Consider the following 57,671-nt stretch of genomic DNA (forward strand, 5'->3'; position numbering starts at 1 on the left):
GGCGACCTTGCCCACATCGGCGCCATGGCGCTCGCTCTGCACCGCCATCTCGGACGCGCCGCCGACAGCCATGGCAAAGAAGGCGGTGGCCTGGTCGACGCCGGAAAGGCGCCGCAGCAGCATGGCGCCAGACGCCCCCAGCGCCAGCGCGAACAGCACGGCGCCGGCGATCCACGGCATATAGAGAATGAGGACGGCCAGCACGGGCGCCGTGAAATACAGGCCCAGGGCCGTGCCGATGGCCCACTGGCCCGCCTCGCGCACGCGCACGCGCACGGGGCAGGCCAGTTCGCGCCCTGCCAGGCGCAGTGCGGCCGTGGCAAACAGGGGGCCGATCATCCACGGCAGCGGCGTGTGTAGCCACAGGCAGATGGCGGCGCCCGCCAGCCCGGCGGCCAGCGCGGCAGCAAAGGCGCGCCAGCGCGGCCACCACGGCACCGTTAAAACACCCAGAGCTTATCGGCCGGCATGTGCAGCCAGTACTTGCCCGCGTCGAGCTTGTGGCGCGAATACGCGCGCAGGCTGATGTTCTCGGCGCCGCCGCGCTCGAACAGGCATTCCCAGCGGTCGCCCAAGTACATGCAGGTCAGCAGCGGCAGCTCGATGGCGTTGTCCACCTGCGTGGCGCTGATCTTCACTTCCTCGACGCGTATCATGGTCGTCACTTCCGTGCCCACGTTGGCGCCGCGCGCCACGCCCTGCATGGAGGCGCCGTCGACCAGCAGGCGCACGGCGCTGCCCTCGCGCTGCACCACCTTGCCGGGCAGGCGGTTGTTGCTGCCCATGAATTCGGCCGTAAACAGGGTGTCCGGCGTTTCATACATGCTTTGCGGCGTGCCCTGCTGCTCGATCTTGCCGTTATTGAGCAGCAGGATGCGGTCGGAAATGGCCATCGCTTCGCCCTGGTCATGCGTCACCATCAGCGCGGACAGGCCCAGGCGCACGATCAGTTCGCGCAGGAAGGCGCGCGCTTCTTCGCGCAGCTTGGCGTCCAGGTTCGACAGCGGTTCGTCGAGCAGGATCACGGGCGGGTTGTACACCAGCGCACGGGCGATCGCCACGCGCTGCTGCTGGCCGCCGGACAGCTGATGCGGATAGCGTTCGCCCAAGTGCCCCAGGCCCAGCTGCGTCAGCACTTCCTTGATGCGCGCGGCGATCTCCGTGCTGCCCATCTTGCGCAATTTGAGGCCATAGGCGACGTTGTCGAACACGGTCTTGTGCGGCCACAGCGCGTACGACTGGAACACCAGGCCCAGGTTGCGGTGCTCGGCCGGCATCTCGAAATGCTGCGCGCCGTCGAAGACATTGCGCTCGCCGATCTGGATCGTGCCCGCCTTCGGGCTTTCCAGTCCCGCCACAGCGCGCAGCAAGGTGGTCTTGCCGCTGCCCGAAGGCCCCAGCAGGGCGACCACTTCGCCTTTTTGCAGGTGCATCGAGACACCCTTCAGTATCTGGTTGGCGGCAGCGCCCGTGCCATAGTCCAGGTGCAGTTCATTGACGGTCAATTCATTCATGATGTGGTCTCATTTTCTAATTAGTTATGCAACTTCACGCCGAAGCGCAGCGCGATGCCCAGGCCGATGGCCACCAGGGTGATATTGATGAAGGACAGCGCCGCCACCAGGTCGGTCGAGCCGCCTGCCCACAGCGATACCAGCATGGCGCCGATCACTTCCGTGCCCGGCGAGAGCAGGTACACGCCCGTCGAGTATTCGCGCTCGAAGATCAGGAACACCATCAGCCAGGCGCCCAGCAAGCCGTATTTGATCAGCGGCAGGGTCACGTCGCGCGTCACCTGGCCGCGGCTGGCGCCGACGGCGCGCGCCGCCTCTTCCAGCTCCGGCCCCACCTGCAGCAGCGCCGTGGAAATGAGGCGCATGCCGTAGGCCATCCACACCACCGAATACGCGAGCCACAGGGCGAAAATCGTCGAGCGCACTTCGCGCAGCACAGGGATCACATGGCCGCTCAGCCACAGGGCCACGCCGTTATCCATGCCTTTCAAGATGCCGTCAAGCCAGGCCGGCACGAACAGGAAGACCCACAGGAACGACAGGCCGGCCAAGAGGCCCGGCACGGCGCGCGGCACCAGCACGCTGTAATCGAGCAGGCGCGTGATGCCGTCCTGCTTGCGGTGCATGGCCAGCGCGATGAAGCTGTAGCAGCCGACGGCCAGCGCGCCGCCGACGACGCCGATCAGGATGGTGTTGACGATGCCGCGCACCAGCGATGGCTGGTCGAAAATGTCGCGGAAATGCTGCAAGGTCAAGACGTCGGCCAGGTGCACGCCCTCGCCCCAGTACTGCACGAAGGAGCGCAGCACGATACCCGTCAACGGCAGGATGATGGTGAAGATCAGCCAGCCCGCCAGCAAAGCGAACGCCAGCCACTTCCAGCGGCCCAGCGGCATGGCCTTGCTGCGCGCGCCCTTGCCCTTGATCGACACATATTTGTTGGCGGATTTGAGCAGCCAGCGCTGTATCATCACCAGCGGCATGGTCACCATCACCAGGCAGACGGCGACGGCGGCCATCAGGTGATACGACGGCGTACCGAGCTTGTTCGTCAGTTTGTACAGATAGGTCGGCAGCACCAGGTGGCCTTCCGGATCGCCGAGCACCAGCACCAGGCCGAACACCTCGAAGCCGAGGAAAAATACCAGCACGCCCGCATACGCCAGCGCCGGCATGATCATCGGCAGCGACACGTTGAGCATCACCTGGATCGGCGAGGCGCCGGCCACGCGGGCCGCTTCCTCGACGTCCGAACCCAGGCTTTTCAGGGCCGACGAAGCGTACAGATAGACGTGCGGCACGTGCGTCAGGCCGGCGATGATGACGATGCTGGTGAAGGAGTAAATATTCCAGGGCACGAAGCCGAGCAGCTCCTTGGCCCAGATCGAATAGAAGCCCACGGGCCCCATCGAGACGACGTAGCCGAAGCCCATCACCATCGGCGAAACAAAGATCGGCACCAGCAGCATCGGGGCCACCCAGCCGCGGCCAGGCAGGTCCGTGCGCACCATCAAAAAGGCCAGCATGCCGCCCAGCGGCACGGCGATCACGGTCAGACCGAAGGCCAGCATCAGGCCATTCTTGAAGGCCATGGCGAAATCGGGATCATCGAAGATGAAACGGTAGGAATCAAAGCCAAATTCGCGCACGGGCATGAAAAACGGCGCGTTCAAAAAGCTCTGGTAAAAAATCAGGAACAGCGGCAGGAAGATGGCGACCAGCGTGATCGCCACGACCACACCGCGCGGCCAGTTCAGGCGCGACAAGGGAGAGCGCGACCGTGCAGGCAGCGGCAAGATAGCAGTTTGCATGATGAATCCAATGAATGAAGGGTGCGGCGTGCGCCCGCAAGCCAGGCTCGCGGGCGGCCAAGACGGCATTGGCTATTTTTACTTCTTGCCGGCGGTCTCTTTCCACTGCTTCAGGAACGCCATGCGCTTGGCAGGTCCCAGAAATTGCAGGATGATCGGGTGCACGGGAATCGGCTTGACGTTGGCCGCGCCGATTTCCTTGATCAGTTCCGCCGATGTCGTTTCGCCCGTGACGTCGGCGCGGATGGCGAACAGCTTGGCGCCGTTGGCGATGATGGTCTGGCCGCGGTGCGACAGGATGTAATCGAGCCACAGCTTGCTGGCGTTGACGTTCTTCGCATTCTTGTTGATGAACTGCACGCGCGACAGGATCAAGGTGTAATCCTTGGGCAGCACCACGCCGATCGACGGATCGGTCTTGGCGCGCACCAGGGCGTAGGAGCCGAGCACGTTGTAGCCGATCAGGTTTTCACCGGACGAGATGCGCTCCATCATGGTGCCCGTCGACGACTGCACGCGCACCTTGGCCGTGCCGAACGCATTTTGCAGCGCCAGGAATTGCGGATATTCCTTCGCATCCTGCGCCATGAACATGAAGCCGACGCCCGACTTTTCGATGTCGTAGGTGGTGACCTTGTCCTTGAATTTCGGCGTGGCGATCAGCTTGACGAAGTCGTCGTGATTCTTCGGCACTTCCTTCGGATCGAGCAGGCGCTTGTTGTAGACGATGGCGGCCGGCTCGAACGTGGTGCCATAGGCCTGGTCGTCCCACATGGCCCAGCCGGGGATCTTCGCCGCTTCGACCGACTTGTATTTCAGGGCGTAGCCGTCGGAGGCCAGGCGCATCTGCAAGTCCATCGCCGACGACCACATCACGTCGGCCGTATTGCCGCCGGCGGCTACTTCGGAAATGAAGCGGTTATACACTTCCGTCGAATTCATGTCGTTGTATTCAACCGAGATGCCCGGATACAGCGCGCTGAAATCCTTGATCAGCGGCGCGGCGGCCTTGCTGTCGGTGGCGCTGTAGATCACCACCTTGCCTTCCTTCTTGGCCGCGTCGATGATCTTCTGGTAGTCGGCCGGATAACCTGCCGGCACCTGGGCGAAGGCGGCGCCGGTGGTACCCGCAAAAGCGGCTGCCAGGGCGATGGCGAGTATGGTCTTGGTTTGCATGGTTTGTCTCCGTCTGTGATTGTTGTATGGTTTGCTATTGGCTTCAGCGCATCAGGCCCAGTTCGGCGGCCTGCCTGGAATAGCGTTCGACCGCCTGGTTCACGTACTGCGTCAATTTGTCGCCCGTCAGCGCGAACGGATACATGCCCGCCTGCGTGCGCCACTGGGCAAACTGCGGCGTGGCCATGGCGCGTTCAAAACTGGCCACCCAGCGCTGGTAATCCGCTTCCGGCACCTGTGGCCCCATCCACACGCCGCGGATGATGGGCCACACCACGTCGATGCCCTGCTCGCGCGCCGTCGGTACGCCGGACAGCACGCCGGGCAGGCGCTTTTCCGACAGCACCGCCAGCACGCGCGCATGGCTGTCGCCCGCATTCAGGGTCGCTTCCGAGGTGTCGCCCGACATCACCTGCACGTAATCGGCCTGCATCGCCGTAAATATTTCGCCGCCACCTTCCAGTGCCACGAAGCGCAGCACTTTCGGGTCGATGCCGGCCTTGCGCGCCACCAGCGCCATCTTCAGCCAGTCCTGGCTGCCGATGGTGCCGGACACGCCGATCAGCACCTTGTCGGGGTGGCGCTTGAGCGCGGCGATCAGGTCGGCCAGGGTCTTGTAGGGCGAGTCGCTGCGCACGGCGATCATGCCGTAGTCGGCGCCCAGCGCCGCCACCCAGCGCACGTCGCCCGTCTTGGCGTTGCCGAACTTGCCTTGCGCCAGGTTCAGCAGCGAGCCGCCCGAAAACACCACCAGGGTGTTGGCTTCGGCACGCCGGCGCTGCGAGCCCATCGAACGCCACGCCACCGCGCCGATGCCGCCGGGCAGATAGCTGATGCGCACCGAGGACGCGAACGGCGCTGCCGCCGCCGGATCGGGCTGCAGCAGCCCTTTCTGCGCCAGCTTGCAGGTCAGGTCCATGGCGCCGCCCGGCTTGGACGGCACCACGCAATCGACTTCAGGCGCGGCGGCTGTTGCCGGCGCGGGCAGCAGCGCCGACAACAGCAGCAGCGACAGGAACGCGGTGCGCGGCATCGTCATGCCTTAGAAGCGGTGCTGGATGCCGGCGATCAGGCCGCGCTGCGTGTCGCCGAAACCGGCATCGTCACGCGACAGGCTGACCAGCTGGTTGTGCTTGGCCTTGGCATAGGCGCCGGCCACGTACAGGTCCGTGCGCTTGGACAGGGCATAACGCACGCGCGCCACGTACATGATCGGATCGGCATTGAGGCTCGCCGCCACGTTTTTCACGTCCTGGTAGTAGATCACGCCCGTCAGGGTGATGACCGGCGTGGTCTTGTAGCTGACGCCGCCCCAGTACAGGGTGCCGCGCACGTCGGCCTTGCCGGCTGCTGCCGGATCGAGCTTGTAGTCGCGCGCCGCCGCCTGCACTTTCCACGGGCCGTCGTCGTACATGGCGCCCAGGTGGTACACGGTGGTCTTGTCGCGCGCGCCGCCGGCGATGGCATTGCCGTTCACCTGTTCATACGTGGCCAGCAGGCTGACGGGACCCGTCTTGTAGGTAACGGCCGTCGACAGCTTGGCGCTGTCCGAGCTGCCCGTCGACTGTTCGCCGAAGCCGTACGATGCGCCGTAGCTGAAGTCGCCCGTCTTGCCCGAGTACTTGACCATGTTGTCGAAGGCCGTCGTCATGCCATACTTGCTCGGACCCGACGCGTTGGCCGAAGTGGCCCACGAATAGAACGGCGCATAGGCCATCGGATCGAATGGCAGCACGAAGTCGTACACGGTGGTGAACGAGCGTCCCAGCACGACGCGGCCAAACGCGCCTTCCAGGCCCACGTTGGCCTGGCGCTTGAACAGCGCGCCGTCGGCCGCGCCCGTGTCGACCAGGATGCCGCCTTCCAGATTGAAGACGGCTTTCAGGCCGCCGCCCAGATCTTCGCTGCCCAGGATGCCCCAGCGCGAGGTGTTCATGCCACCCGAACTGACTTGCGTCATCGAGCTTTTGTTCGGACCGGCGTTGCTGGTGTTGCTGATGCCGGCGTCCAGGCGGCCGTACAGGGTGACGTTCGACTGGGCGTGGGCGCTGCCAGCGGCGGCGAGTACCGCCATGGCGGCCAGCGAGAATGCAGTTTTCTTCATGTAGAGTGTCTCCCTTAGATATAGTTATTAGTGATATGCCTGATCAATTTCATGAATCAGGATCACACTATATGATCGTGATCCTTTCAATTCGCTTTCAGACTGACAGGTGTCGCCGGCCAGCCACAGGCAATACCAACAAATTCATTGCGGCCCCTGTCGGCGGCGTGCCGAGAGGCTTACACTGCACCAATTCAAACGAATGGCGGAGACCATGCGCATATTATTAGTGGAAGACCATCTGGAGCTGTCGCACTGGCTGGCAAAGGCCCTGCGCGACGCGCACCTGACGGTGGAGACCGCCCACAACGGCGCCGATGCCGACGCCCTGCTGCATACGCAGGAATATTCCCTGGTGCTGCTCGACCTTTCCCTGCCGAAGATGGATGGCCTGGACGTGCTGCGCCGCCTGCGCGCGCGCGGCGGCACGCGCGGCAAGACTCCCGTCATGATACTCACGGCGCGCGGCGGCCTCGATGACAAGGTGCAGGGCCTGAACCTGGGCGCGGACGACTACATGGCCAAGCCGTTCGAACTGGCCGAACTGGAAGCGCGCGTGAAAGCCCTGCTACGCCGCAGCCAGGGCAACGAAGCGCTCGTGCACACCTGCGGCGCCCTCAGTTTCGACACCGTCACGCGCATGTTCAGCTATGCCGGCGCCCCTTTTCCCCTGACGCCGCGCGAACACGCCGTACTCGAAGCGCTGATCACGCGCTCGGGACGCGCCGTCTCGAAGGAAAAGCTGTTCGACGAAGTCTTCGCGCTGGCCGACGACGCCAACCTGGACGCCATCGAACTGTATATCCACCGCGTGCGCAAGAAACTGGAAAACGGCGTGGAAAGCGGTTCGCCCGACGGCGCCGTCATCACCACCCTGCGCGGCATCGGCTACCTGCTGCAGCCGCGCAGCGCGATGGCGCCCGCCGCCTCAAAATGACCGTGCGCGCCCCCAGCCGGCCCCTGTTCGAGCGCCTGCGCCGGCGCTGGGCGCAGGGCCGGCCGCTGGGCAGCCTGCGCAGCCAGCTGCTGCGCTGGCTGCTCATCCCGCTGGTCATGCTGGTGCTGCTCGATGCCGTTTTTGTCTACCGCAACGCGCTCGACGCGGCCGACATGGCCTACGACCGTTCCTTGCTGGCGTCGACGCGGGCGCTGGCCGAGCGCGTCTCCATCGTCAACGGCAAGGTCGTGGCCGAAGTGCCCTATGTGGCGCTCGACAGCTTCGAGACCGATACCCTGGGCCGCATCTACTACAAGGTCACGGGCATCAACGGCGAACTGGTGTCGGGCTACGGCGACTTGCCGCCCGTGCCGAAAAACGTGCCCCGTTCGCAGAATTATCCGGCACTGGTGCGCTTCTACCACGCCGACTACCACGGCAAGCCGATCCGCATCGCCGCCCTGCTGCAGCCCGTGTACGACGACTCGATGCGCGGCATCGCCCTGATCCAGGTGGCCGAAACGCTGGACGCGCGGCGCGGCCTGTCGAACCAGATCCTGTTCGACACCCTGATCTGGCAGGCGGCGATGGTGCTGGTGATGGGCGCCCTCGTGTGGTTTGCCGTGCGCCTGGTGCTGCGCCCGCTGATGCGCTTGAAAATGGAAGTCGAGACGCGCACCCTGTCCGACCTGTCCGACGTCGATCCCGCGCTGGTGCACAAGGAAATGCGTCCGCTGGTGAGCGCCATGAACGGTTCCATGTCGCGCCTGCAGCAGCTGATCGCCAGTCAGCGCCGCTTCATCGCCGACGCCTCGCACCAGCTGCGCACGCCGTTGACGGTGCTGAAAACCCAGGCCGAACTGGCCATGCGCGAGTGCGACCGCCAGGCGGGTGCGCCGCCGGACATCGCCGCCCTGCGCGACATCGTGCGCTCGATCGCCGTCACCACCGATTCAACCGTGCTGCTGGCCAACCGCCTCCTGACCCTGGCGCGCATCGAGCATGGCGGCGAAAACCTGGCGATGGACACCGTCGCGCTGCGCGACGTGGCGCAGCAGGTGGGACTGGAAATGGCCATGGCCGCCGTCGCCAAAAATATCGACCTGTCGCTGGAAGCGCCCGACGAAGCGCCCGTGCATGGCCAGGCGCTGCTGCTGCACGAACTGGTCGCCAACCTGGTCGACAACGCCCTGCGCTACACGCCACAGGGCGGCAGCGTGATCCTGCGCGTGCGCGCGGGCGGTCATGGAAACGAAACGGTGCTGGAAGTGGAAGACAGCGGCGCCGGCATCCCGCCAGCCGAACGCGAGCGCGTGTTTACGCCGTTCTACCGCGTCGGCACGGCGCTCGAGAGCAACCCGGGCGGCGCGGGACTGGGCCTGGCCATCGTGCGCGACATCGCCGCCCTGCATGGCGCCAGGCTGGAACTGGCGACGGCGACCAATGGGCACGGCTTGAAAGTCAGCGTGCATTTCAGCGGCGCCGCATGAGGCGCCAGACAGATATGTCTTCGATATTGAATGTTGCATCAAAACAACAAGTACATTATTTGTAATATTTTTTAAATAATTGCCTTACATAAACATATTCATCCCTATACAATTCGGTTCCCATTAAGCGGCGAGGCAGTCTCTCCGCATTAATTATCTAGGATTAATATGAAAAAGCAATTGTTTGCAGTAGTTGTTGGCGCCGCCCTGGCATTCCCATTGTTCGCCCAAGCTGAAGGCGCTTACGTCGGCGTTAACGTCGGCCGTTCCGAATTGAAAGCATCGGACGAATTTGATTCGATCAAAAAAAGCGACACCGGCTACAAAGCTTACGCTGGCTATGACTTTACGCAAAACTTCGGCGCGGAAGCTGGCTATGTCGACTTCGGCAAACTGACAGAGAAATTTGACGGCGGAAAAATGGAAGTGAAAAGCCATGCATTCTACGTCGCCGCCACCGGCACCCTGCCACTGAACGAACAGTTCTCGCTGTTCGCCAAGGCTGGCGTATCGCAGAACCGCACCAAAGCCACCGTCAGCGAACTCAATTTCAGCGAGAGCGTGTCGAAAAACAAAACTTCCGCCCTGTTTGGTATCGGTGCTGCTTACAACATCAATAAAAACCTGTCGGCTGTTGCGGAATACGAAAACTTCGGCAAAGTAGCAAACGAAGATGGCTCCAAAGTGAAAGCCGACCTGCTGTCGATCGGCCTGCGTTACAAGTTCTAATTCGCACTTGCGCGAATGAATCTCCTGCCGATGTAATGGCGGATAAGAAACCGGCTGCACAGCCGGTTTTTTTATGGGCGAATGGCGTGCAGGCGGCATGGATGCTAAGATCGCGCCCTGAGATTTTAAGAAGGCACCTTGCCATGATGACCAAAGACGATGTAACCGAACTGTTTGCCAATATCGCCGAGAACGCGCCGTGGGATTTGTCCCAGCCGCTGCTGTGGGGCTATTACTTCACCAACCCGACGTCCGAGCCGCTGGAACAGGCCGCCACCTTGCTGGCGCTGCAGGGCTACCGCCCCGTGGAACTGTACCAGCCGGAACTCGACGATCCGGCGGCACCGCCCGTGTGGGTGCTGCACGTGGAAAAGGCCGAAGTGCACGGCGTCGACAGCCTGCACGCGCGCAATGGCGAACTGATGGCGTTTGCGCAGGACAACCAACTGGCCAGCTATGACGGCATGGACGTGGGCCCCGTCGGTGCGGCGGCGTAATCCGACGACATTACGCATAAAAAAACGGCGCCCGCGGGCGCCGTTTTGCATGGATCGCTGACAACGATCAGCTGAGGTTTTCCAGGCGGATCTTGGTGACCGTGCCCACCACGCTGTTCAACGCTTCCATCTTCTCGATGGCGGCCGTGACGTTCTTTTCCTGCGTCTGGTGCGTCAGCATGATGATGTCCGTATGCGTCTCTCCCTCGGCCGGCTCTTTTTGCAGCATGGCGTCGATCGAGATGCCGCGTTCGGCCAGGATGCGCGTCAGGTCGGCCAGCACGCCCGGCTGGTCGGCCACGTGCATGCGCAGGTAGTAGCTGGTGGTGATTTCCGACATCGGCAAGATCGCGATATCGGTCATCGCGTTCGGCTGGAACGCCAGGTGCGGCACGCGGTGTTCCGGATCGGCCGTGGCCAGGCGCGTGATGTCGACCAGGTCGGCGATCACCGACGAAGCGGTCGGCTCGGCGCCCGCGCCGCGGCCCGAATACAGGCTGGCGCCGACGGCGTCGCCATGCACCAGCACCGCGTTCATGGCGCCTTCCACGTTGGCGATCAGGCGCTTGGCCGGGATCAGGGTCGGATGCACGCGCAGCTCGATGCCTTCCACGCCATTGACGGTGGCGCGCTTGGTGATGCCCAGCAGCTTGATGCGGTAGCCCAGCTGCTCGGCATAGCGGATGTCGACGGCATTGAGGTTGCTGATGCCTTCCACGTAGGCCTTGTCGAACTGCACCGGAATGCCGAAAGCGATGGCCGACATGATGGTGGCCTTGTGTGCGGCGTCGACGCCTTCGATGTCGAAGGTGGGGTCGGCTTCCGCGTAACCGAGTTCCTGCGCCTGTTTCAGCACGGTGGCGAAATCGAGGCCCTTGTCGCGCATCTCGGACAGAATGAAATTGGTGGTGCCGTTGATGATGCCGGCGATCCATTCGATGCGGTTGGCCGTCAAGCCTTCGCGCAGCGCCTTGATGATGGGGATGCCGCCGGCGACGGCCGCCTCGAAGGCCACCATCACGCCCTTGTCCTGGGCGGCGGCGAAGATTTCGTTGCCGTGCACGGCCAGCAGCGCCTTGTTGGCCGTCACCACGTGCTTGCCGTTGGCGATGGCCTGCATCACCAGGGTTTTCGACAGGTCGTAGCCGCCGATCAGTTCGACGACGATGTCGATCTCGGGATCGTTGACGATCAGGTAAGGGTCATTGACGACCTTGCAGCCGCCGGCGACGAGCGCTTCGGCGCGCGCCACGTCGCGCACGGCGACGGCGACGACGTCAATGCCGCGGCCCGCGCGGCGCTTGATTTCTTCCTGGTTGCGTTTCAGGACGCTGAACGTGCCGTAACCGACGTTGCCCAGGCCCAGCAGGCCGATCTTGATGGATTTCATAGTTGTGCTTGACTGCTCATAAGTGGCGCCCCCTTGGGCGGCGCCAGGTTGATCGAGATTGCTGCTGGCTTTCAGCCCCGGCCGTGACGCTTGCGATAGCCTTCGAGGAAGCGCGCAATGCGCCCCATGGCCTCGGTCAGGTCATCGGAGTTGGGCAGGAAGACGACACGGAAATGGTCGGGCGCGATCCAGTTGAACCCCGTGCCCTGCACGATCAGGACCTTGGCTTCGGCCAGTAATTCATAGGCAAACTGCTGGTCGTCGGCGATCGGGTAGATCTCCGGGTCCAGGCGCGGGAACATGTACAGCGCGGCCTTCGGCTTGACACAGGTGACGCCCGGAATATCGGTCAGCAGCTTGTGCGCCAGGTCGCGCTGTTTCAACAGGCGCCCGCCGGGCCCCACCAGGTCTTGTATGCTCTGGTAGCCGCCTAGCGCCGTCTGGATGGCAAACTGCCCCGGCGCATTGGCGCATAGCCGCATCGAGGCCAGCATGTTGAGGCCCTCGATGTAATCTTTGGCGTGGCGCTTTTCGCCCGAGACCACCATCCAGCCGGAACGGTAGCCGCAGGAGCGGTAATTCTTCGACAGGCCGTTCATGGTAATGAACAGCACGTCGTCGGCCAGCGAGGCGATCGACACGTGCTCGGCTTCGTCGTACAGCACCTTGTCGTAGATCTCGTCGGCGAAAATGATCAGTTGGTGCTGGCGCGCCAGTTCGACGATCTGCAGCAGCACGGAAACCGGGTACAGCGCGCCCGTCGGATTGTTCGGGTTGATGACGACGATCGCCTTGGTCTGCGGCGTGATCTTGCGGCGCATGTCCTCGATGTCGGGATACCACTCGTTCTGCTCGTCGCACACATAATGCACGGGATTGCCGCCCGACAGGCTGACGGCGGCCGTCCACAGCGGATAATCGGGCGCCGGCACCAGCACTTCGTCGCCACTGTTGAGCAGGGCGTTCATCGACATGACGATCAGTTCGGAAGCGCCATTGCCCAGGTAAATGTCATCGATGGTCACGCCGGCGATATTCTTGCCCTGCGTGTAGTGCATGACGGCCTTGCGCGGCGCGAACATGCCTTTCGAATCCGTATAGCCGGCCGCGTTCTGCAGATTGAGCATCATGTCGCGCACGATCTCGTCGGGCGGATCGAAGCCGAATACGGCCAGATTGCCGATATTGAGCTTGGTGATCTTGTGGCCTTCTTCTTCCATTTGCCTGGATTTTTCCAGGACCGGGCCGCGGATGTCGTAGCAGACGTCCGCCAATTTATTCGATTTCTGAATCGGTCGCAAAATAAATCCCTGTCGTGATGCGGCGCGGAGACTTGAGCTTGCAGCGTGGCCGCCGCGCCAGAACTATGAACCCGTGAAACTGCGATGCGAAAGACTGCAAGGCGAAAACAACCATTCTCGCCGAAAACAGGCCATTTTATCAAATTAAACATGGCGAACTGCAGCATTTGACGCCGATTCTGCCACGCCGGCGCAGCTGGACGACTATCGGGCGGGCGCCATCTTCATCTTCCCTTAATCTTGCAGCATTACCATGGCGCCAGCATGCAGCGCCACTGTGGCGCCGAACATTGCAAATTGGAAAGGATGTTGCTTTTCAGTCGCTCTTTTCTGTCATTTATGGCATGCTTACGCCCTTGGCCGCGGCACCCAGTTTGGCCGCGCGCGTACCGATCAACCGACACGACCAGCCCCGATATCGCCATGAAACTCCACGCCAGCAGCACCCAACAATACCAGACTGTCACCGGCTATGACGAAAACGGCGTCGAGATCAATGCCCAGCCGTACAACTACAGCCTGATCGTCATGCCGGAAACGCCGCCGCGCGCGTGGGAAGTGGACAGTTTCGAACAATTGAACGAGGCGCATTTCGCGCAAATCCTGGCCGATGCGCCCGACGTGGTCATCCTCGGCACGGGCGAGCGCCAGCGCTTCGTGCACCCGAAGCTGACGGCCGCGCTGACCATGCGCCGCATCGGCGTCGAATGCATGGATAGCCAGGCTGCCTGCCGCACCTACAACATCCTCATGGGCGAGGGCCGCAAAGTCACCCTGGCACTGATCCTGGCCCCGGCCGCAGGCAAGCCTGCATGAAAATCAATGTCAACGAACTGCACTCGTCGCGGGTGCTGATGTGGTCCCTGCTCGGCATCTTCATCGTCGTCACCCTGTATGCGCTGGGCGTGCGCACCCTGGTGCCGCCCGACGAGGGCCGCTACGCCGAGATGGCGCGCGAAATGTTCGTCACGGGCGACTGGATCACCACGCGCCTGAACGGCATCAAGTACTTTGAAAAACCGCCGCTGCAAACGTGGATGAATGCGCTGACCTTCGCCGCCTTCGGCCTGGGCGAGTGGCAGGCGCGCCTGTGGACCGGCCTGTGCGGCATCATCGGCGTGTGCATGACGGCCTATGCGGGCAAGAAGGTCTTCGGCCCGCGCGTGGGCCTGTATGCGGGCCTGGTGCTGGCGTCGAGCCTGTTCTGGCTCGCTTCCGGCCAGATCAATTCGCTGGACATGGGCCTGTCGGGCATGATGACCCTGACCCTGGGCAGCCTGCTGATCGCCCAGCGCGACGACGCCACGGCGACGGAGCGGCGCAACTGGATGCTGGCCTGCTGGGCCGCCATGGCGCTGGCTGTGCTGGCCAAGGGCCTGATCGGCATCGTGCTGCCGGGCGCCGTGCTGGTGCTGTATTCGCTGTGTGCGCGCGACTGGCGCATCTGGACGCGTCTGCACCTGGTCAAGGGCTTGCTGGTGTTCTTTGCCATCGCCACGCCGTGGTTCGTGCTGGTCGCCCTGCGCAATCCAGAGCAGCCGCATTTCTTCTTCATCCACGAGCATTTCCAGCGCTTCCTGATGAAGGGCCACAAGCGCGAAGGCGCCTGGTATTACTTCCTCGTGCTGCTCATTCCCGGCATCCTGCCATGGATAGGCCTGCTGCCGCAAAGCCTGGCCGCCGCCTTCCAGCGTCAGGAAGGCGCCTTTCAGCCCCGTTTGATGCTGCTGGTCTGGGCCGTCTTCATTTTCTTCTTCTTCAGCTATTCGACCTCGAAGCTGCCCGGCTATATCGTGCCCATCTTCCCGGCGCTGGCATTGCTGGTGGCGCTGTACCTGGAATCGGCGTCGCGCCGCCAGCGCCTGTTCGCCGCCGGCCTGCTGTGCGTGCTGGGCGCGGCCATCCTGATCGGCGGACCGATCGCGTTCAGCAAGGCCAGCGCGCGCGATCCGGCGGCACTGATCGCATTGAAAGGCTACCAGCCATGGCTGATGGCGGCCGGCTTCTTCGCCCTGGCCGGCGGTGCCCTGGCCTTGCTGCATGCGCGCCAGCTGCGCCGCGACATGACGGTGCTGACGATCGCCGGCGCCGGTTTCCTGGCCACGCACTGCATCCTGGCCGGCTCCGAACTGTATGGCCAGAACCGCGCAGGCACCGACATGCTGCCGCAGATCCAGGCCGAACTGACGGCCGATACCAAGCTCTATTCGGTCGGCATCTACGAACAGTCGCTGACGTACTACCTGCAGCGGCCCGTGATCCTCGTCGATTACTGGGATGAATTCACGTTTGGCCTGAAACAGCAGCCGGAACTGTCGATCCCGAACATCGAGCCTTTCATCACGCAATGGACGAACGATGCCAACGCCGGCGTGCGCGACATGGCCATTATCAGCCTGGACCGCTACAAGGAATTGCAACAACGTGGCGTGCCCATGCGTGTCATTGCCGAGGACGCGCGCCGCATGGTCATTGCCAACAAATAATGTTTAACTGGGGCGCGAGGCAGCACGGATCGCGCCCCCGGCCAGCTTGCCCCGCCCCCGCATCGGCATGATTTTTTCACCGCTGAACCGGCTGCGCCGCCATACTGACGATATAAAATAGCCATGCCTGCCGGCCGCGTTTCACCGTACGGCAGCCTCGGCAACACAGATACCCTGACACCATACCGACTCAAGAACCGCGCCCCATGACCTCTACCCTGCCCTTTTTGCCTTTTTCCAAACCCACCATCGATGAGGCGACCATCGCCGCCGTCGGCGAGGTGCTGCGCTCGGGCTGGATCACCAGCGGCCCGAAAGTGCAGGCATTCGAAGCCCAGCTGTCCGAGTATTTCGGCGGGCGTCCCGTGCGCACCTTCAATTCGGGCACGTGCACCATGGAAATCGCGCTGCGCATCGCCGGCATTGGCCCCGGCGACGAAGTCATCACCACGCCCGTGTCGTGGGTCGCGACGGCCAACGTCATCATCGAAGTGGGCGCCACGCCCGTGTTTGCCGACATCGACCCCGTCACCCGGAATATCGACCTCGACAAGCTGGAAGCGGCCATCACTCCGCGTACGAAAGCCATCATCCCCGTCTACCTGTCCGGCCTGCCCGTTGACATGGACCGCCTGTACGCGATTGCTGAAAAGTACAATTTAAGGGTCGTGGAAGACGCGGCGCAGGCGTTCGGCTCCACCTGGAAAGGCAAGCGCATCGGCGCGTTTGGCGACTTCGTCTCGTTCAGCTTCCAGGCCAACAAGAACATCACCACGGGCGAAGGCGGCTGCCTCGTCCTGAACAACCTGGAAGAAGCGAAGCTGGCCGAGAAATACCGGCTGCAGGGTGTCACCCGCAGCGGCGTCGACGGCATCGACGTCGACGTGCTGGGCGGCAAATACAACATGAGCGACATCATGGCCGCCATCGGCCTGGGCCAGTTCGCCAATATCGACGCCATCACGGCCCACCGCCGCGCGCTGGCGCGCCACTATTTCGCGCAGTTCGGCAGCGACTTCGAAGCGGCCAGCGGCGCCCGGCTGCCCGTGCAGGACTTTGAAAACAGCAACTGGCATCTGTTCCAGATCATCCTGCCCGACAACGGCCCCGGCACGCGCGCCGCGTTCATGCAGGCCATGGCGCAGCAAAACGTGGGAACGGGCTATCATTACGCACCGATCCACCTGTTTACCATGTACCGCGAACGCGGCTTTACCGAGGGCATGTTCCCCGTCTCGGAACAGATCGGCCGCCTGACCGTGACCTTGCCGATGTTCTACGCCATGACGACACAGGACGTGGAACGCGCCGTCGCCACCGTCAAATCCATTCTCATCAAATGAGCAGCGCGCCGATGAAACCTGAACTGTCCGTAATCATTCCGATCTACAACGAGCAGGATGGCCTGGCCAGCCTGTTCGCCCGCCTGTATCCGGCCCTCGATGCCTTGCAGACGAGCTACGAGATCATCTTCATCAATGATGGCAGCCGCGACAACTCGGTGGCCATCCTGGCGGAACAGTTCCGCCAGCGCCCCGACGTCACGCGCGTGATCTTATTCAACGGCAATTATGGCCAGCACATGGCCATCCTGGCCGGCTTCGAAGCCTCGCGCGGGCAGATCATGGTCACGCTCGACGCCGACCTGCAGAACCCGCCCGAAGAAATCGGCAACCTGGTGGCGAAGATGCGCGAAGGCTACGATTACGTGGGCTCGATCCGGCGCAAGCGCCAAGATTCCGCCTGGCGCACCCTGGCATCGAAGATGATGAACCGCCTGCGCGAACGCATCACCAACATCAAGATCACGGACCAGGGCAACATGCTGCGCGCGTACGGCCGCAATGTGATCGACCTGGTCAACCAGTGCGCCGAAGTGAACACCTTCGTGCCCGCCCTCGCCTACACGTTCGCCCGCAAGCCCACGGAAATCACCGTCGAGCACGAGGAAAGGGCCGCCGGCGAGTCGAAATATTCGCTGTACAGCCTGATCCGCCTCAATTTCGACCTCGTCACGGGCTTTTCGCTGATTCCCCTGCAAATCTTTTCCATGCTGGGCATGGCGATGTCGCTGGGCTCGGCGCTGCTGGTGGTCTTCCTGCTGGTACGCCGCTTCCTGCTGGGCGCGGAGGCCGAAGGCGTGTTCACCCTGTTCGCCATCGCCTTCTTCTTCATGGGCGTGATCCTGTTCGGCATCGGCCTGGTGGGCGAATACGTGGGACGCATCTTCCAGCAAGTGCGTGCCCGTCCCCGCTACGTGGTGCAAACCATCCTGCAGGATGGTATGGTCCAGGCGGAAGCCGAGGCGCCATCGTACGTGCGCCTGGAAAAGCGCCAGGTGAGCCGCTGATGGGCGCCCCGCGCGCCGTTGTCTTCGGCTACCACAATGTGGGCGTGCGCTGCATCAAGGTGCTGCTGGCCGGCGGCGTCGATATTGCCCTCGTCGTCACGCACGAAGACAGCCCCACGGAAAACCTGTGGTTCGAATCCGTCGCCAGCCTGTGCCAGGCCGAAGGCATCCCGTACATCACGCCTGCGGACGCGCGCGCGCCCGAGCTGCTGGCGCAGGTGCAGGCGGCCAGGCCGGACATGCTGTTCAGCTTTTACTACCGCCACATGCTGCCGGCCAGCCTCCTGGAAGTCGCGCCCGCCTACAATATGCACGGCTCGCTGCTGCCGCAGTTCCGCGGCCGCGCGCCCGTCAACTGGGCCGTGCTGCATGGCGCCCCGGAGACGGGCGCCACCCTGCATGAAATGACGGTCAAGCCGGACGCCGGCGCCATCGTCGCGCAAACGGCCGTGCCCATCCTGCCCGACGACACGGCATTCGAAGTGTTCGGCAAGGTCACGGTGGCGGCGGAGCAAACCTTGTGGAACGTGCTGCCAGCCTTGCTGGACGGCACGGCGCCGCGCCAGCTCAACGATTTACGCCAGGGCGGCTACTTTGGCGGCCGCACGCCGGAAGACGGCCGCATCGACTGGAAGTTACCCGCGCAGCAGGTGTACAACCTGCACCGGGCCGTCGCGCCCCCCTATCCCGGCGCGTTCACCGAAGTCAACAATGTTATTTACACCATCGAAAAAGCCCGTTTAAGCAAGCATTCAGCAGGAAGTTTGCCACCAGGCTTGGCGGTAGTGGATAATTGCATCTTTGGCGTCTGCGGAGACGGCCGCATGCTGGCCATTTCCGCGCTGAGGGCTGCCGGGGAGCCGATTTCGGCTCAGCAATTGCAAGCAAGTCTGACCGCCCGCGTCAGCACACACTGATATCACTCAAGAGAATCTCATATGAAAAAAGTCCTCATCTTAGGCGTCAACGGTTTCATCGGCCACCACCTGTCCAAGCGCATCCTGGAAACCACCGACTGGCATGTCTACGGCATGGACATGAACACGGACCGCATCACGGAATTGCTGGAAGATGACAACTACAAGTCGCGCATGCACTTCTTCGAAGGCGACATCACGATCAACAAGGAATGGGTCGAGTACCACGTCAAGAAATGCGACGTGATCCTGCCGCTGGTGGCCATCGCCACGCCGTCGACCTACGTCAAGCAGCCGCTGCGCGTCTTCGAACTGGACTTCGAAGCCAACCTGCCTATCGTGCGCTCGGCCGCCAAGTACGGCAAGCACCTGGTCTTCCCGTCGACCTCGGAAGTGTATGGCATGTGCCATGACGAGGAATTCGATCCGGAAAACTCGGAACTGATCTGCGGCCCAATCAACAAGCCGCGCTGGATCTATTCGAACGCCAAGCAGCTGATGGACCGCGTGATCTGGGGCTACGGCATGGAAGGCTTGAACTTCACCCTGTTCCGTCCATTCAACTGGATCGGCGCGGGCCTGGACTCGATCCACACGCCAAAAGAAGGTTCCTCGCGCGTGGTGACGCAATTCTTCGGCCACATCGTGCGAGGCGAAAACATCTCGCTGGTCGACGGCGGCGCGCAGAAACGCGCGTTCACCTATATCGACGACGGCATCGATGCGCTGATCCGCATCATCGCCAACAAGAACGGCATCGCCAGCGGCAAGATCTACAACATTGGCAATCCGACCAATAACTATTCGATCCGCGACCTGGCCGGCATGATGCTGACCCTGGCTGCCGAATACCCGGAATACGCCGAAGGCGCGAAACACGTGAACATCGTGGAAACGACTTCGGGCGCCTACTACGGCGCCGGCTACCAGGACGTGCAGAACCGCGTGCCGAAAATCACGAATACCTGCGAAGAGCTGGGCTGGGCGCCGACCACCACCATGGCCGATTCCCTGCGCAATATTTTCGACGCCTACCGCAGCCAGGTAGCCCAAGCCAAAGCCCTGATGGATTAATGTTGAGCAAGCCGTTCCTGACCCTGAAAATCGACGTCGATACCTATCGCGGCACCCGTGAAGGCATGGGCAATCTGGTGCGCATGCTGGCCGCGCACCAGGCCAAGGCCACCTTTCTGTTCTCGCTGGGCCCCGACCACACGGGCTGGGCCCTGCGGCGCGCCTTGCGGCCCGGCTTTTTCAGCAAGGTGTCGCGCACGTCGGTGGTCGAGCACTACGGCTTGAAAACATTGATGTACGGCACCTTGCTGCCGGGACCCGATATCGGCAAGCAGTGCGCGGCGCAATTGCGCGCCGTGCGCGATGCCGGTTTCGAGTGCGGCATCCACACCTGGGATCACACCCTGTGGCAAGACAATGTGGCCAAGCGCAACGCCGCCTGGACCATTACCATGATGCGCAAGGCCGCCAACCGCTACGAACAGGTGTTCGGCAGCAAGCCGCACACGCACGGCGCGGCCGGCTGGCAAATGAATGTCAGCGCCTTTGTCGAGCACGACACGGCCGGCTACCGCTTTGCCTCCGATGGCCGCGCCATGCTCGACGCGCGCGGCGCAATGGTGCATCCGGGCAATGGCCCGCACCGCGTGCGCAATGGCAACACCATCCTGCGCTGCGTGCAATTGCCCACCACCCTGCCCACCCTGGACGAACTGCTGGGCTGCGAAATCGACGGCAAGCTGATCACCACCGGCAATGTTGCCGCGCATATCCTGTCACTGACGGCGGACAACCCGCGCGATCATGTGTATACCTTGCATGCGGAACTTGAAGGACAGAAACTCGCCCCCATTTTCGAACAACTGCTGACTGGCTGGAAAGCCCAGGGCTACCAGTTTGCGGCGATGGGCGATTATTATGAAAAGATAAAAGATGCGGACTTGCCAATTTGCCCCATCACCTGGGATGAGTTGCCCGGGCGTTCGGGACGCCTGATTGTGCAGGGCAAAGCGGCCTGAATGCTGTATTGTTGCACCTGGATGCGTTGCCAGATTAAAAACCAGCGCTGATGATCACCGTTCAGGAGAGAACCTGTGGCTGATAGCCAATCCCTCGTTAGCATACCCGACTTTAGTGCCGCCATGACCAGCGGCAAGACCTTTCAGTTGCTGGGCCGCCCGGCCAAGGCCACGGTACTGTTTTTCTATCCGAAGGACAACACCCCTGGCTGCACCACTGAAAACATCGCCTTCCGTGACGCGTATCCGCAATTTGTCGCCGCCGGCGTGGAAATCTACGGCATCAGCCGCGATTCCCTGCGCTCGCACGAAAGCTTCAAAGCCAAGCTGGAACTGCCGTTCGAGCTCATTTCCGACCCGGACGAAGCCGTTTGCCTGCTGTTTAACGTCATGAAGATGAAACAGATGTACGGCAAGACCGTACGCGGCGTCGAGCGCAGTACGTTTGTGATTGACGCCCAGGGCCGATTGGTGAAAGAATGGAGAGGCGTGAAGGTCGCAACTCACGTGGAAGAAGTGCTGGAATTCGTAGCGCATCTGAATTGATCGTTCATTTTGATCCAATGCGCGTTGTCGGCTTCCAGCAAGCCTGGTTCAACCGCAGTTCAGTTCACGGTACCTATCGCCATTTTGAGTCAACGAAGCGCCTCCATCCACTCCGCCAGACGGGCCTGCAGCCCGCCGATGGCGTCCATGACCGGCCATGCTGCCGGCCTCCCGGCAGTTATTCGTCCTGTAGCATTGTTGTTCCCCCGCATCCACCCCATGAGAAGTGCCGCCAGAAGCTGGCTGCCCATGGGCGATTCATTCCAGAAATTTTTTGATTGAGATCCTGATGCCACTGCCAAAATTACCGAGCAAGCCAGCCACCATCCTGGCCACCCAAGATTACCCAACCGCAGGCGCAGCGCGCCCGGCCACCAAAACCCCGGCAGCCAAGAAAGTGGCTGCACCGATCATTGAAGCGGCGATGGCCGAAGTTGCCAAACCGGTCCGCAATGCGGCCACGAAGATCAAGCAAGTGGCGGCCCTGATGGTCGCCAAGCCAGTGCCAGCCCCGGCGCCGGTTGCGGCCGCGCCTGCCGCCGTTGCCGCGCCTGCAGCGAAAGCCAAGCCGGCGGCAAAAGGCAAGGTCACGCCGATCAAGCCCGTCAAGCAGGCAGAGCAGCCGCATCCGGCCAAGCACAAGCCTGTGGAAGTGCAGCTCAAGTCGTCCGCCAGCCGCGCCGCCGATCAGCGCGGCATCAGCAAGCTGTTCGTGCTCGACACGAACGTGCTGATGCACGATCCATCGTCGCTGTTCCGCTTCGAGGAACACGATGTGTACCTGCCGATGATGACCCTGGAAGAGCTGGACAACCACAAAAAGGGCATGACGGAAGTGGCCCGCAATGCGCGCCAGGTGTCGCGCACGCTCGATGCCCTGATCAGCAACACGGATGACGACGCCATCGAACACGGCATCCTGCTGTCCAAGCTGGGCAACAAGGACGCCAAGGGCCGTCTGTTCTTCCAGACGCGTTTGCAAAGCGCCGACCTGCCGGCAGGCTTGCCAGTGGGCAAGGCCGACAACCAGATCCTGGCCGTCGTGCGTTCGCTCGAGTCGGAACAGGAAGGCCGCCCCGTCGTGCTGGTGTCGAAAGACATCAACATGCGCATCAAGGCGCGCGCCCTGGGCTTGCCGGCCGAAGATTACTTCAACGACCATGTGCTGGAAGACACGGACTTGCTGTACTCGGGCATCGTGCAATTGCCGGACGACTTCTGGAACAAGCACGGCAAGGACATGGAGTCGTGGCAGGAAAGCAAGAACGGCTACAGCTCCACCTTCTACCGCGTGACGGGCCCGTTCATTCCATCGCTGCTGGTCAACCAGTTCATCTACCTGGAACCGAAAAACGGCGAAACGCCGTTCTACGGCCAGGTGAAGCAGATCAACGGCAAGACGGCCGTGCTGCAAACCCTGCGCGACTTCAGCCACACGAAGAACAATGTGTGGGGCGTGACGGCGCGCAACCGCGAGCAGAACTTCGCGCTGAACCTGCTGATGAATCCGGAATGCGATTTCGTCACCCTGCTGGGTCAGGCCGGTACCGGCAAGACCCTGCTGGCCCTGGCTGCCGGCCTGGCGCAAGTGCTGGAAACCAAGCTCTACAATGAAATCATCGTCACCCGCGTGACGGTGCCCGTCGGCGAAGACATCGGTTTCCTGCCAGGCACGGAAGAAGAAAAGATGTCGCCATGGATGGGCGCCTTCGACGACAACCTGGAAGTGCTGAACAAGTCCGACTCCGATGGCGGCGAATGGGGCCGCGCGGCAACGCAAGACCTGATCCGCTCGCGCATCAAGATCAAGTCGCTCAACTTCATGCGCGGCCGCACCTTCGTCAACAAGTTCCTCATCATCGATGAAGCGCAAAACTTGACGCCAAAACAGGTCAAGACCCTGGTCACGCGCGCCGGTCCCGGCACGAAGATCCTGTGCCTGGGCAACATTGCCCAGATCGACACGCCGTACCTGACGGAAGGCTCGAGCGGCCTGACCTACGTGGTCGACCGCTTCAAGGGCTGGACCCACAGCGGCCACGTCACCCTGGCCCGCGGCGAGCGTTCGCGCCTGGCCGACCACGCCAGCGAAGTGCTGTAAGTTATAGCGGGCGGCGCAAGCTGCCCCAGTCATTCGAAGCCCCGGCTGCAGCGATGCAGGCGGGGCTTTTTTCATGTGCGCGACTATTTCCTGCGGCATGTTCTAATACCGCTCCTTTCTTCCTGGACACCTTGCCGATGCCTCCCGCCCTGCAGTTGCTGCTCTGCTTCATCGTTTTCATGCTGCTCCACATTTCCGTCATGGCGGCCTGCGCCAGGCTGTTCGGCATCACGGTGCGCAGCATCAGCTATGGCGTCGGTCCCACCCTGCTGACCTGGGGCAAAGTGCGCGTCAAGCTGCTGCCCCTGGCCGGCAATCTGGTGCTGAAAGATACGCGTGAGGAAACCTTGTATGACGACGATCCCTGCCTTGACGCCTACAACTTCCAGCCGCTGTGGAAGCAGGTGCTGCTGCCATTGAGCGGCGTGGCCGTGCTGCTGGCCTTGTCACTGGGCATCATGGGAGCCTCGGGCTGGGAGCGCTTTATCGCCGCCTTCGGACAAATCGTCGCTGGCGCGCTGGCGCCGTTGTCGAGGGCGCAGGAATTGCTGGGTGCAGGGGAACTATTTGCCCGTACGCATGGCTTTGCGCCGGTGTTCGCCCTGTTCTCGCTGAAACTGTGCGCCTTTAATCTGCTGCCGTTTGCCGGTCTGAATGGGGGCCAGGCGCTGCTGGCCATCGCGCGCGGCGGCAAGCCGTATGTGACGTGGGAAGAGACGGCAGCAAAATGGCTGTTGCTGCCGGGGCTGGCGATCTTGCTGGCGTGGGTGGCGGCGTTCGGCTGGTATGGCTGGCAGGCGCTGGGGGCGTAAGGAAACGCCCCCAAGGTCGCCCGGTCAGCCGACCAGCACCAGCTTGCGGTTGACGAATTCCATGATGCCCAGGTCGGACAATTCGCGGCCGTAACCCGAATGTTTCACGCCGCCAAATGGCAGTTCAGGCGCCGTGACGGCGGGCGAGTTGATGAATACCATGCCCGTGTCGATGCGGCTGGCCAGGCGTTTGCCGCGCGCGACGTCTGCCGTGATGATGGTGCCACCGAGGCCGAAGGGAGAATCGTTGGCCAGGGCGATCGCCGCGTCGTCATCCTTGACGCGGAAAATCATGGCGACGGGGGCAAAGAATTCCTGGTAGTAGACGGGATTGCCAGGCGTGACTTCGGTGAGAATGGTCGGCGCCATGAAGTAGCCGGCACGCTCGATGCGCTTGCCGCCCAGCAGCACTTTCGCGCCGCCTTCCACGGCCTGGCCAACTTGCTTGACGGCCAGCTCCAGCGCCGATTTGCTCGACAGCGGCGCCAGGGTCGTGGCGGGATCCATCGGGTCGCCTGGCTGCAGCTTGGCCAGTTCGGCCTGGAAGCGCTCGACAAAGGTATCGGCAATGCTGTCGAGCAGGATAAAGCGTTTCGAGCCGTCGCACACCTGGCCCGCATTCTGGATGCGGCCGACGACGGCCAGCTTGACGGCCAGGTCCATGTCGGCGTCGTCCAGGACGATGAAGGCGTCGCTGCCGCCCAGTTCCATCGTGGTTTTCTTCAGGGCCTTGCCGGCCGTGGCCGCCACGGAGGCGCCGGCACGCTCGCTGCCCGTCAGCGCCACGCCCTGCACGCGCGGGTCGGCAATGGCGGTGGCCACTTGCTCGCTGGACAAGAATGCGTTGCTGTAGGCGCCTGCCGGCGCGCCCGCGTCAAGGAACAGTTTTTCAAAGGCCAGTGCGCACTGGGGCACGTTGGACGCGTGTTTCACCACCAGGGTATTGCCCGCCATCAAATTCGGACCCGCGACCCTGGCCAGCTGGTAATACGGGAAATTCCACGGCTCGACGCAGAAGATCACGCCCAGCGGCGCGATTTCCACGCTGGCCTCGCCGCGCTTGACGTCTAGTTGTTTGGGAGCGAGAAATTGCTCAGCATTATCCGCGTAGTAGTCGAGGATTTTCACGCACAGCGACACTTCCTGCTGCGCTTCCTTGAACAGCTTGCCCATTTCCACGGTGATCAGCTTGGCGAAGGCATCGCCTTGTTCCTTCAGCAGCATGGCCGCTTTCTTGACGACTGCCTTGCGCTCGGCAAAGCTGCGCTGGCGCCAGTCGCTCTCGAAAGCAGTGGCTGCCTGGGCCAGTATATTGTCCATTTGCGCATCGCTATGCGATGTGAAGGTCTGCTCGATCTGTTCGCTGTAGGGATTCGTGGTCTGATAGCTCATCTGGTTTCCTTGGTCTTGGCACCCCGGGACTGCGTGGGGTAGCTGGGCAGTATGCTGGCGGACGCGCCGCGCGACAGTACGCACGCGAACATAGCGGCGAATGGCCGCAGGCGGCATGGCGAGCACCGGCCTATCTCTCTTTGCCACGTGTCCCATGCATGCGGGCTTGCCGCTATTCTTTTTTGCAGACCTGTCGTATGCTCGAGTCAGTGCCGCAAGGCAAACGGCAAAGGAAGCAATATTTTCACCTTCGACACCTGCGGCAAGCACCTGGTCCTGTGGGCGATCCGCGTCTACCAGCGCCATCTATCTCCCTGGAAAGGATTTCGCTGCGCCTACCGCGTGCTGACGGGGCGCGACAGCTGCTCCGCCTATGGCTACAAGGTCATCGCGCGTCACGGCTTGCGCGCCGGACTGGCGCTGCTGCAACGGCGTCTGCGCGCCTGCGGCGAACACCATCGCCGATACCTGGCGCTGCATCCGCAGACGCGGCGCAGTGCGCGCCGCCAGGCCCAGGCGGGATTTTGCGACTGCGACGTACCTCTGCTGGACTGCGCTTGCGACTGCGCCGACGTGGCCAGCCTGGCTGACTGCTCCCGGCCGGGCCGCGGCAAGAACCCGGCGTGGTTCCGCAACGGCTATACGGCCAGTGCCGCACTGAAACGGCAGCAGGAAGAACACCGCAAGAAGATCAGGCAGCGACAGGAATCGGATAGCTAAATTCACACAATAACTTACAAATGAAATATTCATTCATGAAATGAATAATACCCATTATCACTGTGAATTGGCTGGAAACGGATCGGCGGCCTATACTTAAACCGTCTCCCCTACACTGCTTCCCATGCACACCCTGCTCAGCCCGCATACATCGCGGGCTTTTTGTTCCCGGCCATTGCCACTGCATCTTTCCTCTTTTACCGATTACCGGGCCCGCCCTTCCCCGCCAGCCCAGCCCCCAGCAAGGAGCGCAGCATGATCGTGCGCGAGCGCCCTTCGGCGCTAAGGCTGTTCCTCGTGGTGCGCGGCTCCGTCCTGCCGCGCATCCGCACCACGCTCATCGTCAATACCCTGATCGCCACCCTCGTCACCTGGTGCCACGGCACCTTGTTCGACCACAAGGTGATCTTGACCACCATCCCGTTTACGCTGATCGGCTTGCCGCTGGCCATCTTCCTGGGCTTTCGCAACACGGCCGCCTATGACCGCTACTGGGAAGCGCGCAAGCTGTGGGGCGAACTGGTCTTGCGCAGCCGTAATTTCTCGCGCCAGTGCCAGACCATGATACGCGGCGACACGCCGGCCCACGCGAGGCTGGGCCTGGAAGATGTGCGCGTGCGCATGATTTACCGCACCATCGCCTTTTGCCACGCCCTGCGCCACCAGCTGCGCGACACGCGCGGACCGGCCGACTTGCAGCCGCTGCTGCGCCCGGCCGAATGGGAAGCGGCTTGCCAGGCATCGAATCCATCGGACTACCTGATGCTGCAGATGGGCCACGACCTGGCCGACTGTGTCCGGCAAGGCCGCATCGACAGCATCTTCACCGCACAGATCGATAACACGGTTTCGGCCATGGTAGCGGCGGGCGCGTCGTGCGAACGCATCCGCAGCACGCCGATTCCGTTTTCGTATTCGCTGTTGCTGCACCGCACAGCCTATCTGTACTGCTTCCTGCTGCCGTTCGGCCTGGTTGACTCGCTCGGTTTCATGACGCCGTTCGTCGTCGCCATCGTTGCCTACACTTTCTTTGGCCTCGATGCCTTGGGCGACGAGATCGAGGAGCCGTTCGGCGAAGACGCCAACGACCTGCCGCTGTCGGCCATGTGCCGCGCCATCGAAATCAGCTTGCGCGAATCCGTGCAGGACGAGAACGTGCCGCCGCCCATGCAAGCGGACGATTTCCTGCTGAATTGATGCGCACGCCAGCTTCCCCTTGACCTTCCCACCGGGGCAAGGCTTACAGTGGATTCACCTAATCATTCAAGGAGTGCTTGCCATGTATCAGTTACAAGTTGAAAACATGAGCTGCGGCCATTGCGTCGGCTCGGTCACGAAAGCGGTGCAGGCCATCGATCCGCAAGCCCAGGTGCAGATCGACCTGGCCAGCAAGCGCGTCACGGTGGAATCGCCCGCCGAACTGGACGCCATCAGCGCCGCCATCGTGGAGGCGGGCTACCCCGTCACCAGCGCGCAGTAGCAGCCACAGCAGCATCACGACAGCCGGCCTTTGCGCCGGCTGTTTTTTATCCGTCCAGCTCGGGGTAGTGGCGGAAAATGCCTTCCTCATTGAACGCGATTCTGCGCTTCGACTGCAGGTAGCGGGCGATGTTCGGCCGCGCCGCCACCATATCGTGCAGCTCGGACAGGAACGGATATTCGGGTGCCAGGCGCGCCATGGCTTGCGGAAACGCATAACGCAAGCCGGCCAGCATCTGGAACAGCGACAGGTCGCCATACGTGAGCTTTGCACCCACCAGATACTGGCCCCGGCTGCGATTATTCAGCAGGACCTGGGTAAAATAGTCGAGGAATTTCGGCAGCCGTGTTTCGCGGAAATCCGCGCTGCGCAGCATGGCCGCCTGTTTCTGTTCCTCATAATATTGATTCATCGACAGCGGATGGTGCGTGTCGTGCACTTCCGTCAGCCAGTCGGCCATGGTCAGTTGCAGCTGGTTCAGCCATAAACGGCCGCTTTCCGCGCGCGGCGCCAGGGCCAGGCGGCGGCCCAGATACAAGAGGATATTCGTCGTCTGGCCGATCAGCATGTCGCCGTCGCGCAGCACGGGCGGGGCGTAGGCGGCCTGTGGCGTAGCACCGCCATCGAGGCAGGCCAGCATGGCGGGAACACCTTGCCCCTTGCGTTCAGGCAAACGGGCGATATCGCGGTAGTCGGCGCCCGCCTCTTCCAGGGCCAGGCGGATGAATTCGCCGCGTCCCTGTATCGTGGGCCAGTAATACAGTTCATACGCCATACGCACCTCCGTTGATTTACCTCAATGGCAGCAAGCCTTCGCTTCCGTGTCGCTGGCCAGCCCCAGGCTTTGCAGGATGGGGCAATCGGGCTTGTCGTCGCCATGGCACGACTGCGCCAGGTGGGCCAGCGTGTCGCGCATTTCCGTCAGTTCGGCGATGCGCTTGTCGAGCTCGGCGACGTGGGCCAGGGCGATGCCTTTCACGTCAGCGCTGGCGCGCTGGTCGTTTTGCCACAGCGACAGCAGCTCGCGGATCTGCTCCAGCGAAAAACCCAGCCCCCGCCCGCGCTTGATGAAGCGCAAGGCGTGCAAGTCGTTCGGCGTGTAGATGCGGTAACCGGCGTCGCTGCGCGCGCTGGGTTTTAACAATGAAATACTCTCGTAGTAGCGTATCATTTTTGCCGATACGCCCGTTTCACTGGCTGCCTGGCCGATATTCATCCTATGACTCCTTGGTATGCGCGCGACCTGAATGACTGCGGGCTTTCCAGCGGCGCAGCAACAGGGCATTGCTGATCACGCTGACGGAACTGAAGGCCATCGCCGCGCCCGCCACCATGGGGTTGAGCAAGCCGAAGGCGGCCAGCGGAATGCCGATCAGGTTGTAAATGAAGGCCCAGAACAGATTCTGCCGTATCTTGCTGTAGGTGCGGCGCGAGATATCGATGGCGTCCGCCACCAGGGCCGGATCGCCGCGCATCAGCGTGATGCCGGCCGCATGCATGGCCACGTCGGTGCCCGTCGACATGGCGATGCCCACGTCGGCAGCGGCCAGCGCGGGCGCATCGTTGATGCCGTCGCCCACCATGGCCACCTTCGCGCCCTCGCCTTTCAGCGCAACAATTTTAGCGGTTTTATCGGCCGGCAGCATTTTCGCCGCCACCGTGTCGATGCCCAGCAGCTTGCCGACGGCGTCGGCGCTGCCCTGGTTATCCCCGGTCAACATCACCGTGCGGATGCCCAGGCTGTGCAAATGGGCAATGGCCGCCTGCGCATTCGGCTTGACCTGGTCGCTGAAGGCGAACAGGCCCAGCAGTTCCGATCCCGAAGCCAGCCAGGAGATCGTATTACCCGTGTTTTCCAGCGACAAGGCCCGGTCCGCCAGCGGTGCCATGTCCACGTTTAACTCCTGCATCAGGCGCGTGCTGCCCAGTTTCAGGTCCAGGCCGTCGACATGCGCCGCCAGGCCGCGGCCCGGCAAGGCCGCCAGGGCCGTGGCCGGCAAGGGCTCGACGTGGCGCGCGCTGGCCGCATCCAGCACGGCCGTAGCCAGGCTGTGCTCGCTGCCACGCTGGATGCTGGCCGCCAGCTGCAGCAGCCGGGCATCGTCGATGCCGTGCGCATGCAGAGCTGCCAGGGCGGGCTTGCCGATAGTCAAGGTGCCCGTCTTGTCGAACACGACGGTATTGACGGCGTGCGCCACTTCCAGCGCTTCCGCATCCTTGATCAGGATGCCGTAACGGGCAGCCACGCCCGTGCCGGCCATGATGGCCGTCGGCGTGGCCAGGCCCAGCGCGCACGGGCAGGCGATGACCAGCACGGCCACGGCATTGATGATGGCGTTCTCCAGTTCGCCGGTAGCGAACCACCAGCCCAGCATGGTCAGCAGCGCCAGCAACAGCACCACGGGCACGAAGATCGCGCTGACCTTGTCGACCACGTGCTGGATCGGCGCCTTGGCGGCCTGCGCATCTTCCACCAGGCGGATGATGCGCGACAAGGTCGTCTCGCCGCCCACGGCTTGCGTGCGCACCAGCAACAAGCCATCGGCATTGATGGCGCCGCCCGTCACCTTGTCGCCCGGATGCTTATCGACCGGCAAGCTTTCCCCGGTGATCAGCGATTCGTTGATCTGGCTGGCGCCTTCCACCACCACGCCATCGACGGCCACCCGTTCACCGGGGCGTATCACCACCAGGTCGCCCACTTTCACCTGTTCCACGGGCAAGTCGATCTCGACGCCGTCGCGGCGCACGCGGGCCGACTCCGGACGCAAGACTTGCAGCGCGCGGATGGCCGAAGCCGTCTGGCGCTTGGCGCGGCTTTCCAGCCATTTACCCAGCAGCACGAGGGTGATGACGACGGCCGAGGCCTCGAAATACAGATGCGGCAGCATCTCGCCCGCCGTCAGCCATTGATAGACGGACAAGCCATACGCGGCGCTCGTGCCCAGGGCCACCAGCAAATCCATATTGCCGCTGCCGGCACGGGCCGCCTTCCAGCCCGCCTTGTAGAAACGCGCGCCAAAGTAAAACTGTACGGGCGTGGCCAGCGCGAATTGCATCCAGCCGGGCAGCATCAGGTGGATGCCGGCCCACTCGAGCAGCATGGGCAGCATCAGGGGGAAGGCCAGCACGGCCGCGAACGCCACTTTCATGCCGTCGCGGCTGGGGGGCACCGCGGGCGCGCTGGCCTGGCTGGCGGCAGGAGCCTTGGCCTCGTAGCCGGCCTTGTCGATGGCGGCGATCAGGACGCCCGCATCGGCGTCGCCCGTCACCTTGACGCGCGCGCTTTCCGTGGCCAGGTTGACGCTGGCGGCAAGCACGCCCGGCACCTTCAGCAAGGCTTTTTCCACCCGGCCCACGCAAGAGGCGCACGTCATGCCGGCGATGTTCAGGTCGATCTCGCGCTGCGCCACCGCATAGCCGGCTTTTTCCACGGCTGCCTGCAAGGCGGCCAGGGGAATCGGCGTGTCGGAACTGATTTTGGCCACTTCGGTGGCAAGGTTGACGCTGGCCTGGGTCACGCCCGGCACGGCGGCCAGGGCTTTTTCCACGCGGCCCACGCACGAGGCGCAGCTCATGCCTTCGATGGCCAGCGCCTGCGCGTGCGCAGTAACGGGAGGGGAAGCGGCGGGAGCGAGTGCACTCTGATTCATGGCAGATCCTGTACGAAAGATTAACTGATATGTACAGGATCTGCTATCCCATGATGGGAAGGTCAAGCGAAAATCAGCGTACTTCGCAGTCGATAATGTTCGACTTGCCCGGCGTGCCATTGCTGGCGGTCTGGCCGATGCTGGAATTGAACGCAGGCGGCGGCATGAACTTGATGCCGGGATTGACGGGCACCACCACCGGCGGCTGCTTGAAATTCGGCGTGTAACCGAACTGGCCGGCTGAAAAATTACTCGCACCCGCTGGATTCGTCACATGAATCAGCCCATCGAGCACTTGCACATACAGGCCGGGAGCCCGTGGCGTCGACGGTGCAGGCGCCGACAGTGCAGGCATCGACGGGCCAATATACTCGGCAATAAACGTCGTGCCTCGAATGCCGATGGTAGCCGCCGGCGTCTTCATCTCGAAGCGCTCCTTGTTGCGCTTGCCCAGCAAGCCCGTAACGGAACGCAAGCCCCCCTTGAGCAGGCTGAAGACGGCATGGTCGCCATCGGGCTGCTCGGCCGTATAGCTGAATTGCTCGATCACAAAACTGGTATTCGGTTTCAAGGTGATTTCGCTATTGTCGATCAGCTTGATCAAGGCATAGGTCTCCTTTTCCGTCAGCAAGGTGTCGCCCTGCTCGACTTCCGACTTGATGGCCAGGATCTTCACCTTGCCATCGGCCTTCTTCGCCATCAGCGGACCACTCAATTGCATGACGGTACCGGCCACCTGGCCGGCCCAGGCATGCGCGCCCACGCACATCAGGGCCAGCCACAAGAAGGCCTTAATTGCAGTACATTTTTTTAGCAAGTTCATTTTTTGTAGGTCCTGTTGAGTTACCTGCGGAGGCGGCAACATCCTTGTCGTCCGGCACCTTGTCAGCAGGCTTGGCCGGCAGTTTGGAAGCGAGCGGGACGTTGGAATAGTCGGCCTGCTTAATAATGCGCAAGGCGTCATTGATGGCCGCGCTCGTGGCGGCGTTGATCACGGGCTGTTCGACGGTCGTGACGGGCAGGAAAATGGCGTCCGCCATGCTGACCGTGCCATTCGGCGCCTGCAAGCCGACGCTGGTGCGCTGGCGATTGATGCGCACGCCCTGCGTGCCCGTGATGCTGCCCGTTTTCGCCAGCACGCTCATGCTGGCGGCGGCCGGCAAAGTGAAACTTGCCGTGTCCGCAAACAGCACATTGCCTTCTGCGCTGGCGGTAAAATTGCCGCCGCTGGCTACGCGGGAGTTGCCCTTGATACTGATGTCGCGTCCCGCCGCCAGGCTGATGTCGCGCGCCGCTACCAGTTGCGCGCCATCGCCCAGCAGTACGTCCGTGCCGGCATTGAGCGCGATGTCATTGCCCGCGATCCTGCCGTTGACGGCAACGGGGCTGTGCGCCGTCACGCTGACGTTGCCGCCATTGGCATCGATATTGCCAGCCGTGACGCCGCCCGTATTGTCGATGGCGATATTGCCCGCGCCAGTGGTCAGCGTTCCCAAGGCCAAGGTGCCCGGCGCCGAGGTATTGTTCAGCGCAATGCCGCCCCCGGCACGATTGCTGGCGCTAAAACTGCTGACCTGATTGCCCGCATTACTCAGCACGATGCCGTCGCGCGCCTGCGCGGTCAGGCTGCTGGCGAGCAGCGCACCGTCCTGGCCGATGGCGCCGTTCAAGGCGCTCAGCTGCACATCGTTGGCCGCCAGGCTGGCGAAGCGCAGGTCGCCAGCCGCCTGCGTGATGGCCAGCTGGCCCGCCAGCCGGATGGCGCCGGCAGTCTGATTAAAGCTGTTGGCGACGAGCAAGTTGCCATTGCCGCTCAACACGCCGCCGCCTTGCACGTAACGGTCCGCCGACAGGCTGCCGTTCAGCAACAGGCTGCCGCCGTTGACTTCCAGGCTGGCCAGCAGGGAACTATCCGGCGCCTTGTCACCGAGGGTCAGGCTGCCGCCCGTCAGCAGTAAGCCCGCGGACGCCGTCAGGTTTTTCAGGATGGTGCTGCCGGCCGCCGCGCTGTAGGTCACGATGCCCTTGCTGTTGCTAAAGTCGACAGCCAGTACGTTCGCGCCTTCCGGCACCACGCCGCCGTCCCAGTTGGCCGCATCGCTCCACAAGCCGCTGCCGCTGCCTACCCAGGTCGACGATTGTTTTTGCGCAATCGTCGCCTGCGTCGTGCCGCCCGTCGAGGTCAGCAGGTAATTACCCGCATCGGCACCGCCCAGGCTCAGGTTCGTCACGAATACCGTCTTGCCCGCGCCCGCATTCTTGTCGCTGAAGCTGGCCAGGGCCGACAGGTCCAGGCGGTCACCGGCAACCCGGTCATCGCCGAAACCCAGCGCGGCGCCCGTCGTGCCGTCATAGACCTTGTTGACGCCGTTAAATTGCACGTTGAGGGTGCGCGGCGTGATGGCGAAGGTCGTCGTGCCGCCCATGGTGATGTCGTACTTGGTCGACCACAGGCCCGTCGCCGCATAGCTGCCCACGTTGCGCGCGTTGCTGCCGTAGCCGAGGCTGCCATTCACGCCCGTGTCGCCGTCGATCAATCCCACATAGGCGATCGAACCGAGGAAGGCGGCCAGCTGGCCATCGTAGACCTTGCCCGTGGCATTGCCCGCGAGGTTCACTTGCAGCGGCTTGAGGAAAGCCTTCAGCATCGGCGTCGTGTAGCCTTCGTAAATGCGCCACACGCTGCTGAAATTGTAGTCGCTGAAGCTGCCCTGCTGCCGCATCTGCGCCGTGCTGCGGCCGCTGGAGCCGCCGCCACCGGTCTGCACCAGCGATGTTTCATAATTGAAAAAGCCATAGCTGAACGGGGAACCGGCGGACACGCGGCCGGCCACCGCGCCCACGGACGCGTAGCCGTCGCCGCTCACGGCGCCGCTGCTGAAGACATGGCTGACGCTGCCCGTGCTTTCACCGACCAGCCCGCCCATGTTTTCCATGGACAGGATGGGATCGGCAGTAACGGCCCGGCCCACGGCGCCGCTGGCATATGCATCGTCGATGCTGCCGCCGTTCAAGCCCACGAGGCCGCCGATGCTGCGCGCGCCGCTGACATTACCGGTGGCATAAGACTGGCTCAGCGCGCCCTGGTTGTTGCCGACCAGGCCGCCGATCATCTCGCGCGCGCCCGTCACCACGCCGGTGGCGTACGAAGTCGCGATGCTGGCGCCGGACGCATTCGATCCCGCCAGGCCGCCGATGGCGCCGCCGTTGTCGGCATTGACGCCGGTGACGGCGCCGCTGCTGGCCGACAGCGTGATGGCGCCGCCGTTGCTGCCCACCAGGCCGCCCACATTGCGCTGGCCGCTGACGGCGACGCTGCTGTTCACGCCGGATATGGTGCCGCTGACGACCTCGCCCGCCAGCGCGCCCACGTTCGCCCTGCCGGTGACGCTGCCGCCGCTCAGGGTCAGGTTGCGCAAGGTGCCGCCCTGCACGGTGCCAAACAGGCCTGCCGCCTGACCAGGCACCAGGCTGCGGTCGATTTTCAAATTGCTGAGCGTAAATCCGCCGCCATCGAACACGCCGGAAAAACCGCTGCCGCTGCCGGCGATCGGCACAAAGCCCTGGCCATCGTTCCAGTTCGCCGTGCCGCTGGCGTCGATATTGCCGGCCAGGCGATAGCTGTTGCCCAGACCGAGGCTGGCGATGCCTTGCAAGCCATAGATATCGGCGAGCAGATAAGGTGTGGCGGCACCGTCGCCGCCGGCCACGCGCAGGAAACTGGCGCCGCTGCCGATGGTGAAGTTTCTGGCGCTAAATCCTGGCAGGGCCGCCGCGTTTTGCACCCAGGCGCCGCCGTCGAGCACAAAGCTGCCGCCCACCGTCACGGCGCCCGTGGCCGTGATGGCGGAACCGGAATTGAGGTGCAGATCGCCGCTCCTGGCAAGCGCATCCGATATCCGCAAGCCGCCCGTGTTCGTGCCGTCGCCGATGGTCAGCGACGCGGCCGAGATGCCGGCCAGCTCAACCGCGTTCAAACTGAGGGCCGTACCCGATTTGGTGCCCAGGTCGATGCTGCGCGCACTGCTCAGGGGCTTGATGATGACATTTGCGCCGCCCGCCGTGCCGCCGACGTCGATGCCGCCGGCAACGGTAATATTGTCGGCCTGCAGGGTCACCGTCTGGCCGGCGATGCCGTTGCCAGCAAGCTGGCCGGCGCCGCCCGACAGATTGATGCCGCCCAGCGCGTCATTCGCGCGCAAGCTCAGATTGCCGTTGCCGACATGGACCGCGGCGGCGCCCTCGATGCTGGCGCCCGATAGCGAAATGTTGCCGCCGTTGCTGGTAATGGCCGCGTTCAGATTGACGTTCGATCCCGGGCCATAGTTGCCGCTGGTGCTAGCAGGGTCATTCGCCGACAGGGTCACATTGCCGCCGTTGGTGGTGATGGCGGCGTAGACATTGATGGTTTCGCCCGCCTGCGCGGTCAGGCTGACGCCGGAATTGAGCATGTTCACCGAACTGCTGAAATTGATGCGATGCAGGGCTTGCAAGGTGACGTCGCTGGTGGCGCCGGAGATCGTATCGGCGCCGATGCTGGTGCTGCCGGTCGACGGCATATCGCTGAACTGATCGACATTGGCAAGGTTGCCGCCCGGCCCCTGCACCACGTCGATATCATACGGATCGAGCAGCCAGTTGCCGCGCTTGCCGCGCGCCGCGCTGGTATTGACGCGGATGCCGTCGACGGCCAGGTAATGGCCGGACGTTTCCACGAAGCCGCCGTCGCCGCCTTGCGCGCCGCCGCGCGCGGAAATGCTGCCGTGCACCTGGGCCGATTCATTGCCCCAGGCGATGACCTTGCCGCCGTTGCCGCTGACAATCGCATCGGCATTGACGCTGGCATCCTTGCCGACGAGTACTTGCCGCGCATTGTGCACGGCCGCGTTCTTGCCCTGGTAATCACCGCCCAGCAAGACCGTGCCGCCGCCCGTCGCGCCGCTGGCGTCGACCTTTGCATTGCCCAGCAAACCCACTTGCTCGCCCAGCACTTGAATCTGGCCGCCCGTGCCGGCCGCGCCCGCGGCGCTGGTGACGCTGCCCGCTTCGAGCAGCGCCTTGCCGCTAGCCTTGAGCACGATCCTGCCATTCTCGCCGACGACGGCGCTGTTGGCATTGAGCACGCCGCGCTGGCTGACCAGCGCGCCGGCCATGCCGATGCTGCCGCCCTGGGCGATGATCTGGCCCAGGTTCAGCGCCTGGTCGGCCGGCGCAGACACCAGTACGCGCAATTGCGGATTGCCGGGGTCGGCCAGCTGCACGCTGCGCCCGGCCGCCAGGATCACTTCGCCATTTGGCGCCGTGATGATGCCCGTGTTTTCCACGTTCGGCGCGATCAGCAGCACTTGCCCGCCCTTGCCCGCGTTAATCATGCCCGCATTGCTGACGCCGCCCGCCACGCCGCCGGCCGTGAACTGGCGCTTGCCGGCCAGGAAATCCTCATTCGTCATGCCCAGGCTGGAGGCGACCAGCCCGTTCACGTCCACTTTCGCCCCCTGGCCGAAAACGATGCCATTCGGGTTGATCAGGAAGACCTTGCCGTTCGATTCGAGCGCGCCCAGGATCTTGCTGGGGTCTTGTCCCGTAATGCGGTTCAGTACGGCGCTATTGCCGCTTTGCTGGATGAAGCGCGTGATTTCGCCCGCATGGATGGAAAAACTCTGCCAGTTGATGATGGTGTTGGGCGTGTTCGTGATCGAAAAGATGTTGCCCTGCTGGCTGAACGTGGCCTGTCCGTTGACCACCTGCGGCAAGGCGGGGTTGGCCTGCGCGGCGCCGAAACAGCCGGCCAGCAGCAGTGCCAGCGCCGTGCGGCGCAGGGGCGGCGCAAGCGGTAATGAAAAGGCGGGCGTCAGGATGAAAGCGGAGGCGTGCTGGACGTGGTTGTGCATGGTGTTCATCCTGATGCTAGTAGGCCAAGGCGAGGCGGAAATGCAGGCGGTTGGCGCCCCGCTGTCCCGTGTCGCCGCCATTGACGACATGGGCGTAATCGAGTTGCAGATTGGCGTAGCGGCTCAGCAGCAAACGCAGGCCGAGGCCGCCGCTGCTGATGCCTTGCGACGCGCTTTCGCCGGGCAGCGCATGGTTGCGGCGCAGCCAGGCCGTGTCATAGAACGCCAGCGCGCGGCACTGGTAAGCGAGCGCCTGGCCGCACCAGTTCGGCGTGTACAGTTCCAGGTTCAGGTTGACGCCCGAATCGTTCGATACCTCGCGCTCGGCAAAGCCGCGCACGGACGCGGCACCGCCGGCGCCGAACTGCTCGCCCGGCACCAGCGCGTCGGGCGTGATCTGCGCGTTGGCGAGCGCGCGCCATTGCCAGTCGCCGGCCAGCACGCGTCCCGCACTGGCGCTCAGGCGCACCGTGTTGTAGGCCGCCTTGGCGTGCGCGCGCACGCGGTCGAAATCGGCTTGCGCGCCGTGCTTGCCGCCAGGGATATTGTGCGCGAAGGTGACCGCCACGCTGGTCTCGCCCGTGGGCAAGGTCCAGTTGCCGATATAGCTGACGCTGAGCGGATGCACGGTGACGTCGGCGCCCAGTTCCATGCCGAACAGCTGCACGCTGTTGCGGTAAGCCTTGTAGTCGATGCCGTACACGAGCTTGGGTTCGAAATCGCCGCTGCGGGCAAAGTTCTGGTTGTAGCGGATGCCGGCCATGCTGCCCTGGCCGCTGACGGCCAGGTCGAAAATGCCGGCCGAGACGCTGCCCGAATCGACGTTCGAATAGCTGGCAAAAAAATCCATCGAGTCGCCCAGCGCATACAGCGGCAAGTGGTAGCCGGCGCCATACACGCCCACCTTGTCCGGCTTTTCCAGGCTGCTCGTGTATTGCAGGCTGGCGACATGATCGAGGCCGAACAGATTGGCATGCTGCAGCACCACACCCACGTGCGTCTTGCCCGTTTGCGCATTGCCCGTATTGTCCACGTTGAGCATGGCTTTCCAGGGCTTTTCATCGGCCACCGTGACGATGGCGTCGATGGCGCCCGCCGGTTCATCGGCTTGCAGCCGCACTTCGATCTTGCGCGCCGGGTTTTCATTGGCCAGCCTCAGGCTTTGCGACAGCGCCGGCAAGTTCGGCGTCTCGCCTTCGCGAAGAGACGGCAAGGCGCGTCGCACGTTGGCCTCGTCCACATGCGTATTGCCGCCGATGGCAAGCTTGCCCAGCGGCGTTTGCAGCACGCTCAGGCGCACCACGCCGCGCTCCAGTTCCTGCTCGGGCAATTGCACCTGCACGGCGCTGTAACCGCGCTCGCGGTAAGCCCCCTCCAGTGCCTCGACGGCGCGCGCGATGTCGGAAAAATCGCGCTGCGCTCCCGTGTAAGGCGCCAGCAGGGCCTGCACTTGCGCGGGCGTGAGCAGGGTATTGCCCTGGACGTCGAAGCGGCGGATCTCGAAGCGCGGCACGCCGTCGCCCTGCGTGGCAGGCGCGGCGTCATCCATGGAAACAGCGGCGCCGGCGGCGCCGACGGCGAACAGCAGCGCGGAACCCGCAAGCAGGTGCACCAAACGATATGTCATGTGAAGGATTTCTTGTGTAACCGGACAAGCGCGCGGCCCGCAGGCGCCAGCATGTCCGGCAATGGATTGAAGACAAATTTTAGACGGCTTTTAGTTTCCAGTCAGAAATTTCTAACATTTCCCCCTGTTTTTTATCGCAATGCAACAAACAATGCGCACGCCATGGTGAAAAATGCCGCAATCGCTTGCCTTTTCCGGCGAATGGCGGGCTATTTGCTGTGCAATGCTGTCACGCCATCCCAGTCCCATGGCGGTGGCGCGTTACGGTACTGCTCCAGGCGCGCCGCGTACAGCCGGTACAGGCCATCGCCGGGAAAGTCCGCCTGCAAATGGGCCAGCTGCGCACCTGCCTGCGCCCAGTCGCGCGCGCGCAGCCGGGCCAGCACGGCGTGCCAGCGCTCGAGCTGCGCCAGTTCGGCCGCTGCGGCGCCGGCCAGCAGGCAGCGCGGCTCGAAGATGGCCACCGCTTCCTGCTTGCCCAGCACCCTGATCCGGTCGAGCTCGCGGTACAGGAAATCCGGGGCGGCCGCGCGCGTGGCCTCGCCCACCACGATGCCCACGCCATACAGCTTGCTGGCGCCTTCCAGGCGCGCGGCCAGGTTGACGCTGTCGCCCATCACGGTATAGGCGCGGCGGATGCGCGAGCCCATGTCGCCCACATGCATTGGCCCCGTATTGATGCCGATGCCGATGCGCAGCGCCGGCCAGCCGCGCGCGCAAAATTGCTGGTTCAGCCGCGCCGCGCTGGCCTGCATCAGCAGGGCGCTGGCCACGGCCCGGCTGGCGTGATCGCCAAAGGCGACGGGCGCGCCCCAGAACGCCATCACGGCGTCGCCGATGTATTTGTCCAGGGTGCCGCCATGGCTGTCGCGGATATCTTCCGACATGGCCGTCAGGTATGCGTTGATGTATTCGCGCAGCGCGGCCGGGGCCAGCTGCTCGGAAATGGCCGTGAAACCGCGCACGTCGGCAAACAGCACCGTCAGTTCGCGGTTCTCGCCCTCCATCGTGTAGCGGCGCGGATCGTCGGCCATCTCGGCCACCAGCTCGGGCGCCACGTACTCGCCGAAACGGGCCACCAGCGCGCGTCCCTTGCGCACCTCGAAAAAGTAACCCCACGCCAGGTTGGCGATGAATAGCGCAAGGATCAGCAGCAACAGCACGGCACCGCCCAGCACCAGGTCGTGCACGGCGTACAGGTACAGGTTGATGCCGATGGCGGCGGCCAGCGCGGCCACGGTAGCCAGCATCACGCCAGCCGGCGGCAGCACGGCCAGGGCGCCCGCCAGCAGCAGGCCAAACAGCACGATCTGCACCAGTTCCAACGCCAGCGCGTAGTCGGGCCGCGCCTTGAAACGCCCGTCGAGCATGGACTTGATCAGGTTGGCGTGCACCTCCACCCCCGGATATTCGGCATTCACGGGCGTGGCGCGAATATCGTTCAAGCCGGGCGCCGTGGTGCCCACCAGCACGATGGCCCCCTTCAGCAGCGCGGGCGGCACCGTGCCGTCCAGCACATCGGCGGCCGACACATAGCGGAAGGCGCCGCCATCGGGGCCGCCCGCGCCGCGGTACTGCACCGTGGTCGTCAAGGCTTCGCCGACAGGAATCGCCATCGCGCCGCGCGGCGTGAACAGCATGATGTGTTCGAGGCCGCCATTGGCCAGTTCGCGCGCCGACAGGGTATCGGCCGTGCCCGTGAAACGGGGAGCGATGGCGCGCGCCTGCAGGTAGACGGCGACGGTGGCCAGCGACAGCGAAGGATAATAGCCGTCACCGATGCGCTGCAACAGGGTCGAGGAACGCACGACGCCGTCGGCATCGGTCAGCGCCGTGAAGATGCCGGCGCCCTGCGCGGCCGCCTGCAGGGGTGCGATATTGGCTTCGTAGCCGCGCGCCACGTAGGCCGTGACCGTGCGCCCGTTCAAATCGGCGACGGTAAAGGCGGGCCTGGGCAGCACGCCCTTCCTTTGCTGCTCCGAGACGCTGTAGCCGAGCACCACGGGCTGGCCGCGCATGGCCTCGGCAAACAGGCCGTCGTAATCCATGGCCGGGCGCAGCTTTTCCAGCTGCGCCGGCAAGCCGGCCACGCCGGCCAGTTCGCCGCGCGCCAGCCCTTGCAGCACGGCGTAGCCGGAACTGGTGTCCGCTTCGGGAAACGCAATATCGAAGCCCAGCGCGGCCACCCCGTAATGGCCGGTGAGCTGGCGCACCAGGCGCGCCTGCACGTCGCGGCTCCAGGGAAAACGGCCCACGCGGGCCAGGCTTTGCTCGTCGATGTCGACGATGACGATGCGGCGGTCGAGCTGCGGCGCATCAAAGCGCATGCGCCAGTCGCCCAGCATGGCGTCCAACCGCGCGATCGTGTCGTTGCCGGCCAGGCACAGCACGGCCGCCGCCACGGTCAGGACTACGCCCAGCAGCGACCGCGCCCCATGCTTGCGCCAGGACTGCGGCAGCTTCAAGGGGTATAGCCCGGAATGGCCGCCTCGTCGACGGCATCGATCTGGCTCGGATGCATGTGCTTTTCAGCGAAGGTCAGATAGACCTTGCTGCGGATGAAAACGTCGAACAGCTCCGGGTCGATATGGCCGTTCAGGCTAAAGTTACCGAGGATGCGCAGCGATTCGGACAGCGACTTGCCCTTTTTGTAGGGCCGGTCGCGCGCCGTCAGCGCCTCGAAAATGTCGGCAATCGCCATCAGCCGCGCCGGCACCGACATCTGCTCTTTCGTCAGCCCGCGCGGATAACCCTTGCCATCCATGCGCTCATGGTGGCCGCCCGCATATTCGGGCACCTTTTGCAGGTGCTTGGGCCACGGCAGCGCTTCGAGCATGCGGATCGACACGCTGATATGGTTGTTGACGATGGCCCGCTCGGCCGCCGTCAGGGTGCCGGCGCGGATGGTCAGGTTCTCCGTCTCGTCGGCGTCGAGAAAATCGCGCAGTTCGCCGTCGGCCGCGCGCCAGCGGCGCCGGGCGATCTGCCGCACCCTTTCCTGGTCGGCCTGCGCCATGCTCTCGCCGCCGATGTTGACCGTGCGGATGAAATCGCGCTCTTCGCGCAGCGCCGCCTGCTCCTGCTCCAGCGCGCGGGCAATGGCCTCCTTCTGTTGCGGCTGCGCGGCCTGCAGGCGCAGGGCCTCGATCTCGGCGTCGCGCAGCAGCACTTCGTAGCGCGTGTCGATCAGGGCGATGCGGTCGAAAATGGTTTCCAGCTTGGTGGCCTTGTCGACCACGTGCACGGGCGTGGTGATCTTGCCGCAATCGTGCAGCAGGCCGGCCAGCCACAGCTGCTTGCGCTCGTTGTCGCTGAGCCGGAAATCGGCCAGCGGCCCCGTTTGCGTCGCATGCGCGGCGTCGGCCAGCAACATCGTCAGCTCGGGCACGAACTGGCAATGCCGTCCCGTATACGGCGACTTTTCATCGATGCCGATATTGATCAGGGTAACGAGCGACTCGAGCAGCTCTTCCAGCTGAGAGATGAGCAGCTGATTCGTCAGCGCCACGCCCGCCTGCGCGGCCAGCGCCTCGATGAAGCGCTGGTCGGTGGAGGAAAAGGCGCGCACCTGGCCCGTCTCGCCATCCTTGGCATTGACCAGCTGCAGCACGCCGATCAAGTCGCCCTCGTGATCACTCATGGGCACCGTCAGGATCGATTGCGTGTGGTAGCCATGGTGGCGGTCAAACTCGCGCATGCCGGAAAAATTGAAGACCTCGTCGCGGTAGACGTCGGCGATATTCACGCTGCGGCGCATGTTCGCCGCATACGCGGCCACCGACGCCAGGTTGGGCTGGCCGGCGCCATCGAACAGGGGTACGCCCGGCAAACCCATGTCCGCCCCCTGCGCGATGCCCAGGCTGTCGTTGACGCTGATGTCGAACGCCAACTGGCGCCCCTCAAGCGCGGGCCGGTACAAGGTGGCGCCGTCGGCGCCGCTCATGCTTTTCGCCAGCAGCACGATGCGCTGCAGCAGCGCGCCAATGTCGCGCCCCTCACCGCCCAGGCCGTGGCCGAGCGCGACGCTGAGTTCGGTCAATTGCTCCAGTCTGTGGGCGATTTTCTCAGGGTGCAGCTGAGGCATATTGGTGGCAATCAGGTAATGGGCAAGCAAAAAAGGGGAAGTCGGCAAGCGCCAGTGTAACGGCGACCCTGCGCACTGTACATTACTTAGTCACAACAAAATGAAATTACTTTCCGTAACGCAACACGCATAAATGTTGCCGCCAATCTCATTAATTAGAATAGAATCAACAATAATTACACTGTAACAAGGTACTGAATGAAATTCACGTTCAGGGGCGTGCGCGGCTCCATCCCCTCCCCCGGCCCGCGCACGGCGCGCTATGGCGGCAACACCACGTGCATCGAAGTGCGCACGGACAACGACAGCCTGATCATTCTCGATGCCGGCAGCGGCATCTTCGCGCTGGCGCAGCAGCTGCCGCCGGGCCAGCCCGTCGACGCGCACGTCTTCATCACGCACAGCCACTGGGACCACATCCACGGCTTGCCCATGTTCTCGCCCCTGTTCGTGGCCGGCAACCGCATGCGCCTGCATGGCGCCCTGGACGGCAACAGCGGGCGCGGCATCGAGCACGTGATGGCGGTGCAGCTGCAGGGCAGTTATTTTCCCGTCAGCGAAGCGGCCATGGCGGCCTGCATCGAGTACCGCACCCTGGTGCCCGGCGAAGCCGTCGACGTGGGCGGCGCGCGCGTGCGCGGCGCGGAAATGAACCATCCGGTGGTCAACCTCGGCTACCGCATCGACTGCGGCGGCGCCTCGCTGTTTTTCAGCGGCGACCATGAACCGTTCTACAACCTGCATCCGCCCGGCCACGCCGAGCATGCGGCCTGCGCGGCGCGCAATGCGCAGCGCCAGGCCGGCATCGATGCGCTGGTCGCCGGCGTCGATGCGCTGATCATGGATTGCTCGTACACGCGCGAGGAATACCCGGGCAAGCAGGGCTGGGGCCACGGCACCTTCGACGCCGCCTTCGACCTGGCCCTGCGCTGCGGCGCGCGGCACCTGTACTGCACCCACCACGAACCGACCCGCAGCGACGAGCAGCTCGAGGCCGTGTTTGCCGACGTGATGGGCCGCTATGCGAGCCGCCTGGCCGGCCTGCAGGTGTTCCTCGCCAGCGAGGGGCTGACGGTGGAACTGGCCGGCGCATAAAAAAAGGGAGCCGCAAGGCTCCCTTTTTACTGGCGTTGGCTATCCATTACATGATGTGGTGGCCAATCCACCAGGCGACTGCGGCAACAAACGCGGAAGCGGGAATCGTGAAGATCCAGGCCCAGACGATATTGCCCGCCACGCCCCAGCGCACGGCCGACATTTTTTGCGCCGAGCCGACGCCGACGATGGCGCCCGTGATCGTGTGCGTGGTCGACACGGGAATGCCCAGCGCCGTCGAGACGAACAGGGTGATGGCGCCGCCCGTTTCGGCGCAGAAGCCGCCGACGGGTTTCAACTTGGTGATCTTCTGGCCCATGGTCTTGACGATGCGCCAGCCGCCGAACAGGGTGCCGAAGCTGATGGCCGTGTAGCACGAGATGATGACCCACATCGGCGGCATCTGGTCGTTCACGTTCGAGTAGCCGGCCGCGATCAGCAGCATCCAGATGATGCCGATGGTTTTTTGCGCATCGTTGCCGCCGTGGCCCAAGCTGTAGGCGGCTGCCGATGCCAGTTGCAAACGGCGGAACCACTTGTCGACCTTGCGCGGCGTCGAACGGACAAAAATCCACGACACGATCAGCATCATGATGGAGCCGAACACGAAGCCCAGCACGGGTGCGATGACGATAAAGGCCACGGTTTTCCACAGGCCGGCCGCGACCAGCGCGCCCGTGCCGGACTTGGCCACAGCGGCGCCCACCAGGCCGCCGATCAGGGCGTGCGAGGACGACGAGGGAATGCCGTAGTACCAGGTAAACAAATTCCAGAAGATGGCGCCCATCAGCGCGCCGAAGATCACGTACTGGTCGATCACGGCCGGGTCGATGGTGCCCTTGCCCACCGTGGCGGCCACGGTCAGCTGGTGGAACACGAAGATGGCGACGAAGTTGAACGTGGCGGCCATGGCAACCGCGGTCTGCGGTTTCAATACGCCCGTCGAGACCACCGTGGCAATCGCGTTGGCGGCATCGTGGAAGCCGTTCATGAAGTCAAACAGCAGCGCGAGGACGATCAACAGGCCTAGCACGTAGATGCTGATTTGTATGGTCATTATAGTTTCTTTTCTGATTCTGGTTCAGGACAGGCCCAACGCTTACGCGTTTTCGACGATGATGCCTTCGATAATATTGGACACATCTTCGCAACGGTCGGTCACGGTTTCCAGAATTTCGTAGATCGCTTTCAGCTTGATCAGGTTGCGCACGTCCGGCTCGTCGCGGAACAGCTTGGACATGGCGGCGCGCATCACGTGGTCGGCATCCGATTCCAGGCGGTCGATTTCTTCGCAGATGGCGACGATCTTGCGCGAGTTGTCCATATTGTGCAGCATGGCGACGGCGTCGCGCACTTTCTCGGTACAGGCCAGCACCAGTTCGGCCAGGCGCTTGGCTTCCGGCGTGACGGCTTTCAGGTCGTACAGCGAAACGGTCTGCGCTGCGTCTTCCAGCAGGTCGAGGATGTCGTCCTGGCGCGTGATCAGTTGATGGATGTCGTCGCGGTCGATCGGCGTGATGAAGGTCTTGTGCAGCATTTCCACGGTGGCGTAGGTGACTTTGTCCGCCTGTTTCTCGATGCTTTCGATCGCATGCACGCGGTTTTCCAGGTCGTCGAAATTGGTCATCAGGCCGAGCATCTCTTTCGCGCCCTTGACGCACAATTCCGCGTGCTGGTTAAACAATTCAAAAAACTTGCCCTCAGTGGGCATCAAGCGTCCAAACATGTCATTCTCCGTTAAGCATTGAGTCGTGTTATTTACTACAGAAAGCCGCCCCGTATGAGGGGGCGGCCAATGGAATATCAGTGCTGCTGAGTCTTAGTCGCCTTGGTAAAGCGCCAGGCCACCACTGTAATTGCCAAATTTGGTGTACTGCCCCATGAAGGTGAGGCGGATGCTGCCGATTGGACCGTTACGTTGTTTGCCGATGATGATTTCGGCCGTCCCCTTGTCCGGCGAGTCGGGGTTATACACCTCGTCGCGGTAAATGAACAGGATCACGTCGGCATCCTGCTCAATAGCGCCCGATTCGCGCAAGTCGGACATCACGGGACGCTTGTTCGGGCGTTGTTCCAGCGAGCGGTTCAACTGTGACAGCGCGATCACCGGGCAACCGAGTTCTTTCGCCAGGCCTTTCAAGCCACGCGAAATCTCGGAAATCTCCGTGGCGCGGTTGTCGCCCGGCGTATTGGCCGACATCAGCTGCAAGTAATCGACGATGATCAGGCCCAGCTTGCCGCACTGGCGCGACAAACGGCGCGAACGGGCGCGTAATTCGATCGAGTTGAGCGCCGGCGTTTCATCGATGTACAACTGCGCGTCGTTCATCTTCTGGATTGCATTCGTCAGGCGCGGCCAGTCTTCGTCGTTCAGGCGGCCCGTGCGCAGGCGGTGCTGGTCCAGCTGTCCGACGGAGCCGAGCATACGCATGGCCAGCTGGGCGCCGCCCATCTCCATCGAGAACACGGCCACGGGCAAGCCGCTGTCGATGGCCACGTTTTCGCCGATGTTGACGGAAAACGCCGTCTTGCCCATCGATGGACGACCCGCCACGATCACCAGGTCGCCCGGCTGCAGACCCGAGGTCATGCGGTCGAGGTCGATGAAACCGGTGGGCACGCCCGTGATTTCACTCTGGTTGTCGCGGCTGTACAGTTCGTCGATGCGCTCGACCACTTGCGTCAGCAGGGGCTGGATGGCGGTCCAGCCCTGGGCGCCGCGCGCGCCTTCTTCGGCGATGGCGAAAATCTTCGACTCGGCCTCGTCAAGCATCTGCTTGACTTCCTTGCCTTGCGGGCTGAAGGCCGTGCCGGAGATATCGTCGGCGACGGTAATGAGCTTGCGCAGCACGCCGCGGTCGCGCACGATCTCGGCATAGCGCCGGATGTTCGCGGCCGATGGCGTGTTTTGCGCCATGGCGTTCAGGTAAGCGAGTCCGCCCACGTCATCGGCCTTGCCGAGCTGGGTCAGGGTTTCAAAAACAGTAATGACATCGGCTGGCTTGGAAGCGTTAACCATCTTGACGATTTGCTCGAAGATGATGCGATGGTCATAGCGATAGAAATCCTCCGCATGCATGAAGTCGGCGATGCGGTCATAGGCGGCATTGTCGCGCAGCAGACCACCGATAACGGATTGTTCTGCTTCGATCGAATGCGGCGGAATACGGAGGGAATCCAGTTGCGGATCAGAGGGGGCGTTCATGGCGCGAATTATACCCGCTTCGGCGTGCCGGCAAAAATAAAGGGCTGAAAATGAGCGAAAAAAAGGCCACAAAAAAGCCGGGCGAACCCGGCTTTTCATAGTGCGGCAGCGCTTGCGGGCCAGGCCCGCAGACGATTACGCGTTCGCGTCTGGAACGACAGCGATAACAACTTCCACGACCACGTCGGTGTGCAGAGCAACCGAAACGTTGTGCTCGCCAACGATCTTCAGCGGGCCGGTAGGCATGCGGATTTGTGCTTTTTCAACAGCAAAACCTTGCTTGGTCAGCGCTTCAGCGATGTCGAAGTTGGTGACGGAACCGAACAGACGGCCATCGACGCCAGCTTTTTGAGCAACTTGAACGGTCAGGCCGCTCAGTTTTTCGCCCTGGGCTTGCGATGCGGCCAGTTTGGCGGCAGCAGCTTTTTCCAGTTCGGCGCGCTTGACTTCGAATTCAGCCACAGCGGTTGCCGTAGCACGACGTGCCAGGCGTTGCGGGATCAGGAAGTTACGTGCGTAACCGTCTTTGACTTTGACGACTTCGCCGAGGTTACCGACGTTTACAACTTTTTCTAACAGAATGATTTGCATAGTTCTTCTCCAGGAATATCTGACCGATTAAGCGTGGTGCAGATCGGTGTATGGCAGCAGCGCGAGGAAGCGAGCGCGCTTGATTGCGGTGTCGACTTGGCGCTGGTAGTGCGCTTTGGTACCGGTCAGGCGTGCTGGCATGATCTTGCCGTTTTCCTGGACGAAGTCTTTCAGCGTGTCGACGTCTTTGTAGTCGACTTGCTCAACGTGCGCTGCCGTGAAGCGGCAGAACTTCTTACGTTTGAACAAAGGGTTTTGCTGTTTGCGTTTTTCTTTAAGCTTGAGCTTATTTTTGTCGAACTTTTTACCGAATGCCATGTCAGGCTCCTGTATCTAAAATGCGCTAGTCAGAATTGACTGCACTAAAATCAATGATGTGAAACACCAAACTCTTGCTGTTGCGGCTCTTCCTGGCCAGGAAACCCGTGAACTGATACACCCCGCCCAAGCTTGCCTGACTGAACCGGCCTGAAATTTCGCCAGCGGCTAGCGCGGCAACATCAAACTCGGTCAAACGGGCAATCCCTGCTTCCATCTGCTGCGAACTGTGTTGCAATACTGCATTCACAATCGGCAGTCCTGCCGGGGTGTAGCGCAATATTTCGCGCTCGGCAATGATGGCGGTGACTTGTAGCTGGTTCAGCGCACGATCCTGGTCAAGAATTAAGCTGCTGCTGCGGCTGGAGCGGCTGCTGGTGCTTCGGTGCGGTGGCTTTTGGCCGCGTCTTCGCGTTGTACCGATTTCATCATCGGCGAAGGAGCTGTTTCAGCTTTCTTCATTTTAACGGTCAGGTGACGCAACACGGCATCATTGAATTTGAATGCTGTTTCCAACTCGACCAGGGTCTCGTTGTCGCATTCGATGTTCAGGCAGATGTAGTGTGCTTTAGGCAGCTTTTGGATCGAGTAAGCCATTTGACGGCGGCCCCAATCTTCCACGCGGTGAACCGAACCGCCGCGGGTGGTTACGCTGGCTTTGTAGCGTTCGATCATCGCGGGCACTTGCTCGCTTTGGTCCGGATGGACGATAAAGACTATTTCATAATGACGCATGCAAACTCCTTCAGGTCGGATTGATAATCGCCCACCCCGGCGTCAAGACGGGTGTGGGAAGGTCAGCCGAAGATTATAACCGCCTTTTGCAAACGTTTCAATCATTGCTTGCGCCAGTGCCCGAAAAGCCCGCGGACCACCGTGCTTTTCGACCGGGAACAAGTATTTCTTGCGAAATTCGCCGAAAACACGGAAATCCCCTTGCATAGTGAGCGATACTGTACAAAAATACAGACTGTTCATATAGACAGCATTTTAGTATGCACCCACCGCTCATGATCAAGCTGACAGCACGACAAGAACAAATCCTGAACCTGATCAAGGACGCGATTGAAAACACGGGCTTTCCTCCCACCCGTGCCGAAATTGCCAATGAACTGGGTTTCAAATCGGCCAATGCGGCCGAGGAGCATTTGCAGGCCCTGGCCCGCAAGGGCGCGATCGAGATTTCGCCCGGCACCTCGCGCGGCATCCGCCTGATCGGCGCGGCAGCCGAAGCGCCGCCATCGAAAGTGCCGGCGGCGCTGCTGATGTCGCTGCCCCTGATCGGCAGGGTGGCCGCCGGTTCGCCCATCCTTGCCCAGGAAAACCTGGAAGCGAGCTACAACGTGGACCCGGCCCTGTTCTCGGCCAAGCCCGACTTCCTGCTGAAGGTACGCGGCTGGTCCATGCGCGACGCCGGCATCATGGATGGCGATTTACTGGCCGTCAAGAAGGTCGACAGCGCCAAGAATGGCCAGATCGTCGTGGCCCGCATCGGCGATGAAGTCACCGTCAAGCGCTACAAGAAGACGGGTTCCGTCATCGAATTGCTGCCGGAAAACCCAGACTTCAAGGTCATCACCGTGTCGCCGGAAGATGAATTTGCCCTGGAAGGCTTGGCAGTCGGCTTGATGCGCAGCTGGCATTAAGTTGCCTGCCGGGGTCAGACCCGCCGGGTCTGACCCCGGTTTTTAGTTGCGGCCCCTTCTCATGCCTGACACCTAAGTTTCCGTCATCGAACTGCTGCCGAAAGATGAATTCGCCCTGGAAGGCCTGGCTGTGGGACTGATGCGCAGCTGGCATTAAACGACTGCACGAACAAAGGGCCGCAACAGCATGACTGTTGCGGCCCTTTTCATTTGTCCGGCGACTTATACATCGAGTGCCTGGCGGAAATCCTCGAGCAGATCCACCTCATCCTCGATACCGACGGAGACGCGGATCAGCGATTCGGCGATGCCCATGCTGGCGCGGCGCTCGGCGCCCATCTCGTAGAAGATCGTGTGGGCGACGGGAATGACCAGGGTGCGCGTGTCGCCGAGGTTGCTCGCTGGAATGGCCAAATTCAAACGATTGAGGAAATCGAAGCAATCGATGCCATCCTTCAATTCAAAGCTGAACAGCGAACCATAGCTGCGGAACAGGTCGCTCGCCAGCGCGTGCTGCGGGTGCGACGCCAAGCCCGGGTAATGCACGGCCGCCACTCTCGGGTCGGCCTGCAACATGGTGGCCAGCGCCAGTGCGTTCGAGCAAGTGCGGTCCATGCGCAAGGCCATGGTTTCCGCGCCGACGGCGATATGGTGCGCCGCTTCCGGCCCCAGGGACGCGCCGAAGTCGCGCAAGGCCTTGGCGCGGATTTGCGCGATGCCCCACTGCGCGGGCGCCGCCTTCTTGTAGTTCTCGAAAATATTCGGATACTGCGTCCAGTCGAACACGCCCGTGTCCGTCAAGCTGCCGCCCAGCGCATTGCCGTGGCCGCCAATGGATTTCGTCAAGGCGTTGACCACGAGGCCCGCGCCCACGGCTTTCGGGCGGAACAAATACGGCGTCGTCATCGTGTTGTCGACGATGTACAAGATGCCCTTTTCGCGGCACAGGTCACCGATTTTTTTCAGGTCGGCGATCTGCGTGCGCGGATTGGCGATGGTTTCCACGAACAAGATGCGCGTGGCAGGCGTGATGGCGGCCGCCACGTTGGCTACCTCGGTGGCGTCGACGAAGGACACGGCGATGCCCTGCCCCGTCACCGTTTGCCACAGGCTGTTGGTGTTGCCAAACAAAAAGGCCGACGAGACGACATGGTCGCCCGCGCGCAGCAGCGACTGCACCACGGCGCCGATGGCGCCCATGCCGGTGGCGAAGCACAAGGTCGCCACGCCGTCTTCCATCTTGTTGACCTTGTCTTCCAGCGCGGACACGGTGGGGTTGCCCTGGCGGCCATAGCGGAAACCGGGTTCCTTGCCCTGGAATACGGAAGCGAGCTGGCGCGCATCGGCATAACCAAACGCGACGGAAGTGTGCACGGGCTTGTGCAGCGAACCATGCTCGATGCCCTTGCGGCGGTCGTTATGCAGGATGGTGGTGGTAAAGCCGTAGTTTTTTTTATCGTTCATGATCGCGGAGCAAAAAAAGCCCGGCGCTAGCCGGGCAAGATAATTACGCTTCTGTCGTTGCCAGGTTCAGGTTCAGCTGGGAACGCGGCGTATCTTCGGGCGCTGCCGCCTTCGGATGGTGGCGCGCATATTCCAGGCGGTCCAGGTATTCCTGCGACACGTCGCCCGTCACGTAGACGCCGTCGAAGCACGAGGCCTCGAAGTTGGTCAGGGCCGGGTTGACGTCGGCGATCGCCTGCTTGAGCGCGCCGATATCCTGGTAGACCAGGTAGTCGGCCGTGATTTCGCGGCACACTTCTTCCGTCGTGCGGCCGTAGGCGATCAGCTCGTCGCGCGTCGGCATGTCGATGCCGTACACGTTCGGATAGATGACGGGCGGCGCGGCCGAGGCGAAGATGACTTTCGTCGCGCCCGCTTCACGCGCCATCTGCACGATTTCACGGCTGGTGGTGCCGCGCACGATGGAATCGTCGACGAGCAAGACCACTTTATCCTTGAATTCGGACGGGATCGCGTTGAGCTTCTGGCGCACGGATTTCTTGCGCGCCGCCTGGCCCGGCATGATAAAAGTGCGGCCGATGTAGCGGTTCTTGATGAAGCCTTCGCGGTATTCGATGTTCAGCGCCATGGCCAGCTGGATGGCGGCCGGACGCGAGGAATCGGGAATCGGCATGACCACGTCGATATGCACGCCTGGCAATTCGGCGCGGATCTTCTCGGCCAGGTATTCGCCCATTTTCAGGCGCGTGGCGTACACGGAGGCGCCGTCGATGACGGAGTCGGGACGGGCCAGGTAGACGAATTCGAACACGCACGGGTTCAGGCTGGCATTGTCGGCGCACTGGGCGCTGTGCAATTTCTTGTCGGCATCGATGAAGACGGCTTCGCCGGGGCCGATGTCGCGCACGAAGCGGAAGCCCATGCCTTCCAGGGCCACGGATTCGGAAGCGATCAGGTATTCGGGACCCTGCTCCGTTTCATTGATGCCCAGGCACAGCGGACGGATGCCGTGCGGGTCGCGGAAGGCCAGCAAGCCCACGCCGGCGATTTGCGCGACGGCGGCATAGCCGCCCTTGACGCGACGGTTCAGCACGGTCACGGCCTTGAAGATAGCTTCCGGGTCCAGGTTCAGGCCCGTCGTCGCTTCCTGGATTTCATGCGCCAGCACGTTGAGCAGCACTTCCGAATCGGAATCGGTATTGATGTGGCGGCGGTCGTTCTTGAACATTTCCAGCTTCAACTGTTCCCAGTTGGTCAGGTTGCCATTGTGCGCCAGGGTGATGCCGAACGGCGCATTCACATAGAACGGCTGTGCTTCCTCTTCGCTCGACGAACCGGCCGTCGGGTAGCGGCAATGGCCGATGCCCGTCGTGCCTTGCAGCGAACGCATGTTGCGCGTGCGGAAGACGTCTCGCACGAGGCCGTTGGCCTTGTGCATGGAAAACATACTGCTGTGATTGGTCGCAATCCCTGCCGCGTCCTGACCGCGATGTTGCAGGAGCAACAATGCATCATAGAGCAATTGATTGACAGGTTGATGGGAAACGACGCCGACGATGCCACACATGGTGTGCTCCTAAACTGTGCTACTGATTTTAAAAAAATTCAAAATTTCACATGCTGCGCGTAAGCGGCAGGCAGATAAGGCTTGATGGCGCGCGCGCCCTGTTCCGCGAGCGGACTGAGCAGCGCGTTTTTCCAGAATGGCTGCTGCGGTATGGAAGTCATGCCACACAAGATGACGGCGGTCAGCACGATCACAAGGCCCCGCGCCACGCCGAACAGGCTGCCCAGGGTGCGGTCGGCCAGACTCAGGCCTGTCACCTTGACGAGCGCGTCAACCGTCATGGACAGCAATCCCATCAAAATGCGCACGCCGATGAACAGCACCACGAAAGCCAGCAATAAACGGATCGCTTCGCCCGGCACGGCTTCCGGCAGAAATTTCGCCAGGGTGGCGCCATAGGCATTGGCAATGACGAACGCCACGATCCAGCTGACCAGGGACAGTATTTCCTTGACCAGGCCGCGCATCATGCTGATCAGCACGGAAGTCACCAGCACGAACAGCACCAGGTAATCGAAGATCGTCACGCGCATTCAGCCTTGCAACATCACGCCGGCACCAGCGAGCCGCCCAGGCCCAGCTTTTGCAACTTGGCGCGCGTCTTTTCCGCGTCTTCACGGCTGCCGAACGGTCCCACGCGCACACGGATGCGCTCGCCCGCCGGACTGGAGACTTTCTGCGTGTACGACTTGATGCCCGCTTCGCGCAGCTTGTCCTGCAATTCATCGACCTTGTCCTGCGTCGCCAGCGCCGCCACCTGCACCACGAACTTGCCGCTGCCGGCGTCGTGGGCCTTGTCTTGCGCTTTTTCTTGCGGCTTGCCTTCCAGGATGGCCAGCGCACGCGCGGCATCGTCGGCCGATTGCGCCGGCTTGGCAGGCTTGGCCTCAGGCTTGGCTTCGGGCTTTACTTCATGCTTCGGTTCAGGCTTGGGCTCGTGTTTCGGCTCCGGCTTGGCTTCATGCTTCGGCTCGGGCTTCGGTTCCGGTTTCGGCTCCACCTTGACAGGCTTCGGTTCGGGCTTGGGTTCGGGTTTCGGCTCCACATAGGCCGGCTTGACCGGTACAGGCTGGGCGGCGGCCAGAACGGGGGCCGGCGTCGGCTTGGCCGCAGGCGGCAGCGGCGCGTCGACGATTTCCTCGGACTGGTCCAGGCCATTCGATGCGGCCTGGACCGGAACGGCCGGCACAGGCGCCGGTGCAGGCGCCGCCTTTTCCTTCGACGGAATGTCGATGGCGATATCGTTGAACGGTGCTTTCGGCTCCGAATCGAGCAGCATCGGCAAGCCGACGGCGACGCCCAGGGCCAGGGCGACGGCCCCGACCAGGCGGCGGCGTGCGCGCTTTTTTTCAGGCAAGACCGGATCCGGTGCTTCCTTGCCGCCACGGCGCGATCCGCCGCCACCCGAGGTGTTGGCGGCGCGCTTGCGGGTCGGCGACTGTGCTTCGCCAGGGACATAAAAGCCGCTGTCTTCGCCAGAGGATTCTTGCTTGTTTTTAAACAGTTTCGAGAACAAGCCCATGCGTGATTTTCAGTCGAGTGCGTTTCAGTGAAGTGAGGATTTTCGGGCCTTCATCACGCCTGCAACGGTGAGGAAAGAACCAAAGACCACAATTCTATCATTCTCACCGGCCCGGCTCATTGCATTTGCAAAAGCTTGTGCCGGATCATCGAAAATAGACACAGTATGTTCGCTGCTGTCGGGCTTATCTTCGAGCATGATCTGCACCTTGGCGGCCAGCTCGGAAGCCGTGGCCGCGCGCGGCGAAGGCAGGCCCGTCAGGCACCAGTGGTCAACGTGTTCACTCATCGCGGCCAGCACGCCATCGATATCCTTGTCGTGCATGGAACCGAATACGGCATAGGTGTACGGGTGGAAACCCATATTACCGAGGTTCTGGTTCAGCGCCGACGCCGCGTGGGGGTTGTGCGCCACGTCGAGGATCACGCTGGGGCGGCCAGGCAAGACCTGGAAGCGGCCCGGCAGTTCCACCGTCACGAGGCCCGTGCGCACTTCCTGCGCGCCCACGGGCAGTTTCAGCTTCAGCACTTCCAGCGCGGCCAGCACGGCCGTCGCATTGAGGATCTGGTTGGCGCCGCGCAAGCTCGGGTAGGCCAGCGAATTGCGGCGCTGCTCGCGCCCGCCGTAGTTCCACTGCTGCTTGTCGCCTGAATAGTTGAAATCGCGACCCATCAGCCACAGGTCGGCGCCGATGGCCTCGGCATGGTCGATCAACGATTGCGGCGGCACGGGGTCGCTGCAGATGGCCGCCTTGCCTGGACGGAAGATGCCCGCCTTTTCAAAGCCGATCGCTTCGCGCGTGTCGCCCAGGTAATCCGTGTGGTCGATATCGACGCTGGTGATGATGGCCACGTCCGCGTCGATCACGTTGACGGCATCCAGGCGCCCGCCCAGGCCCACTTCCAGGATGGCCACGTCCAGCTTGGCTTGCGACAGCAGATGCAAAATCGCCAAGGTAGTGAATTCGAAATAGGTGAGCGGCGTATCGCCGCGCACGGCTTCGACGGCCTGGAAGCTGGCGACGAGCTGCTCGTCGCTGGCCATCTCGCCCAGCACGCGCGCGCGCTCGTTAAAATCGAGGAAATGCGGCTTGATGTACAAGCCCACTTTGTAGCCGGCACGCAACAACACGGATTCCAGCATGGCGCAGGTGGAGCCCTTGCCATTCGTGCCCGCCACCATGATCACGGGGCAAGTAAAAGCGAGCTGCATGCGCGCCTTGACGGCTTGCACGCGGTCCAGGCCCATGTTGATCTGGGTTTCCGAATGGCGGGTTTCCAGCATGGCGAGCCAGTCCGGCAATGACGTAGGGAGGTTTTGCATGGGAGACTTCTTGAAGGATGCGATGCGCAAGGCGCAGAAGAGATATAACGAGGCAGGACGATGTAGGTCGGGTTAGGCCAAAGGCCGTAACCCGACGCCAGCGGTAAATTAAGCCAGCACTTCCACAGCCTGGTTTTGCAACAAGGCCAGCAGACGGGCGATTTCTTCGCGCATCTTGCGGCGGTCGACGATCATGTCGACGGCGCCCTTGGTGACGAGGAACTCGGCGCGCTGGAAGCCTTCCGGCAGTTTTTCGCGCACGGTGTTTTCAATCACGCGCGGGCCGGCAAAGCCGATCAGCGCTTTCGGTTCGGCAATGACCACGTCGCCCATGAAGGCGAACGAGGCGGACACGCCGCCCATGGTCGGGTCGGTCAGCACGCTGATGAATGGCAATTTCTTTTCCGACAACTTGGTCAGCATCGCCGTGGTTTTCGCCATCTGCATCAGCGACAGCAAGCCTTCCTGCATGCGCGCGCCACCGGTGGCGGTGATGCAAATGAACGGCACTTTCTGCTCGAGCGCGATCTGCGCGCCGCGCACGAAGCGCTCGCCCACGACCGAGCCCATGGAGCCGCCCATGAATTCGAATTCGAAGCACGCCACGACTACTGGCAGGCTCATGATGGCGCCGCCCATGACGACCATCGCATCCGTCTCGCCAGTCGCTTCCATGGCGGACTTCAGGCGGTCCGGGTATTTCTTGCTGTCTTTGAACTTCAGGGTATCCACGGGCAGGATTTCCTGGCCGATTTCATAGCGGCCGCCCGCGTCGAGCAGGCTGTCGAGGCGTTCACGCGCGCGGATGCGCATGTGGTGGTCGCATTTCGGGCACACGTGCAAATTCGATTCCAGGTCCGTACGGTACAGCACGGCTTCGCACGACGGGCACTTGACCCACAGGCCTTCCGGCATGGTCTTGCGCGCGGCCGCATCAGAACGCTGGATGCGCGGTGGCAGCAGTTTTTCCAACCAACTCATATTTTCTCCTTGGGCCCTTGTAGGGGTAGCGTCGGTGGACGCCCCCGGCAGACGGTCAACGGCAACGCCCCGCGGGGCGCCACCAAAAATTTTATCTATTGCACAATAACAGGCAAATCAGTGGCCGAAGTGTAGCCGTTTATCGCCGGGCTGTCGAACTTTGCCGCCAACGCATCTTGCGTAAACGGCAAGCTTGCTCAGGCGTCCAGTGCGGCGCGGATGCCTGCCGTAAAGCTGCGCACGGCGTCGACGGCGCCACCTTCCGGGGCATTTTCAATTTCCTGGATGATGCGGCTGCCGATCACGACGGCATCGGCCACCTTGGCCACGGCCTTGGCCGTGGCCCCATCGCGGATGCCGAAGCCCACGCCGATGGGTAATTTTACATGCTGGCGGATGGCCGCGAGGCGCTCCGCCACCTGTTCCGTATCAATGTTGCCGGCGCCCGTGACGCCCTTGAGCGACACGTAATAGCTGAAGCCGCCGCCAACCTTGGCCACTTGCGCGATGCGCTCTTCGGTCGAAGTGGGCGCCAGCAGGAAAATCAGGTCGAGGCCCGCTGCGCGCATGGCGGCGCCGAACTCCTCGCACTCTTCCGGAGGATAGTCGACGACGATGGCGCCATCGGCGCCGGCCGCTTGCGCTGCATCAATAAACGCGGCGCTGCCGATGCGCTCGATGGGATTGGCGTACCCCATCAGCACCACGGGCGTCGTCTGGTTCGTTTCACGGAACTGGCGCACGTAGCCGAACACGTCGTGGATGCCGACATTGAATTTCAAGGCCCGTTCGCAGGCGCGCTGGATGACGGGGCCTTCGGCCATGGGGTCGGAAAACGGCACGCCCAGCTCCAGGATGTCGGCGCCGCCCTCGACGAGCGCGTGCATCAGCGGCACGGTGGCGTCAGGGCCGGGGTCG

50 protein-coding genes and 1 pseudogene (2 of these 51 only partly in view) are annotated in these 57,671 nt (G+C 62.8%); 20 read left to right on the top strand and 31 right to left on the bottom strand.

Annotation, left to right across the window (positions count from 1 at the left end):
• The 6 genes from AC1RBA_RS08440 to AC1RBA_RS08465 form a co-directional block, all read right to left on the bottom strand.
• On the bottom strand, positions 1 to 438 hold the beginning of the coding sequence (locus AC1RBA_RS08440; RefSeq protein ID WP_492417633.1) for an AbrB family transcriptional regulator. 612 nt of this gene lie to the left of the window's left edge; the window shows 438 of its 1,050 coding nt (coding positions 1–438); it begins with the start codon at positions 436 to 438; its stop codon lies beyond the left edge, outside the window.
• A gap of 2 nt (positions 439 to 440) precedes the next feature.
• Positions 441 to 1,514: an ABC transporter ATP-binding protein gene (locus tag AC1RBA_RS08445; protein WP_070311109.1), complete on the bottom strand. Its 1,074-nt coding sequence runs from the start codon at positions 1,512 to 1,514 to the stop codon at positions 441 to 443.
• Between the two features lie 20 nt (positions 1,515 to 1,534).
• Positions 1,535 to 3,325 (bottom strand): ABC transporter permease, encoded by a 1,791-nt coding sequence (locus AC1RBA_RS08450; RefSeq protein WP_070219148.1) that lies wholly within the window; start codon positions 3,323 to 3,325, stop codon positions 1,535 to 1,537.
• A 78-nt stretch (positions 3,326 to 3,403) separates the two neighbouring features.
• The gene (locus tag AC1RBA_RS08455) at positions 3,404 to 4,501 is read right to left on the bottom strand and encodes an ABC transporter substrate-binding protein (protein ID WP_070219147.1); all 1,098 of its coding nucleotides are present in this window, start codon (positions 4,499 to 4,501) and stop codon (positions 3,404 to 3,406) included.
• A 43-nt stretch (positions 4,502 to 4,544) separates the two neighbouring features.
• Positions 4,545 to 5,540: a Bug family tripartite tricarboxylate transporter substrate binding protein gene (locus tag AC1RBA_RS08460; RefSeq protein ID WP_492417635.1), complete on the bottom strand. Its 996-nt coding sequence runs from the start codon at positions 5,538 to 5,540 to the stop codon at positions 4,545 to 4,547.
• Between the two features lie 3 nt (positions 5,541 to 5,543).
• Positions 5,544 to 6,605 (bottom strand): porin, encoded by a 1,062-nt coding sequence (locus AC1RBA_RS08465; RefSeq protein ID WP_230505770.1) that lies wholly within the window; start codon positions 6,603 to 6,605, stop codon positions 5,544 to 5,546.
• A gap of 214 nt (positions 6,606 to 6,819) precedes the next feature.
• Here AC1RBA_RS08465 and AC1RBA_RS08470 point away from each other — a divergent pair, with 214 nt between their 5' ends.
• The 4 genes from AC1RBA_RS08470 (at position 6,820) to AC1RBA_RS08485 (ending at position 10,258) form a co-directional block, all read left to right on the top strand.
• On the top strand, positions 6,820 to 7,542 hold the full coding sequence (locus AC1RBA_RS08470; protein WP_070219206.1) for a response regulator: 723 nt from the start codon (positions 6,820 to 6,822) through the stop codon (positions 7,540 to 7,542).
• A complete protein-coding gene (locus tag AC1RBA_RS08475; protein ID WP_070290555.1) occupies positions 7,539 to 9,032 on the top strand; it encodes a sensor histidine kinase in 1,494 nt (497 codons plus the stop codon). The genes AC1RBA_RS08470 and AC1RBA_RS08475 overlap by 4 nt, the downstream gene beginning before the upstream one ends.
• 168 nt (positions 9,033 to 9,200) lie before the next feature.
• On the top strand, positions 9,201 to 9,761 hold the full coding sequence (locus AC1RBA_RS08480) for an outer membrane beta-barrel protein (protein WP_070290554.1): 561 nt from the start codon (positions 9,201 to 9,203) through the stop codon (positions 9,759 to 9,761).
• A 143-nt stretch (positions 9,762 to 9,904) separates the two neighbouring features.
• Positions 9,905 to 10,258, top strand: coding sequence for a ribonuclease E inhibitor RraB (locus tag AC1RBA_RS08485; RefSeq protein WP_121670160.1), 354 nt, complete (start codon positions 9,905 to 9,907; stop codon positions 10,256 to 10,258).
• A 67-nt stretch (positions 10,259 to 10,325) separates the two neighbouring features.
• Here the strand turns inward: AC1RBA_RS08485 and AC1RBA_RS08490 are convergent, their stop codons facing one another.
• Positions 10,326 to 11,648 carry a homoserine dehydrogenase gene (locus tag AC1RBA_RS08490; RefSeq protein WP_070219142.1) on the bottom strand — a complete coding sequence of 441 codons (1,323 nt, stop codon included), beginning with the start codon at positions 11,646 to 11,648 and terminating at the stop codon, positions 10,326 to 10,328.
• 71 nt (positions 11,649 to 11,719) lie between these two features.
• A complete protein-coding gene (locus AC1RBA_RS08495; RefSeq protein ID WP_034750427.1) occupies positions 11,720 to 12,949 on the bottom strand; it encodes a pyridoxal phosphate-dependent aminotransferase in 1,230 nt (409 codons plus the stop codon).
• 423 nt (positions 12,950 to 13,372) lie between these two features.
• On the opposite strand from AC1RBA_RS08495, the gene AC1RBA_RS08500 reads away from it, so the two are divergent.
• The 10 genes from AC1RBA_RS08500 (at position 13,373) to AC1RBA_RS08545 (ending at position 24,194) form a co-directional block, all read left to right on the top strand.
• On the top strand, positions 13,373 to 13,765 hold the full coding sequence (locus AC1RBA_RS08500) for an Mth938-like domain-containing protein (protein WP_070219140.1): 393 nt from the start codon (positions 13,373 to 13,375) through the stop codon (positions 13,763 to 13,765).
• Complete coding sequence (locus tag AC1RBA_RS08505) at positions 13,762 to 15,435, top strand: glycosyltransferase family 39 protein (protein ID WP_230505768.1); 1,674 nt, start codon at positions 13,762 to 13,764, stop codon at positions 15,433 to 15,435. The genes AC1RBA_RS08500 and AC1RBA_RS08505 overlap by 4 nt, the downstream gene beginning before the upstream one ends.
• A gap of 206 nt (positions 15,436 to 15,641) precedes the next feature.
• Positions 15,642 to 16,778 carry a DegT/DnrJ/EryC1/StrS family aminotransferase gene (locus AC1RBA_RS08510; protein ID WP_070311124.1) on the top strand — a complete coding sequence of 379 codons (1,137 nt, stop codon included), beginning with the start codon at positions 15,642 to 15,644 and terminating at the stop codon, positions 16,776 to 16,778.
• Positions 16,779 to 16,789: 11 nt separating this feature from the next.
• Positions 16,790 to 17,785, top strand: a complete 996-nt coding sequence (locus AC1RBA_RS08515; RefSeq protein ID WP_070219204.1) for a glycosyltransferase — start codon at positions 16,790 to 16,792, stop codon at positions 17,783 to 17,785.
• Entirely contained in the window at positions 17,785 to 18,702 is a 918-nt protein-coding gene (locus AC1RBA_RS08520; protein WP_492417639.1) for a formyltransferase, read from the top strand. The genes AC1RBA_RS08515 and AC1RBA_RS08520 overlap by 1 nt, the downstream gene beginning before the upstream one ends.
• 21 nt (positions 18,703 to 18,723) lie before the next feature.
• Positions 18,724 to 19,776, top strand: a complete 1,053-nt coding sequence (locus AC1RBA_RS08525; RefSeq protein WP_070219136.1) for a bifunctional UDP-4-keto-pentose/UDP-xylose synthase — start codon at positions 18,724 to 18,726, stop codon at positions 19,774 to 19,776.
• Positions 19,776 to 20,735: a polysaccharide deacetylase family protein gene (locus AC1RBA_RS08530; protein ID WP_070219135.1), complete on the top strand. Its 960-nt coding sequence runs from the start codon at positions 19,776 to 19,778 to the stop codon at positions 20,733 to 20,735. Before AC1RBA_RS08525 ends, AC1RBA_RS08530 begins: the two co-directional genes overlap by 1 nt.
• A 75-nt stretch (positions 20,736 to 20,810) precedes the next feature.
• Positions 20,811 to 21,281 (top strand): peroxiredoxin, encoded by a 471-nt coding sequence (locus tag AC1RBA_RS08535; RefSeq protein ID WP_034750445.1) that lies wholly within the window; start codon positions 20,811 to 20,813, stop codon positions 21,279 to 21,281.
• 289 nt (positions 21,282 to 21,570) lie between these two features.
• Complete coding sequence (locus AC1RBA_RS08540; RefSeq protein ID WP_492417640.1) at positions 21,571 to 23,382, top strand: PhoH family protein; 1,812 nt, start codon at positions 21,571 to 21,573, stop codon at positions 23,380 to 23,382.
• 137 nt (positions 23,383 to 23,519) lie between these two features.
• The gene (locus AC1RBA_RS08545; RefSeq protein WP_492417642.1) at positions 23,520 to 24,194 is read left to right on the top strand and encodes a site-2 protease family protein; all 675 of its coding nucleotides are present in this window, start codon (positions 23,520 to 23,522) and stop codon (positions 24,192 to 24,194) included.
• A gap of 24 nt (positions 24,195 to 24,218) precedes the next feature.
• Here AC1RBA_RS08545 and AC1RBA_RS08550 read toward each other — a convergent pair whose 3' ends face one another.
• Complete coding sequence (locus AC1RBA_RS08550) at positions 24,219 to 25,586, bottom strand: NAD-dependent succinate-semialdehyde dehydrogenase (protein ID WP_492417644.1); 1,368 nt, start codon at positions 25,584 to 25,586, stop codon at positions 24,219 to 24,221.
• Positions 25,587 to 25,637: 51 nt separating this feature from the next.
• Here AC1RBA_RS08550 and yidD point away from each other — a divergent pair, with 51 nt between their 5' ends.
• From yidD to AC1RBA_RS08565, 3 genes are all read left to right on the top strand, one after another.
• On the top strand, positions 25,638 to 26,306 hold the full coding sequence (gene yidD, locus AC1RBA_RS08555; RefSeq protein WP_083286942.1) for a membrane protein insertion efficiency factor YidD: 669 nt from the start codon (positions 25,638 to 25,640) through the stop codon (positions 26,304 to 26,306).
• Between the two features lie 255 nt (positions 26,307 to 26,561).
• A complete protein-coding gene (locus AC1RBA_RS08560; RefSeq protein ID WP_492417646.1) occupies positions 26,562 to 27,503 on the top strand; it encodes a bestrophin family protein in 942 nt (313 codons plus the stop codon).
• 82 nt (positions 27,504 to 27,585) lie between these two features.
• The gene (locus AC1RBA_RS08565) at positions 27,586 to 27,786 is read left to right on the top strand and encodes a heavy-metal-associated domain-containing protein (protein ID WP_492417648.1); all 201 of its coding nucleotides are present in this window, start codon (positions 27,586 to 27,588) and stop codon (positions 27,784 to 27,786) included.
• 46 nt (positions 27,787 to 27,832) lie between these two features.
• On the opposite strand, the gene AC1RBA_RS08570 is transcribed toward AC1RBA_RS08565, so the two are convergent.
• The 8 genes from AC1RBA_RS08570 to AC1RBA_RS08605 form a co-directional block, all read right to left on the bottom strand.
• Entirely contained in the window at positions 27,833 to 28,561 is a 729-nt protein-coding gene (locus AC1RBA_RS08570) for a glutathione S-transferase (RefSeq protein WP_492417650.1), read from the bottom strand.
• Between the two features lie 21 nt (positions 28,562 to 28,582).
• Entirely contained in the window at positions 28,583 to 29,002 is a 420-nt protein-coding gene (gene cueR / locus AC1RBA_RS08575) for a Cu(I)-responsive transcriptional regulator (RefSeq protein WP_070219126.1), read from the bottom strand.
• Between the two features lies 1 nt (position 29,003).
• Positions 29,004 to 31,439, bottom strand: coding sequence for a heavy metal translocating P-type ATPase (locus AC1RBA_RS08580; protein WP_492417653.1), 2,436 nt, complete (start codon positions 31,437 to 31,439; stop codon positions 29,004 to 29,006).
• A gap of 73 nt (positions 31,440 to 31,512) precedes the next feature.
• A complete protein-coding gene (locus tag AC1RBA_RS08585) occupies positions 31,513 to 32,223 on the bottom strand; it encodes a FecR family protein (RefSeq protein WP_492417656.1) in 711 nt (236 codons plus the stop codon).
• Between the two features lie 7 nt (positions 32,224 to 32,230).
• Positions 32,231 to 37,330 (bottom strand): beta strand repeat-containing protein, encoded by a 5,100-nt coding sequence (locus tag AC1RBA_RS08590; protein ID WP_492417658.1) that lies wholly within the window; start codon positions 37,328 to 37,330, stop codon positions 32,231 to 32,233.
• Positions 37,331 to 37,346: 16 nt separating this feature from the next.
• Positions 37,347 to 38,957, bottom strand: coding sequence for a ShlB/FhaC/HecB family hemolysin secretion/activation protein (locus tag AC1RBA_RS08595; RefSeq protein ID WP_409028115.1), 1,611 nt, complete (start codon positions 38,955 to 38,957; stop codon positions 37,347 to 37,349).
• 209 nt (positions 38,958 to 39,166) lie between these two features.
• Positions 39,167 to 41,422, bottom strand: coding sequence for a CHASE2 domain-containing protein (locus tag AC1RBA_RS08600; protein ID WP_492417660.1), 2,256 nt, complete (start codon positions 41,420 to 41,422; stop codon positions 39,167 to 39,169).
• Complete coding sequence (locus AC1RBA_RS08605) at positions 41,419 to 43,041, bottom strand: GAF and HD-GYP domain-containing protein (protein ID WP_492417661.1); 1,623 nt, start codon at positions 43,039 to 43,041, stop codon at positions 41,419 to 41,421. The genes AC1RBA_RS08600 and AC1RBA_RS08605 overlap by 4 nt, the downstream gene beginning before the upstream one ends.
• Before the next feature lie 198 nt (positions 43,042 to 43,239).
• Here AC1RBA_RS08605 and AC1RBA_RS08610 point away from each other — a divergent pair, with 198 nt between their 5' ends.
• The gene (locus AC1RBA_RS08610) at positions 43,240 to 44,136 is read left to right on the top strand and encodes an MBL fold metallo-hydrolase (RefSeq protein WP_492417663.1); all 897 of its coding nucleotides are present in this window, start codon (positions 43,240 to 43,242) and stop codon (positions 44,134 to 44,136) included.
• A gap of 46 nt (positions 44,137 to 44,182) precedes the next feature.
• On the opposite strand, the gene AC1RBA_RS08615 is transcribed toward AC1RBA_RS08610, so the two are convergent.
• The 7 genes from AC1RBA_RS08615 to rpsF all read right to left on the bottom strand — a co-directional run bounded on the left by AC1RBA_RS08615 (position 44,183) and on the right by rpsF (position 48,985).
• Positions 44,183 to 45,196: an inorganic phosphate transporter gene (locus AC1RBA_RS08615; RefSeq protein ID WP_070221141.1), complete on the bottom strand. Its 1,014-nt coding sequence runs from the start codon at positions 45,194 to 45,196 to the stop codon at positions 44,183 to 44,185.
• 39 nt (positions 45,197 to 45,235) lie between these two features.
• Positions 45,236 to 45,862 carry a DUF47 domain-containing protein gene (locus AC1RBA_RS08620; protein ID WP_010400015.1) on the bottom strand — a complete coding sequence of 209 codons (627 nt, stop codon included), beginning with the start codon at positions 45,860 to 45,862 and terminating at the stop codon, positions 45,236 to 45,238.
• Between the two features lie 93 nt (positions 45,863 to 45,955).
• Positions 45,956 to 47,341 carry a replicative DNA helicase gene (locus AC1RBA_RS08625; RefSeq protein ID WP_034750488.1) on the bottom strand — a complete coding sequence of 462 codons (1,386 nt, stop codon included), beginning with the start codon at positions 47,339 to 47,341 and terminating at the stop codon, positions 45,956 to 45,958.
• 135 nt (positions 47,342 to 47,476) lie between these two features.
• A complete protein-coding gene (gene rplI, locus AC1RBA_RS08630; RefSeq protein ID WP_034783456.1) occupies positions 47,477 to 47,932 on the bottom strand; it encodes a 50S ribosomal protein L9 in 456 nt (151 codons plus the stop codon).
• A 27-nt stretch (positions 47,933 to 47,959) separates the two neighbouring features.
• Positions 47,960 to 48,250, bottom strand: coding sequence for a 30S ribosomal protein S18 (gene rpsR, locus AC1RBA_RS08635; protein ID WP_010400024.1), 291 nt, complete (start codon positions 48,248 to 48,250; stop codon positions 47,960 to 47,962).
• A 25-nt stretch (positions 48,251 to 48,275) separates the two neighbouring features.
• Positions 48,276 to 48,575: a primosomal replication protein N gene (gene priB, locus AC1RBA_RS08640; protein WP_034783455.1), complete on the bottom strand. Its 300-nt coding sequence runs from the start codon at positions 48,573 to 48,575 to the stop codon at positions 48,276 to 48,278.
• 20 nt (positions 48,576 to 48,595) lie between these two features.
• Positions 48,596 to 48,985 carry a 30S ribosomal protein S6 gene (gene rpsF, locus AC1RBA_RS08645; RefSeq protein ID WP_034750499.1) on the bottom strand — a complete coding sequence of 130 codons (390 nt, stop codon included), beginning with the start codon at positions 48,983 to 48,985 and terminating at the stop codon, positions 48,596 to 48,598.
• Between the two features lie 275 nt (positions 48,986 to 49,260).
• Here rpsF and lexA point away from each other — a divergent pair, with 275 nt between their 5' ends.
• Complete coding sequence (lexA, locus tag AC1RBA_RS08650; RefSeq protein ID WP_034750502.1) at positions 49,261 to 49,896, top strand: transcriptional repressor LexA; 636 nt, start codon at positions 49,261 to 49,263, stop codon at positions 49,894 to 49,896.
• A gap of 79 nt (positions 49,897 to 49,975) precedes the next feature.
• A pseudogene (locus AC1RBA_RS08655) lies at positions 49,976 to 50,053 on the top strand (transcriptional repressor LexA); the annotation flags it as partial.
• Between the two features lie 65 nt (positions 50,054 to 50,118).
• Here AC1RBA_RS08655 and AC1RBA_RS08660 read toward each other — a convergent pair.
• From AC1RBA_RS08660 to trpA, 7 genes are all read right to left on the bottom strand, one after another.
• Entirely contained in the window at positions 50,119 to 51,360 is a 1,242-nt protein-coding gene (locus tag AC1RBA_RS08660; protein WP_492417664.1) for a cystathionine gamma-synthase family protein, read from the bottom strand.
• A 43-nt stretch (positions 51,361 to 51,403) separates the two neighbouring features.
• Positions 51,404 to 52,927, bottom strand: a complete 1,524-nt coding sequence (gene purF, locus AC1RBA_RS08665; RefSeq protein ID WP_034750508.1) for an amidophosphoribosyltransferase — start codon at positions 52,925 to 52,927, stop codon at positions 51,404 to 51,406.
• A gap of 38 nt (positions 52,928 to 52,965) precedes the next feature.
• Positions 52,966 to 53,454, bottom strand: a complete 489-nt coding sequence (locus AC1RBA_RS08670; protein WP_070221159.1) for a CvpA family protein — start codon at positions 53,452 to 53,454, stop codon at positions 52,966 to 52,968.
• 20 nt (positions 53,455 to 53,474) lie between these two features.
• Entirely contained in the window at positions 53,475 to 54,449 is a 975-nt protein-coding gene (locus AC1RBA_RS08675; protein WP_492417665.1) for an SPOR domain-containing protein, read from the bottom strand.
• Between the two features lie 24 nt (positions 54,450 to 54,473).
• Positions 54,474 to 55,772, bottom strand: a complete 1,299-nt coding sequence (gene folC, locus AC1RBA_RS08680; protein ID WP_492417667.1) for a bifunctional tetrahydrofolate synthase/dihydrofolate synthase — start codon at positions 55,770 to 55,772, stop codon at positions 54,474 to 54,476.
• A 108-nt stretch (positions 55,773 to 55,880) separates the two neighbouring features.
• A complete protein-coding gene (gene accD, locus AC1RBA_RS08685) occupies positions 55,881 to 56,753 on the bottom strand; it encodes an acetyl-CoA carboxylase, carboxyltransferase subunit beta (RefSeq protein ID WP_010400390.1) in 873 nt (290 codons plus the stop codon).
• A gap of 197 nt (positions 56,754 to 56,950) precedes the next feature.
• A protein-coding gene (gene trpA / locus AC1RBA_RS08690; RefSeq protein WP_492417669.1) for a tryptophan synthase subunit alpha crosses the window boundary here: on the bottom strand, positions 56,951 to 57,671 show its 3' portion. 77 nt of this gene lie beyond the right edge of the window; 721 of the gene's 798 nt are visible here — the last part of the coding sequence; its start codon lies off the right edge, out of view — the gene reads right to left on this strand; the stop codon is at positions 56,951 to 56,953.

The organism is Janthinobacterium sp. GW823-FHT03B06 (assembly GCF_058796955.1).

Bases quoted from the DNA above. Each gene is read 5' to 3' on its own strand.
- accD (WP_010400390.1), bottom strand. From the start codon at position 56,753: ATGAGTTGGTTGGAAAAACTGCTGCCACCGCGCATCCAGCGTTCTGAT.
- cueR (WP_070219126.1), bottom strand. From the start codon at position 29,002: ATGAATATCGGCCAGGCAGCCAGTGAAACGGGCGTATCGGCAAAAATG.
- AC1RBA_RS08610 (WP_492417663.1), top strand. From the start codon at position 43,240: ATGAAATTCACGTTCAGGGGCGTGCGCGGCTCCATCCCCTCCCCCGGC.
- AC1RBA_RS08595 (WP_409028115.1), bottom strand. From the start codon at position 38,957: ATGACATATCGTTTGGTGCACCTGCTTGCGGGTTCCGCGCTGCTGTTC.
- AC1RBA_RS08570 (WP_492417650.1), bottom strand. From the start codon at position 28,561: ATGGCGTATGAACTGTATTACTGGCCCACGATACAGGGACGCGGCGAA.
- AC1RBA_RS08500 (WP_070219140.1), top strand. From the start codon at position 13,373: ATGAAACTCCACGCCAGCAGCACCCAACAATACCAGACTGTCACCGGC.
- AC1RBA_RS08490 (WP_070219142.1), bottom strand. From the start codon at position 11,648: ATGAAATCCATCAAGATCGGCCTGCTGGGCCTGGGCAACGTCGGTTAC.
- AC1RBA_RS08530 (WP_070219135.1), top strand. From the start codon at position 19,776: ATGTTGAGCAAGCCGTTCCTGACCCTGAAAATCGACGTCGATACCTAT.
- rpsF (WP_034750499.1), bottom strand. From the start codon at position 48,985: ATGCGTCATTATGAAATAGTCTTTATCGTCCATCCGGACCAAAGCGAG.
- AC1RBA_RS08465 (WP_230505770.1), bottom strand. From the start codon at position 6,605: ATGAAGAAAACTGCATTCTCGCTGGCCGCCATGGCGGTACTCGCCGCC.
- AC1RBA_RS08605 (WP_492417661.1), bottom strand. From the start codon at position 43,041: ATGCCTCAGCTGCACCCTGAGAAAATCGCCCACAGACTGGAGCAATTG.
- AC1RBA_RS08460 (WP_492417635.1), bottom strand. From the start codon at position 5,540: ATGACGATGCCGCGCACCGCGTTCCTGTCGCTGCTGCTGTTGTCGGCG.
- AC1RBA_RS08475 (WP_070290555.1), top strand. From the start codon at position 7,539: ATGACCGTGCGCGCCCCCAGCCGGCCCCTGTTCGAGCGCCTGCGCCGG.
- rpsR (WP_010400024.1), bottom strand. From the start codon at position 48,250: ATGGCATTCGGTAAAAAGTTCGACAAAAATAAGCTCAAGCTTAAAGAA.
- lexA (WP_034750502.1), top strand. From the start codon at position 49,261: ATGATCAAGCTGACAGCACGACAAGAACAAATCCTGAACCTGATCAAG.
- AC1RBA_RS08545 (WP_492417642.1), top strand. From the start codon at position 23,520: ATGCCTCCCGCCCTGCAGTTGCTGCTCTGCTTCATCGTTTTCATGCTG.
- AC1RBA_RS08625 (WP_034750488.1), bottom strand. From the start codon at position 47,341: ATGAACGCCCCCTCTGATCCGCAACTGGATTCCCTCCGTATTCCGCCG.
- AC1RBA_RS08660 (WP_492417664.1), bottom strand. From the start codon at position 51,360: ATGAACGATAAAAAAAACTACGGCTTTACCACCACCATCCTGCATAAC.
- AC1RBA_RS08445 (WP_070311109.1), bottom strand. From the start codon at position 1,514: ATGAATGAATTGACCGTCAATGAACTGCACCTGGACTATGGCACGGGC.
- AC1RBA_RS08515 (WP_070219204.1), top strand. From the start codon at position 16,790: ATGAAACCTGAACTGTCCGTAATCATTCCGATCTACAACGAGCAGGAT.
- AC1RBA_RS08510 (WP_070311124.1), top strand. From the start codon at position 15,642: ATGACCTCTACCCTGCCCTTTTTGCCTTTTTCCAAACCCACCATCGAT.
- AC1RBA_RS08525 (WP_070219136.1), top strand. From the start codon at position 18,724: ATGAAAAAAGTCCTCATCTTAGGCGTCAACGGTTTCATCGGCCACCAC.
- AC1RBA_RS08550 (WP_492417644.1), bottom strand. From the start codon at position 25,586: ATGAGCTATCAGACCACGAATCCCTACAGCGAACAGATCGAGCAGACC.
- AC1RBA_RS08620 (WP_010400015.1), bottom strand. From the start codon at position 45,862: ATGTTTGGACGCTTGATGCCCACTGAGGGCAAGTTTTTTGAATTGTTT.
- AC1RBA_RS08455 (WP_070219147.1), bottom strand. From the start codon at position 4,501: ATGCAAACCAAGACCATACTCGCCATCGCCCTGGCAGCCGCTTTTGCG.
- AC1RBA_RS08505 (WP_230505768.1), top strand. From the start codon at position 13,762: ATGAAAATCAATGTCAACGAACTGCACTCGTCGCGGGTGCTGATGTGG.
- yidD (WP_083286942.1), top strand. From the start codon at position 25,638: ATGCTGGCGGACGCGCCGCGCGACAGTACGCACGCGAACATAGCGGCG.
- AC1RBA_RS08480 (WP_070290554.1), top strand. From the start codon at position 9,201: ATGAAAAAGCAATTGTTTGCAGTAGTTGTTGGCGCCGCCCTGGCATTC.
- AC1RBA_RS08675 (WP_492417665.1), bottom strand. From the start codon at position 54,449: ATGGGCTTGTTCTCGAAACTGTTTAAAAACAAGCAAGAATCCTCTGGC.
- rplI (WP_034783456.1), bottom strand. From the start codon at position 47,932: ATGCAAATCATTCTGTTAGAAAAAGTTGTAAACGTCGGTAACCTCGGC.
- AC1RBA_RS08590 (WP_492417658.1), bottom strand. From the start codon at position 37,330: ATGCACAACCACGTCCAGCACGCCTCCGCTTTCATCCTGACGCCCGCC.
- AC1RBA_RS08560 (WP_492417646.1), top strand. From the start codon at position 26,562: ATGATCGTGCGCGAGCGCCCTTCGGCGCTAAGGCTGTTCCTCGTGGTG.
- AC1RBA_RS08450 (WP_070219148.1), bottom strand. From the start codon at position 3,325: ATGCAAACTGCTATCTTGCCGCTGCCTGCACGGTCGCGCTCTCCCTTG.
- AC1RBA_RS08540 (WP_492417640.1), top strand. From the start codon at position 21,571: ATGCCACTGCCAAAATTACCGAGCAAGCCAGCCACCATCCTGGCCACC.
- folC (WP_492417667.1), bottom strand. From the start codon at position 55,772: ATGCAAAACCTCCCTACGTCATTGCCGGACTGGCTCGCCATGCTGGAA.
- AC1RBA_RS08520 (WP_492417639.1), top strand. From the start codon at position 17,785: ATGGGCGCCCCGCGCGCCGTTGTCTTCGGCTACCACAATGTGGGCGTG.
- AC1RBA_RS08580 (WP_492417653.1), bottom strand. From the start codon at position 31,439: ATGAATCAGAGTGCACTCGCTCCCGCCGCTTCCCCTCCCGTTACTGCG.
- AC1RBA_RS08565 (WP_492417648.1), top strand. From the start codon at position 27,586: ATGTATCAGTTACAAGTTGAAAACATGAGCTGCGGCCATTGCGTCGGC.
- AC1RBA_RS08485 (WP_121670160.1), top strand. From the start codon at position 9,905: ATGATGACCAAAGACGATGTAACCGAACTGTTTGCCAATATCGCCGAG.
- purF (WP_034750508.1), bottom strand. From the start codon at position 52,927: ATGTGTGGCATCGTCGGCGTCGTTTCCCATCAACCTGTCAATCAATTG.
- AC1RBA_RS08470 (WP_070219206.1), top strand. From the start codon at position 6,820: ATGCGCATATTATTAGTGGAAGACCATCTGGAGCTGTCGCACTGGCTG.